The organism is Agrobacterium larrymoorei (genome assembly GCF_013322225.1).
Lineage (GTDB): Bacteria > Pseudomonadota > Alphaproteobacteria > Rhizobiales > Rhizobiaceae > Agrobacterium > Agrobacterium larrymoorei_A.
This window is the reverse complement of sequence record NZ_JAAMFB010000010.1, coordinates 228,569-273,634: the sequence shown is the minus strand read 5'-3', so window position 1 is coordinate 273,634 and position 45,066 is coordinate 228,569. Positions and strand designations below refer to the sequence as shown.

42 protein-coding genes, 2 tRNA genes and 1 pseudogene (1 of these 45 running past the window's edge) are annotated in these 45,066 nt (G+C 55.4%); 20 read left to right on the top strand and 25 right to left on the bottom strand.

The window, feature by feature from the left end; translation table 11 throughout:
- The 7 genes and pseudogenes from G6L28_RS06175 to G6L28_RS06145 all read right to left on the bottom strand — a co-directional run.
- A pseudogene (locus tag G6L28_RS06175) lies at positions 1-131 on the bottom strand (IS481 family transposase); the annotation flags it as partial.
- A gap of 151 nt (positions 132-282) precedes the next feature.
- Positions 283-1,077: an exopolysaccharide production regulator ExoR gene (gene exoR, locus G6L28_RS06170; protein ID WP_174062896.1), complete on the bottom strand. Its 795-nt coding sequence runs from the start codon at positions 1,075-1,077 to the stop codon at positions 283-285.
- Positions 1,071-1,442 carry a hypothetical protein gene (locus G6L28_RS22825; RefSeq protein WP_234902480.1) on the bottom strand — a complete coding sequence of 124 codons (372 nt, stop codon included), beginning with the start codon at positions 1,440-1,442 and terminating at the stop codon, positions 1,071-1,073. Before G6L28_RS22825 ends, exoR begins: the two co-directional genes overlap by 7 nt.
- Positions 1,443-1,596: 154 nt before the next feature.
- Entirely contained in the window at positions 1,597-2,883 is a 1,287-nt protein-coding gene (locus tag G6L28_RS06160; protein ID WP_174062895.1) for an outer membrane protein transport protein, read from the bottom strand.
- Positions 2,884-3,286: 403 nt separating this feature from the next.
- A complete protein-coding gene (locus G6L28_RS06155; protein ID WP_174062894.1) occupies positions 3,287-6,130 on the bottom strand; it encodes a valine--tRNA ligase in 2,844 nt (947 codons plus the stop codon).
- A gap of 154 nt (positions 6,131-6,284) precedes the next feature.
- Complete coding sequence (locus G6L28_RS06150) at positions 6,285-7,181, bottom strand: PopZ family protein (RefSeq protein WP_174062893.1); 897 nt, start codon at positions 7,179-7,181, stop codon at positions 6,285-6,287.
- Between the two features lie 213 nt (positions 7,182-7,394).
- On the bottom strand, positions 7,395-8,066 hold the full coding sequence (locus tag G6L28_RS06145) for a protein-L-isoaspartate O-methyltransferase family protein (RefSeq protein ID WP_174062892.1): 672 nt from the start codon (positions 8,064-8,066) through the stop codon (positions 7,395-7,397).
- A gap of 262 nt (positions 8,067-8,328) precedes the next feature.
- Between G6L28_RS06145 and G6L28_RS06140 the strand changes: the two genes are divergently transcribed.
- From G6L28_RS06140 to G6L28_RS06125, 4 genes are all read left to right on the top strand, one after another.
- On the top strand, positions 8,329-8,481 hold the full coding sequence (locus tag G6L28_RS06140) for a DUF3309 family protein (RefSeq protein WP_084631335.1): 153 nt from the start codon (positions 8,329-8,331) through the stop codon (positions 8,479-8,481).
- A 183-nt stretch (positions 8,482-8,664) separates the two neighbouring features.
- Positions 8,665-8,738, top strand: a tRNA-Cys gene (locus G6L28_RS06135).
- A 564-nt stretch (positions 8,739-9,302) separates the two neighbouring features.
- On the top strand, positions 9,303-9,593 hold the full coding sequence (locus tag G6L28_RS06130) for a hypothetical protein (RefSeq protein WP_174062891.1): 291 nt from the start codon (positions 9,303-9,305) through the stop codon (positions 9,591-9,593).
- A 122-nt stretch (positions 9,594-9,715) separates the two neighbouring features.
- Positions 9,716-9,961: a DUF982 domain-containing protein gene (locus G6L28_RS06125; RefSeq protein ID WP_174062890.1), complete on the top strand. Its 246-nt coding sequence runs from the start codon at positions 9,716-9,718 to the stop codon at positions 9,959-9,961.
- A gap of 653 nt (positions 9,962-10,614) precedes the next feature.
- Here the strand turns inward: G6L28_RS06125 and wrbA are convergent.
- Positions 10,615-11,214, bottom strand: a complete 600-nt coding sequence (gene wrbA, locus G6L28_RS06120; RefSeq protein ID WP_174062889.1) for an NAD(P)H:quinone oxidoreductase type IV — start codon at positions 11,212-11,214, stop codon at positions 10,615-10,617.
- Between the two features lie 235 nt (positions 11,215-11,449).
- Here wrbA and G6L28_RS06115 point away from each other — a divergent pair, with 235 nt between their 5' ends.
- From G6L28_RS06115 to trmFO, 3 genes are all read left to right on the top strand, one after another.
- Positions 11,450-12,223: a competence/damage-inducible protein A gene (locus G6L28_RS06115; RefSeq protein ID WP_174062888.1), complete on the top strand. Its 774-nt coding sequence runs from the start codon at positions 11,450-11,452 to the stop codon at positions 12,221-12,223.
- A 121-nt stretch (positions 12,224-12,344) separates the two neighbouring features.
- Complete coding sequence (locus G6L28_RS06110) at positions 12,345-13,190, top strand: universal stress protein (protein ID WP_174062887.1); 846 nt, start codon at positions 12,345-12,347, stop codon at positions 13,188-13,190.
- Between the two features lie 151 nt (positions 13,191-13,341).
- On the top strand, positions 13,342-14,814 hold the full coding sequence (gene trmFO / locus G6L28_RS06105; RefSeq protein WP_174062886.1) for a methylenetetrahydrofolate--tRNA-(uracil(54)-C(5))-methyltransferase (FADH(2)-oxidizing) TrmFO: 1,473 nt from the start codon (positions 13,342-13,344) through the stop codon (positions 14,812-14,814).
- On the opposite strand, the gene G6L28_RS06100 is transcribed toward trmFO, so the two are convergent.
- The 5 genes from G6L28_RS06100 to yajC all read right to left on the bottom strand — a co-directional run bounded on the left by G6L28_RS06100 (position 14,763) and on the right by yajC (position 19,586).
- The gene (locus G6L28_RS06100) at positions 14,763-15,248 is read right to left on the bottom strand and encodes a hypothetical protein (RefSeq protein ID WP_174062885.1); all 486 of its coding nucleotides are present in this window, start codon (positions 15,246-15,248) and stop codon (positions 14,763-14,765) included. The two genes, trmFO and G6L28_RS06100, sit on opposite strands and share 52 nt — an antisense overlap.
- Positions 15,249-15,349: 101 nt before the next feature.
- On the bottom strand, positions 15,350-16,198 hold the full coding sequence (locus G6L28_RS06095; protein ID WP_174062884.1) for a phytoene/squalene synthase family protein: 849 nt from the start codon (positions 16,196-16,198) through the stop codon (positions 15,350-15,352).
- Between the two features lie 14 nt (positions 16,199-16,212).
- Positions 16,213-16,605 (bottom strand): Mth938-like domain-containing protein, encoded by a 393-nt coding sequence (locus G6L28_RS06090; RefSeq protein WP_174062883.1) that lies wholly within the window; start codon positions 16,603-16,605, stop codon positions 16,213-16,215.
- Positions 16,605-19,166 (bottom strand): protein translocase subunit SecDF, encoded by a 2,562-nt coding sequence (secDF, locus tag G6L28_RS06085; RefSeq protein WP_174062882.1) that lies wholly within the window; start codon positions 19,164-19,166, stop codon positions 16,605-16,607. Before secDF ends, G6L28_RS06090 begins: the two co-directional genes overlap by 1 nt.
- Before the next feature lie 63 nt (positions 19,167-19,229).
- Positions 19,230-19,586, bottom strand: a complete 357-nt coding sequence (gene yajC, locus G6L28_RS06080; protein WP_174062881.1) for a preprotein translocase subunit YajC — start codon at positions 19,584-19,586, stop codon at positions 19,230-19,232.
- 246 nt (positions 19,587-19,832) lie between these two features.
- On the opposite strand from yajC, the gene G6L28_RS06075 reads away from it, so the two are divergent.
- Together G6L28_RS06075 and G6L28_RS06070 are read left to right on the top strand one after the other, a co-directional pair.
- Positions 19,833-20,705, top strand: a complete 873-nt coding sequence (locus tag G6L28_RS06075) for an ATP-binding protein (protein ID WP_174062880.1) — start codon at positions 19,833-19,835, stop codon at positions 20,703-20,705.
- Between the two features lie 225 nt (positions 20,706-20,930).
- Complete coding sequence (locus G6L28_RS06070) at positions 20,931-21,830, top strand: PhnA-like protein (RefSeq protein WP_174062879.1); 900 nt, start codon at positions 20,931-20,933, stop codon at positions 21,828-21,830.
- A gap of 123 nt (positions 21,831-21,953) precedes the next feature.
- Here the strand turns inward: G6L28_RS06070 and G6L28_RS06065 are convergent, their stop codons facing one another.
- From G6L28_RS06065 to G6L28_RS06050, 4 genes are all read right to left on the bottom strand, one after another.
- A complete protein-coding gene (locus G6L28_RS06065) occupies positions 21,954-22,727 on the bottom strand; it encodes an amino acid ABC transporter ATP-binding protein (RefSeq protein WP_174062878.1) in 774 nt (257 codons plus the stop codon).
- Positions 22,728-22,738: 11 nt separating this feature from the next.
- Positions 22,739-23,896 carry an amino acid ABC transporter permease gene (locus G6L28_RS06060; RefSeq protein ID WP_174062877.1) on the bottom strand — a complete coding sequence of 386 codons (1,158 nt, stop codon included), beginning with the start codon at positions 23,894-23,896 and terminating at the stop codon, positions 22,739-22,741.
- A gap of 3 nt (positions 23,897-23,899) precedes the next feature.
- Positions 23,900-25,096 carry an amino acid ABC transporter permease gene (locus G6L28_RS06055; RefSeq protein ID WP_174062876.1) on the bottom strand — a complete coding sequence of 399 codons (1,197 nt, stop codon included), beginning with the start codon at positions 25,094-25,096 and terminating at the stop codon, positions 23,900-23,902.
- A gap of 105 nt (positions 25,097-25,201) precedes the next feature.
- The gene (locus G6L28_RS06050) at positions 25,202-26,224 is read right to left on the bottom strand and encodes an amino acid ABC transporter substrate-binding protein (RefSeq protein WP_174062875.1); all 1,023 of its coding nucleotides are present in this window, start codon (positions 26,222-26,224) and stop codon (positions 25,202-25,204) included.
- A gap of 342 nt (positions 26,225-26,566) precedes the next feature.
- Here G6L28_RS06050 and G6L28_RS06045 point away from each other — a divergent pair, with 342 nt between their 5' ends.
- Positions 26,567-27,754 (top strand): cystathionine beta-lyase, encoded by a 1,188-nt coding sequence (locus G6L28_RS06045; RefSeq protein ID WP_174062874.1) that lies wholly within the window; start codon positions 26,567-26,569, stop codon positions 27,752-27,754.
- Here G6L28_RS06045 and G6L28_RS06040 read toward each other — a convergent pair.
- Positions 27,751-28,920: an FAD-dependent monooxygenase gene (locus G6L28_RS06040; protein ID WP_174062873.1), complete on the bottom strand. Its 1,170-nt coding sequence runs from the start codon at positions 28,918-28,920 to the stop codon at positions 27,751-27,753. The genes G6L28_RS06045 and G6L28_RS06040 overlap by 4 nt on opposite strands.
- Before the next feature lie 25 nt (positions 28,921-28,945).
- Positions 28,946-29,191 carry a zinc-finger domain-containing protein gene (locus G6L28_RS06035; protein ID WP_174062872.1) on the bottom strand — a complete coding sequence of 82 codons (246 nt, stop codon included), beginning with the start codon at positions 29,189-29,191 and terminating at the stop codon, positions 28,946-28,948.
- 153 nt (positions 29,192-29,344) lie between these two features.
- Here G6L28_RS06035 and G6L28_RS06030 point away from each other — a divergent pair, with 153 nt between their 5' ends.
- From G6L28_RS06030 to G6L28_RS06015, 4 genes are all read left to right on the top strand, one after another.
- The gene (locus tag G6L28_RS06030; RefSeq protein WP_174062871.1) at positions 29,345-30,127 is read left to right on the top strand and encodes an alpha/beta fold hydrolase; all 783 of its coding nucleotides are present in this window, start codon (positions 29,345-29,347) and stop codon (positions 30,125-30,127) included.
- Between the two features lie 136 nt (positions 30,128-30,263).
- A complete protein-coding gene (gene cysE / locus G6L28_RS06025; protein ID WP_174062870.1) occupies positions 30,264-31,088 on the top strand; it encodes a serine O-acetyltransferase in 825 nt (274 codons plus the stop codon).
- 168 nt (positions 31,089-31,256) lie between these two features.
- Positions 31,257-31,460: a DUF3126 family protein gene (locus G6L28_RS06020; RefSeq protein WP_174062869.1), complete on the top strand. Its 204-nt coding sequence runs from the start codon at positions 31,257-31,259 to the stop codon at positions 31,458-31,460.
- Positions 31,461-31,813: 353 nt separating this feature from the next.
- A tRNA-Glu gene (locus G6L28_RS06015) sits at positions 31,814-31,888 on the top strand.
- A 90-nt stretch (positions 31,889-31,978) separates the two neighbouring features.
- On the opposite strand, the gene recJ is transcribed toward G6L28_RS06015, so the two are convergent.
- Positions 31,979-33,781 (bottom strand): single-stranded-DNA-specific exonuclease RecJ, encoded by a 1,803-nt coding sequence (recJ, locus tag G6L28_RS06010; protein ID WP_174062913.1) that lies wholly within the window; start codon positions 33,779-33,781, stop codon positions 31,979-31,981.
- Between the two features lie 292 nt (positions 33,782-34,073).
- Between recJ and G6L28_RS06005 the strand changes: the two genes are divergently transcribed.
- Together G6L28_RS06005 and G6L28_RS06000 are read left to right on the top strand one after the other, a co-directional pair.
- Positions 34,074-35,630 (top strand): phospholipase D-like domain-containing protein, encoded by a 1,557-nt coding sequence (locus G6L28_RS06005; protein WP_174062868.1) that lies wholly within the window; start codon positions 34,074-34,076, stop codon positions 35,628-35,630.
- 21 nt (positions 35,631-35,651) lie between these two features.
- On the top strand, positions 35,652-36,245 hold the full coding sequence (locus tag G6L28_RS06000; RefSeq protein WP_174062867.1) for a carboxymuconolactone decarboxylase family protein: 594 nt from the start codon (positions 35,652-35,654) through the stop codon (positions 36,243-36,245).
- A gap of 29 nt (positions 36,246-36,274) precedes the next feature.
- Here G6L28_RS06000 and G6L28_RS05995 read toward each other — a convergent pair whose 3' ends face one another.
- The 5 genes from G6L28_RS05995 to G6L28_RS05975 form a co-directional block, all read right to left on the bottom strand.
- The gene (locus G6L28_RS05995; protein ID WP_174062866.1) at positions 36,275-37,108 is read right to left on the bottom strand and encodes a response regulator; all 834 of its coding nucleotides are present in this window, start codon (positions 37,106-37,108) and stop codon (positions 36,275-36,277) included.
- 128 nt (positions 37,109-37,236) lie between these two features.
- Positions 37,237-37,614, bottom strand: a complete 378-nt coding sequence (locus G6L28_RS05990) for a response regulator (RefSeq protein WP_174062865.1) — start codon at positions 37,612-37,614, stop codon at positions 37,237-37,239.
- Between the two features lie 3 nt (positions 37,615-37,617).
- Complete coding sequence (locus tag G6L28_RS05985; protein ID WP_174062864.1) at positions 37,618-39,660, bottom strand: GAF domain-containing protein; 2,043 nt, start codon at positions 39,658-39,660, stop codon at positions 37,618-37,620.
- Positions 39,661-39,782: 122 nt separating this feature from the next.
- The gene (locus G6L28_RS05980; protein ID WP_174062863.1) at positions 39,783-40,487 is read right to left on the bottom strand and encodes an SDR family oxidoreductase; all 705 of its coding nucleotides are present in this window, start codon (positions 40,485-40,487) and stop codon (positions 39,783-39,785) included.
- 95 nt (positions 40,488-40,582) lie between these two features.
- Entirely contained in the window at positions 40,583-41,740 is a 1,158-nt protein-coding gene (locus G6L28_RS05975) for a pyridoxal phosphate-dependent aminotransferase (protein WP_174062912.1), read from the bottom strand.
- Positions 41,741-41,903: 163 nt separating this feature from the next.
- Here G6L28_RS05975 and G6L28_RS05970 point away from each other — a divergent pair, with 163 nt between their 5' ends.
- The 4 genes from G6L28_RS05970 to accC form a co-directional block, all read left to right on the top strand.
- A complete protein-coding gene (locus tag G6L28_RS05970) occupies positions 41,904-42,671 on the top strand; it encodes a DsbA family protein (protein WP_174062862.1) in 768 nt (255 codons plus the stop codon).
- A gap of 125 nt (positions 42,672-42,796) precedes the next feature.
- Complete coding sequence (aroQ, locus tag G6L28_RS05965) at positions 42,797-43,234, top strand: type II 3-dehydroquinate dehydratase (RefSeq protein ID WP_174062861.1); 438 nt, start codon at positions 42,797-42,799, stop codon at positions 43,232-43,234.
- 27 nt (positions 43,235-43,261) lie between these two features.
- Entirely contained in the window at positions 43,262-43,750 is a 489-nt protein-coding gene (gene accB, locus G6L28_RS05960; RefSeq protein ID WP_174062860.1) for an acetyl-CoA carboxylase biotin carboxyl carrier protein, read from the top strand.
- Between the two features lie 11 nt (positions 43,751-43,761).
- Positions 43,762-45,066, top strand: partial view of an acetyl-CoA carboxylase biotin carboxylase subunit gene (gene accC / locus G6L28_RS05955; RefSeq protein WP_174062859.1) — the 5' portion only. Its footprint extends 39 nt past the window's final position; the window shows 1,305 of its 1,344 coding nt (coding positions 1-1,305); its start codon is at positions 43,762-43,764; the stop codon falls past the right edge of the window.

The following is a 45,066-nucleotide window of genomic DNA, read 5'->3' as shown; positions in this document are numbered from 1 at the left end:
CGCCACTTGGCCACAGTCTTCTGATTGATCCCGTAGCGCTTTGACAGAGCCCTCAGGCTCTCTTGACTATTTTGTATTGCTCGACGGATTGCCTCCGTCGTCGTGGCGCTGCCGTGCAGAATTTGTCCCATAGTGCATCCCTCCAAGCTTGGGAAAATAATGCACCATCAAAGTCCGGGATCAAACACCTAGTCCTCGGCGTAAATATACTGTCGCCGCGCGAATGAGCGTGAGCTGACTCTCAGCACGCGGCATGATGTGGAAAGCGGCATGATGTGGAAATCAGTCAGCGTTACCCGAAGAAATATTCTGCGCAAGCGAGATCGCGACCCGACGGTCGTCTTCGGCAGCAACTGAGAAGGCCTGCTCCTGAAGGCTTTGTATCCAAACGCAGTTGACCGGAGCGCATTTATCCAGTGCGGCGGTCATGAAAGCGAGGCCGCGCACCGTCTGGCCTTCCTGAAACAGAAGATTGCCGAATATAGACATAGCGCCTGCATGGCCGTGCCTGCGGGCCTGATTGAGCCACTTCTTTGCCTGCTGGCTGTCTGCTCGACCACCCTCACCCGCCAGGATCATCTGTGCAAGCTGAAACTGGGCTTCAGCAACACCAAAGGTTGAGGCAACCTGAAAGTAGAGTTGGCGAGCCTGCCCCAGGTCCATCTTGACCGGGCTACCTGGAATGCCATGACGATAGTAATCGGCAAGCGACAAAAGGGCGTTGACGAAAAAGCCTGTGTCCTCAGAGCCGGGCTCCACGCCCTGGCTAGCGATTTCGCTATAAATCTTGAAGGCCTCGAAGTCGTTCTTGGCAACACCATCGCCATAGGCATACATGTTGGCAAGGGCCCAGCGAGAGCCGGTATGGCCCTTTTCCGCAGCGTAGCGGTAGGCCTCTACGGCATCTTCCTTTTTGCCATCCTTGTAGGATTTGAAGCCGAACTTGAAGAGGTCGAAAGGACCGGATTCCTTGGTGACGCCCGACTTGATATCGAAGGCGAGTGCTGGCACTGAAAGCGATGCCAGCATAATCCCCAGACACAGCGGTTTCAAAACGTTGATGTCACATTTCAGCATTTCAACGAACTTCTCTCACTCTTCCCGGCGCAAAGCGAAAACTCACGCAATACGGCAAAGCCAATCCACGCCGGGCCGCGATTTCGAACACACTGCGTCTCTCCAGCAGCACTCTCCATCGTGCTGCCAGTGACCTCTTGCGGCGATAGCTCAGTATTTTCATGAAGACAGATATAAGTACCGTTTCCGGCAACATAACGGCGTTTCGTCATCGCCTGGATTCCACCAAACGAGCTAGCAGAATTGAATTCCGCAGTTACTTGCTTAAAGCCTGAATCCGCACCTGTTTTCACTTTTACCACTTCCGCAGAACCACTTTCGAAGTCCGCATATTCTTCTATTTCCCTGCCTGCGAAAGCATTCAAGCACATGCTTTGTGGCGGGAAATGGACAAATTAGGCTTCATTCTTACGCTACGTGAAGGTTGCATAAAGATGTTGCCAAATCGTCACAATATTGCCGTTGGGCAACAAAAAACCCGGCTGATGAGAGCCGGGTTTTCAGAGAAATCATATTTCGTTAAAACTTAACTTTTACGCCCGTGGAAATTGCGGCCACTAAATCGTTTCCGAACCGATAGCCCGCCTCGTCGCCACACGTCGTCAATCCGCACGGTCTCCCAGCAATCGAAGATTCTCCGGAGGTCAGAAGACCAAGTGCACCTGCGATTTTGAATTCGATACTTTTGTTCGGCGAATAAACGAGCTGTGTTCCAAGCAACCAAGTATCGGTTTGGGTGCCGATGACCGTGGACGTACCACGATCCCAAGTCAAACTAACAGCGCCGCTCCACTGGTCGTTAAATTTGTGACCGACACCTCCCGATATCGTCCAGCCATCACGGTAAAACTGATCGAGTGTGTTAAGGGCGGTAACTCCTGCCACACAAGGCGAAACACCAACGGGGCAAAAGGCAACTGTTTGAATTTGGCTCCAATCCGTCCATTTGACGGAACCGAACGCGAGCCAACCTGGCGCGACACCCGACTGCACCTTGAGTTCAACGCTGTCTGGCAAGGAGACAGAGCCGTAAACCGGGGTAATGCGTCCGCCGTAGACCGCGAGCACGGGGTTAGTGGGTACGGCGGGAACATTCGTTAGATCGACCGTACCACTAAGATCGTAATCGACGGCGCTATTATATACTAAGCTCGTACGGAACGCGATTTCGGGAATTTCGTAGGCAACGCCAGCTCTCCACCCCCAACCGTCACCTTCCATTTCCAGTTTCCCCACGCCGGAAAAGACGGAAGGATAAAGAGGGCCTAATGCCAAGGGCGATACAACTTGGCGATATTTATAGCCACTTATCTCTTGATAGAATCCACCTCCGATAAGCGAAAGTTGACCTTTTCCCATTTCGAGTTTTACACGGCACGTAGTCGCATAATTATGGGATTCTACCTTAGTCTCTATGTTGTAGCTTGACCCTTGCCAGATACCGGGCTTGAGATGAGCTCCCCATGGCTCCGAATAATCAAACATGCAGTCGCCGTAATCGCCTATAGCCGCCTTGGCGCCGATACGCGGAGACCAATAATTTTCAGAATCGTCCGCGCTTGTCGACCATGAAGCGGGCAGAGGGCCGCCGCCTTTTGAAGGGAGCGGATTATCGCGAGCGTCTTTGACTTCTCGTTGCGGAGCAACAAATGTGGCGGTGCTGTCCAGCACGTAATCGGAAGTATCGAACAGAAGATCGATATTATAGCCACCGCGCTCGAGACCACCCGCAAAGGCAGGTGTCAAAGACGTGAAGCCGATGGCAAGGCCAAGAGCGCCAGTTATGATAGGATTCTGTTTTGCCATCTCTCTCCCCAATCAAGGCAATGTGATGGGAGGAAACTGAAGTGCTTCTTAGAAAAAGACAATGTGTCGCAGGACTTAGCAAAACCCGACAAAAGCTAAAATTTTTACGTAAAAAAACCTGCCACGCTCTGCAGCGACTGTTGTGCAGTTTATTATTCTAATTATTTGGGATTAATCCGCCAAACTTGGTATTTTATCGCAATGATCGTGCCATCTGTGACCATGTGACAACAAACATAATTTTCACGTAAAAATAGCCAATTGCAGCCGCAATTGCCGGAATGTCGCGGAAGGGTACGCGATCTTTACTTGGGACAGATGCGAAAAAAACGGGTGATTCTATCAGTTATAGACAGGAGGCGCCTACCTGTAAGCGCCTCCCTGTTTTGTAAGGCTGTGCTACTCAGCCAGCTTCATTGACGCGCTGAAGTGCGATCTTGAGGCTCTTTATTTGAAGCTCCAACTCGGCCTTGCGTTCACGGTCGGCGGCAACCACTTCCGGGTCGGCGTTGGCAACGAACTTTTCGTTCGACAGCTTCTTGTCGATACGCTCCAGTTCGGCTTCGGCCTTGCCTATAGCCTTTTCGAGACGTGCCTTCTCGGCGGCGATGTCGATAAGGTTGCCGAGCGGGATGCAAACGGTGGCCTCACCCAGAACCAGCTGAGCCGAACCCTTCGGCGCTGAATCGGCTGCCAGTATCTCGTCAGCGCGTGCCAGACGGCGAATGGCTGCGGAGTGACGGTCGAGGCGGGACTCGGTCGTCGGGTTGGCAGCCACTATGACCAGCGGAGCGGTGGCACCAGGCGGAACATTCATCTCGGAACGCGTGGAGCGAATGCCCGAAACGAGGTCGATCAGCCAGTTAATTTCCGCAGCTGCAGCCTCGTCACGGAACTCAGGCATCGGCCAGTCTGCGTGGCAGAGCAGACGATCTCGGCTCTCGCCCTCACCTGCCGTATGCGCCCACAGTTCTTCGGTCATGAATGGCATGAAGGGGTGAAGAAGCTTGTAGATTTCTTCCAGAACGTAAGCTGCACAGGCCTGCGCCTCTGTCTTCGCCGCTTCATCTTCGCCGCTGAAGACAGGCTTCAGCAGTTCCAGATACCAATCGCAGAACTGGTTCCACACGAAGCGATAGAGCGTCGCCGAGGCATCGTTGAAGCGATAGGCCTCGATCTGGGCTGTGACGTCCCGTGCCGTGTTGGCAAGTTCGGTCAAGATCCAGCGGTTGATCGTCTGCGTCGCCGTTTCGGGGAGGAAGTGCGGATCGCGATTCACGCCATTCATTTCGGCAAAGCGCGTGGCGTTCCACAGCTTGGTGCCGAAATTGCGATAACCAGCGATACGCGCCGCGTCCAGCTTCACGTCACGCCCTTGCGCTGCCATGATGGCGAGCGTGAAGCGAAGCGCATCGGCACCGTATTCGTCGATCAGCTCCAGCGGGTCGATGACGTTGCCCTTGGACTTCGACATCTTCTGGCCGTTCTTGTCACGAACCAGCGCGTGAATATAGACGGTGTGGAACGGCTCGACGGCATGGCCCGCATCGTCCTTCATGAAATGCAGACCCATCTGCATCATGCGAACGACCCAGAACGGAATGATATCGAAGCCGGTGACCAGAACGTTTGTCGGATAATAGCGCGCAAGTTCGGGCGTCTTTTCCGGCCAGCCGAGCGTGGAGAATGGCCACAGCGCAGACGAGAACCAGGTGTCGAGAACGTCTTCATCGCGAACGAGGATTTCGCCCGGCTGGAAGTTCTCCAGCTTCTCTTCAACCCAGGCCTTCCACGGGCCTTCGTGAGCGATATAGTGCTGGATAGCCGCCTGAAGCGCATCTTCCTCTGTCTTCTCGACGAAAACCTGACCATCAGGGCCGTACCATGCCGGGATCTGGTGACCCCACCAAAGCTGGCGAGAAATGCACCATGGCTGGATGTTTTCCATCCATTGGAAGTAGGTGTTCTCCCAGTTCTTGGGCACGAACTTGGTGCGGCCTTCGCGCACGGAAGCGATCGCAGGCTGGGCCAGCGTCTTGTTGTCGACCCACCACTGCTCCGTCATGCGCGGCTCGATTGGAACGCCGCCACGGTCGCCGTGCGGCACCATGTGCTTGTGTGGCTCGATCTTGTCGAGCAGACCGGCTTCTTCGAAGATTTCCACGATGATCTTGCGGGCAGCGAAACGGTCCTGCCCCTCCAGACGATCCCAGGCGCCGTGCAACGCTGCCGGATGATCGAGGCCTTCGAGGAAATCCTCGTTCTCCTTGATGGTAATCGTCGCATCGATATTCATGATGTTGATGGCGCGCAGGCCGCAACGCTTTCCGACTTCGAAGTCGTTGAAATCATGCGCAGGCGTGATCTTCACAGCGCCCGTACCCGTGCTCGGGTCGGCATAGGTATCGGCAACGATCGGGATCTTGCGACCGACGATCGGCAGAATGACATGCTTGCCGATGATACCCTGATAACGCTGGTCATCCGCGTGAACGGCAATGCCGGTATCACCCAGCATCGTTTCCGGGCGCGTGGTTGCAACGACGATGTAATCGCGCGTCTCATACTCGGTTGGCGCACCCCGATCATCCCACGCACATGGGTACTGATAGGTAACGCCCTTTTCCAGCGGGTAGCGGAAGTGCCAGAGGTTGCCCTTCACTTCCTGCTGCTCGACTTCCATGTCGGAAATCGCGGTCAGCAGCTTCGGGTCCCAGTTGACGAGGCGCTTGTCCTTGTAGATCAGGCCCTGCTTGTAGAGCGTGACGAAGACTTCCAGAACGGCTTCGGAAAGACCCTCATCCATTGTGAAACGTTCGCGCGACCAGTCGCAGGATGCGCCGAGACGCTTCAACTGGTTGAAGATCAAACCGCCGGATTCAGCCTTCCATTCCCATACCTTTTCAACGAAAGCATCACGGCCCATGTCACGGCGACCGGGCAGCTTCTGCTCCGCAAGCTTGCGCTCAACCACCATCTGCGTGGCGATGCCGGCATGGTCCATGCCCGGCTGCCAAAGCACGTCCTTGCCACGCATACGCTCGAAGCGGACCATAATGTCCTGCAGCGTATTGTTCAGCGCGTGCCCCATGTGAAGAGAGCCCGTCACATTCGGCGGAGGGATGACGATGGTGAAGGTTTCCGCACCTGGCTTTGCATTTGCGCCAGCGCGAAACGCATTGGCCTCGTCCCAGGCTTTGGCAACTTTCGGTTCGACGGCGGCGGAATCGTAGGTCTTTTCGAGCATTTCCTGACCTGAAATCTGGAGTTCTATTTTGAATTTTTAAATAAGGATGAGCGGTTGAGAGTCAACACAAAGTGGACAAATCGATGCTCATGCTTACGAAACGAAAAAGCCGCCCCGGATTTGGAGCGGCTTATATCTATTACACATATACGGCTTAACGACGAGGGCCGCGGGCCACGCGTTCGATTTCTTCGCGCACAAGGCGCTCCACAAGCGTCGGTAGATTGTCTTCCAGCCATTCCTGAAGCATAGGCCGTAGCATATCCTGCGCCAATTGCTCGATGGTCGGGCGCTGTACGCCATCGAACACCTCGGCGAGTTCCCCGAATGACTTGGCAATCTGCGCACCGGCAGCGGCCGAAATGAGGTTAACCGAGAGGGCGCTTTCTTCAACCGCTGGCAAGACTGGCGATTCAACCGGAACCTCCACCGTGCGAGTCGATGGCTTTTCAGGCTCCACTGCGCCGCGCAGTTCCAGATTTTCCCAGGATGGAACCTGAGGCGCAACAGCAGGCGCTGAAGAAAAGGACGGAACGTCGCCGATAACGTCCTTCGGCTGCGGGGAAACGGCAGCCATCAATGGGCGCACATCCGTGGGGCGCTGCGCAGCGGGCGCGATCCGCTCTGGCTGAAATACTGGCTGAGACTGAGGCGGCGCCGTTTCGGCCGGACGCTGTGCTGCAAAAGCCTGGGCACCCATGGCGGCGTTGCGATCAGCCGCGGCACGAACGCGGGCAGCCACATCGGCCAGTGACATGGTGTTTTCCTGTGGACGCTCGACGACTGGTTCGTTTCGTTCGGAAAACGGCGCGAAATCGGCCTGCTGACGCGCACCATATCCCTGATTTGCGGCAGGCGGGACATGTGAAGGCGGGCTCACAGGTTCTACTGCAAATGCACCATCGGAATGCTCACCCTCATCATCATAAACCGGAGGCAGGTGGCCGGAAAAAGCATCTGACGTCGCGGGCTCATTGCTTTCAATGATCCTGCGAATGGACGCCAGAATTTCTTCCATGGATGGTTCACGCGCGACACTTGGCTGAGCCATTATCTATCCCCGATTGCTACATTCTAACGGAGCGGAGCAAAAATACGCATGCTCCGAATCACCTTTAGTTTAGGGCAGCCATCGACGGAATAGAATCCGGCTTTTCGCTTAAACTGCTCGATACACAGCTTTATTTGCCGAGAGAACCACGCAAACAAAAAAGACCCACTCAACAAGCGGGTCTTTTCAAACTCGTCCCTACAGCAACCAGTCTTAGAAAACGAACACTTTCGCCTTTGCAAAACCGGGCAGTGGCTTGAACGAGACGTTGAAAGACGTAGCGGATGAAATGCCCTTGCCTTCCTTCTGGTATACGGTTGCTTTCGCAGCATTTCCGTAGCCAACCACGGCAACGAGCCGACCGCCATCCGCCAACTGGTCCAACAGGGCAGCGGGGACCTCTTCGACAGAGCCATTGATGAAAATCAGGTCATATGGCGCTTCTGCCGCGTAACCCTTCTCGAGTTCGCCCTTCACGGAAGCGACGTTATCATAGCCAAGCGCGGAAAGCGTCTCGATGGCGCGCGCCGAAAGCTCCTCATCGCTTTCAAGCGATACGACGGAGCCCGCCAACTGCGAGAGAATTGCGGATAGGTAACCAGTCCCACCGCCAATTTCGAGAACAAGGTCATCCTTCGTCACAGCAGCAAGCTGTAAAAGCTTGGCAAGAGGAGACGCCTTGAGGAGATAACGCGCTGGGCGTCCGTCCTTGGCAGGACAGATCTGCAGGTCTTCGTCGACATAAGCGATCTGCCTTGCGCTATCAGGAACGAAAGCCTCTCGCGGAACGGCAAGAAAAGCCTTGAGAACCGAGTGCGATGTTACATCGGTCGTGCGCAACTGGCCATCCACCATCTTCGCGCGTGCGGTTTCGAAATCCATCATGACGTTCATTGCCTCAAATAGAAGTCCTGCGCGGCAAGGAATTTATCCTACCGCATTTTGCTAATCGTCTTAATTGGCTCCGCCTGTCCTTTCAAGCTTTAGGATACAGATGTTGCAAAAAAGCTGCGCGTATCGCCGAAGGCCACCAGCCACAGAACGGCACTCGAAATTGGTGGTGATATCATACCGTCTCCAGCGGAACTTTTTTGACCGCTAATCATTGAATACGAACGAAAATCATCGCTAACGGCTGGAGGCAAAAATGCTCGGCACAATCCTGGTTATCTTGCTTATTCTGTTCCTGATCGGCGCCCTTCCGAGCTGGGGCTACCATAATTACGGCTACGGTCCATCGGGTGGCCTGGGATTGGTTCTTGTCATAGTATTGGTTCTCGTTCTCCTAGGCAGAATCTAAATTTCCTAGCCTCGCCTTTTCGAAGGCGAGGCACCATCTCCAAAGACGATTGAAAACAAAACCCCCCGCCCTCCTGCGCCACGTTTTCATAATAAAAAATCGGCCGATATTCAGAACGTCCCTCTTGCACATCGTTTAGGATTATTCTAAACCCCGGCCATCGCTTGATTATTCAAGCCGTGAGGCCTCGTGGCGGAGTGGTGACGCACAGGACTGCAAATCCTTGTACCCCGGTTCAATTCCGGGCGAGGCCTCCAACGCTTTATAGCGCACCAAACAACCATTTGAAATTCTTAAATAAAATTCTGGGTACGGCAATTTGGGCTTGAACCGTTCCGCTACACCAAATCAGGGTATGGCAAATCGTTCCTGATTTAATTCCCCTCCTCCTCTATTGACTCCTCCCCAACCAGAACATAATCAGAACATCGTTGGCACATGGGGCGTGTGCTTTCCGAAACAAAATGCGGCATTTGAAACTCTTGAACAGGAGACTGGAAACGTGTGTTCGGATTTTAGCCGCGGTGAGGTTGATGTCGCAGATTACATTCTTGAATGCCATAATTGAGACGCCAGAGCTGCTATCGAGACGATGCAGGAAGAGATTGAGCACCTGCAGTAGCAATTAAATCTGGCCGTGGTCGCAATGGGATATGGCTTTACACGGGGCTGGGTGCCTACGCGTGACAATAAGCCCAAGTAGAAAGAGTATTCGAGCCGAAAGTGGGACATGAATTTGGAACAAGAAATTCTGCGTCTCGTTTGAGACAAATTAGTCATAACGTGTTGTGAGCGTCGCACGCACGCCAACGGAGCGCATCATGAAAATCACCCTGCCCATTATCGTCTCAGCCCTGACACTGGCTGTCGCGGGCTGCACGACAGGTATTTCATCACGCGAACTGCAACCCATTCCCGGTAGCATTACCTATAATGGCCAGCCGCGCACAAAACTTACCAAGTCGCCCATCGGCAGCACATTCACGCATAGTTTCAGGACGTGGGATGGGGATCGATATATCGAGACCTATCAGATTTTACCGGATCGATCGCTACAGATCATAGATCGTCGCGTCGTTAGGGACTGGCCCATATTTGGTCGTGACGATTGATGGCGAGTTACCGTTGAACCTCGCCTCATAAGCGGTTAGACGCAGCTCCTGAAAAATCTCATGCAAAATGCTGTAGCGATTTTGTAATGAGGTGTCTTGAGAACAGATCGGCTTGAACCGCAATGCATACCAAATGGACGAAACCTGTGCTGGTCGCCTTTGAAGAACCGGGTGATTATACGAGCATCGACACAACGCAAGCAGCATCCTGGGCGATGATCGAGGACTGGCCGACAGAAGAAGGAGAAGCGCTTGATCGTGCGCTGCTTATCTTCGCGGCGGTCGGCTCTGGAAAGAAAACGCCGGAAGATGCCCGAAAAGCTTTCGTCGCCGCCGCAATGGAAGCTGGTCTCGATATCAAAGCCTGAGTAAAAAAGCTTACGATACTGTGGGTCAACGCGAAACTCTCTCGCAGAGAGGCATACGTCTCTGCGGCGTTTTGCGGCAACGACATCCGCTCAGAATGGGTGCTACCATGCACCGTAAAAATGTGCGGTTTCGTCAAAGAGAAAGCGCGGGAAAATAGAAGTGTATCCGCAATTCAATTTCGAGCGATATGTTTCATCAGAACAAAGATTGACCCATCATGAAAAAGCCTCTGCTATTGCTCCTCATAACCTGCCTTGGTATCGGCATCGTTGGTCATCTGGTGGTCGCATTTATCTATACGGGATAAGCAGACCGCGAATGATTTATGCACATTGTGAACGCGCGGATCACGACGCGCTTCAGCTAGACAATGCGCCTATCTTCGTCAGATCAGCAAATCGTTAACATTCATCTTTCCGTCGCGGAACCGCGTTAAACTTTGCACGTTTCTACCATATCATTTGGAGGGTAGAGAAATGCGTGACGGTTTGAACAGTCTGCTGGAAGTATCGCTTCTTGGTTTCGTCGTTGTAACTTGCCTTTTGATGGTCAACCCGCCGGTCTGACCTGAAAGAAACCACGTGTTTGATGCGCTCCGTTTCAGCGCTTACAAAAATGCGGCCCAAAAGGCCGCATTTTGCATTTCATAAGATCAGCCTGCCAATTTTTCTGCCAGCTTAGCGACATGAGCTCCCTGATATCTTGCTCCCTCAAGCTCGACCGCAGAAGGCTGCCGAGAGCCGTCACCATCAGTTATTGTCGAGGCTCCATAGGGAGAGCCACCCTTCACCTCTTCAACACCCATCTGTCCCTGAAACGCATAGGGCAAACCGGCAACGGCCATGCCGTGATGAAGAAAGGTTGGAATAAAGCTCAATATCGTTGATTCCTGCCCACCATGTTGTGTGGCGGATGAGGTAAAGGCAGAACCCAGTTTCCCAACCAGCTTACCACTGAACCACAGTCCGCCGGTCTGATCCCAGAAATTACGCATCTGCGACGCTACAGTTCCAAAGCGCGTTCCCGCACCAACGATGATCGCGTCATATTCGGCCAGTTCATCAACTGTTGAAATCGGCGCAGCCTGATCAAGCTTGAAGTTTGAAGATTTCGCCACGGCTTCCGGAACAAGTTCCGGCACACGTTTCACAACCGCCTCAGCACCAGCCGACCGGGCACCTTCTGCAACGGCATAGGCCATGGTTTCGATATGACCATAGGATGAATAATAGAGCACGAGAACTTTTGCCATTTTCATTTCTTCCCTAGAGTTTTCGACTTCAATGGAGACCTTCGAAACGTGAGAGGTCGATTATGTAACGGGAAGCTACCAAAGCGGTTGCGCAATTTCCAGACGGTGAGACGCGACGCATCGTTTCCTATTATCGAACAGCAGGCGCTGACACAGTCAGGGTCCGTCTGCAAAACATGTTGCAATCGGCGCAGGCGGGTTTAACCTCGAGAGACAATTCAAAGTGAGTGCCTCCATGTCTTCTCCCTCTTCCCACACCCCCACTGTCTCTGCCGCGATGCTCGCGATCGGCGATGAGCTTTTGTCAGGGCGAACCAAGGACAAGAATATCGGGCATCTCGCCGACGTCCTCACTATGTCTGGGATCGACCTTAAGGAAGTCCGCATCGTGGCCGACGAAGAGCAGCCGATCGTGGAAGCAGTCAATGCCTTGAGGGCGAGATATGACTACGTCTTCACCTCCGGAGGCATCGGTCCAACCCATGACGACATAACAGCCGACGCCATCTCGTCCGCCTTTGAACTGCCCTGCGAGCATGACGCCGATGCGATGCGCATTCTTGGCGATATGTACCGTGTCCGCGAGATGGAATTTACCGACGCGAGAAAGCGTATGGCGCGCATGCCGCGTGGAGCCAAGCACATTGCCAATCCCGTTTCCGTTGCGCCAGGCTTCATCATCGGCAATGTCTACGTCATGGCGGGCGTGCCGCAGGTGTTTCAAGCCATGCTGGACAATATAGTACCAACGCTAAAGACCGGCACTAAAATCATGTCCCAATCCGTTCGCTCTCCCTATGGCGAAGGCGATATTGGAACGCCGTTGACCGAAGTCCAAAAGGCGCATCCGACGACGAGCATCGGATCCTACCCGAAATATGATGGCCAGCGTTTTTCCACGGAGATCGTCGTGCGTGCCCGCGACCTTGCGGCACTGGATGCGGCCACCCGGGATATTACAAGCATGATCGAAAAAATCGCAGAACAGAAATCCGCTGCAACACCGTGATCGGGCCATATAGCCCAAGCCAAGTTGATATCGGTCAAAGCAACATCAGGACCACTGCCGCATGATCTGAGCGGATTTCTTTGAAGGAAAACATTCGAGTGGATGCGTAAGGAGAAAGATCATGGGATACAAAACGATACTTGCCGTCATCGACACGACCGACAACGCTCGCAGACTTGACGTTTTCATCACTGCATTTGCCAGGGAATTCTCCGCGCATGTCGTTGGTCTCCACATGGAAACACTTGCGGACGTTCCCCTCGTGGCTCCCATGGAAATTCCCGATCCAGCGACTGTGCAAGCCGTGCAGGAGGTCGCGCATAAAGAAACGGCGGAGGCTGGCCAGATTTTTATCGAACGAATGACCGGTCACGGCATATCCCATGAATGGCGCAGCCTTGTTTCATCCGTAGGTTACTCGTCCAACGCGTCCGTCCACAGCGCCCGATGCGCGGACCTCATCATCGCACGTCAAACGGATTCATCCTCTCTTTCAGATAGCCGGGCCGAACTGGATAGCTTTCTTTACGAAAGTGGTCGTCCGATACTCCTCGTCCCTCATTCGATGATGGAGACCAAGCCAATCAAGCGCGTCATGATCGCGTGGAACGGCTCGCGGGAAGTAACGCGTGCAACATTCGATGCGCTACCTTTTCTGCTGGCGGCGGACAGCGTCGAGGTCTTTTCTGTTGCCCAAGATGAAAGTGAGACGAAAGAGAGCGGTTTGGCTGGCACCGAAATAGCGGCAACGCTCGCCCGACACGGCGTCAATGTAAGCGTGACTTCGCAGGAAAAAATCCATGGCGTTTCGCCTCAAACCGCTATCGAGAAGAGGCTGTCCGATGGAACAGTCGACTTGCTGGTGATGGGTGCCTACGGCCATTCCCGTTGGTGGGAAATGCTTTTCGGCGGCGTCACCCATCGCCTGCTGGAATCCATGACCGCCATGACGTTGCTCTCACGATAGCAAGCACTTCTGCCGAGGCGAAAATGTTTGGCGCTTCGCTTTGCCCGTGATACTGCATCCGCAAACGGCCTCTTGACGATATGAGGCCCAGCCAATCAAACAGTATGATCACGCCGGCTGCGCAATGGTGCGGCGTGACGGTGTGAGCAAGATGCAAGACAAAACAGTTTCTCCCATTCACGTCATCGGCGGCGGCCTTGCCGGCTCGGAAGCCGCATGGCAAATTGCAGAGGCTGGCGTACCGGTCATCCTGCACGAAATGCGCGGCGTTCGCGGGACGGACGCACACAAGGGCGATAGCCTTGCAGAACTCGTCTGCTCCAATTCCTTCCGCTCCGATGATGCGACGGCCAATGCCGTGGGCGTCATCCACGCCGAAATGCGCCTTGCCCGTTCGCTCATCATGGCCTGTGCAGACAGGCATCAGGTTCCTGCGGGCGGCGCGCTTGCGGTGGATCGCGACGGCTTTTCGGAGGCCGTGACGGCGGCGCTCGCAGCCCATCCGCTGATCACCATCGTGCGTGAGGAAGTGACTGGCCTGCCACCAAAGGAGTGGGACAACACCATCATCGCCACCGGGCCTTTGACCTCACCCGATCTTGCCGCTGCTATTCAGGCTGAGACCGGTGAAGATGCCCTCGCCTTCTTCGACGCCATTGCGCCTATCGTTCACCGCGACAGCATCAATATGGATATCTGCTGGTATCAGTCGCGCTACGACAAGGTTGGCCCGGGAGGCACAGGCAAGGATTACATCAACTGCCCGATGGATCAGGAGCAATATTTTGCTTTCATCGACGCATTGATCGCGGGCGATACGGTCGGCTTCAAGGAATGGGAGGGTACGCCCTATTTCGATGGCTGCCTGCCGATCGAGATCATGGCAGAGCGCGGTCGTGAAACCTTGCGCCATGGTCCGATGAAGCCCATGGGTCTGACGAACGCGCATAACCCGGCCGTCAAAGCCTATGCCGTCATTCAGTTGCGGCAAGACAATGCATTGGGCACGCTTTACAATATGGTCGGCTTCCAGACGAAGCTGAAGTACGGCGCTCAAGCGGACATCTTCCGCATGATTCCGGGCCTCGAAAATGCGGAATTCGCCCGCCTCGGTGGCCTGCACCGCAACACCTATATCGATTCTCCGAGGTTGCTCGACCCATCGCTAAAACTGAAGTCACGTCCGGGTGTGCGATTTGCCGGTCAGATCACCGGCTGCGAAGGCTATGTCGAAAGCGCATCCATTGGCCTGCTCACAGGTCGCTTTGCCGCAGCCGAACAGCTCGGCCAGCCTGTCAGTCTTCCTCCTGCAACGTCGGCGCTTGGCTCGCTGCTCAACCACATTACCGGCGGCCATCTGTCGACGGACGAAGAGCCGGGCAAACGTTCCTTCCAGCCAATGAACATCAATTTCGGCCTGTTCCCGGAACTTGCTCCGGGCTCCATCGTCAAGCCGGAGGGCGTCAAGCGTTTTCGTGGCAAGGACAAGACGATCATGAAGCGTCAGCTGATGGCCAGACGTGCTCTAACCGACTGCGCGGCGTGGCTTGGCGTTGAAGCACCCGTGTTCAATCAGGTGGTCGACGATGAAGGTTCAGGCGTCAGGGAAGAATCGGCGGCCTGATCTGTATCGACCTCGGCAGCTTCCAGATAGCTGCCGAGCAGCCATAAGGATACCTCCGCCGCCTCGCCTGCCGTTTTGAAGCGATACGCACCGCTGTACTTTGGCGAATCTTCAAACGTCACCACGAAACCGTCACCGGTTTCAAGATGCTCGACCCGAATGCGCTCGGGATCCAGCAGCATACATGCGTGATGCTTGCCCATATTGCGCATGAAACCGGCCTTGTTATCGTGAAGACGAACAAATACGGTTTTGCCGTCCGCCGTCATATGCAGGCTGCGGATTGCCTCATTTGGGAACGCGCGCGAGAAATCGATAATGGCCTGGCCCGTATCACGGCGCTCATCATCTTCCGTGTCTTTTCGCATACGCCACACATAATAGGCAAAAACGCATAGCGGAATGAGGATGATGATCCAGACCGTCAGACTCATCGATGTCGCTCCATGGCGGCGGTTTCCAGATGTGATGCGCACAAAGCGCCTCGCGTAAGAGCGCTTTTTAATCGTCGAGGCTTGCGTGAGCGTGGAATTGCCTAAAACCGCTTCAGGAACGATGCCTTGGCGAACAGCCATTGACGGCGCAGAAGCGATGGCTGGATATCGGCTTCAAGCACATCCGCACCAGCCTTGCGCGCCTTCTTCAAAACTTGGCCGACAATCGAAACGGGCACGAAAGCTGGAAACACGCTTGAAGCCACCTGCGCATTGCGAGCCTTTTCCAAATGGTCGTGCGCATGTGCAACAAAGATTTCGATAACCGCATTTATCCGGTCGCGATCTTTCCCCTCGAGGAAAGTTTCCCGATCGAGCCCTGTTGCCGCAAGCATATCCTTCGGCACGTAAACCTGTCCGCGACGACGGTTGAGCGGCATCAAAAGCAGCATGCCAGCCATGGCCTGTGCCACTCCGGCGTGACCGGCGGCATCTGCACTTTGCTTTGCGTCGTCTGGCGAAAGAACGATGCTGGAAAGCTGGATCAGTGCCGAGGCTGTCTCCCCGGCATAGCCTTCCAGTGCATTGCGATCTTCGAACGTGTCATCGTAAAGATCGAAAACCCTTGCTTCGATCATGTTGATCAGGGTCTGGCGCGGCAGACTATGTGCGGCGATGGCATCCAGCAGGGCTTTAGCTATCGGATGGGAATGGCTGTCACCATGCGGATTACCTTCAAGCAAATCGCGCCACCATTGCATGCGCACTTCGCCAGGAAGTGGTTCGCGCACCAGATCACGAATGCGGGCAATTTCAGCGTTGAAGGCGTAGAGCGCAGCCAGCGCCTCGCGTTTGTCCTCCGGCGCTAGAAGGCAGGCCAGATATCGGTCTCTATCCATGTCACGCAGCATGGAAAGGCACGCGTCCTCATCAGCCGTCGGCTCAGTCATGGAGTTCCGTTCTTTCAGCCTTCTACGGCAATCAGCGCAGCAGCGACAGCCCGCGATTCCGAAAGCATGATGTTGTAGGTTCTGACCGCCGCTCCGGTGCTCATCGGATCAGCGGAAATTCCCGCCTCTTTCAGCGCAAGCCTCAATTCCTTCGGAGTGACCCGCATGGAATCGCCTGTTCCGATCAGCAGAAACTCTATGTCGACTGCCTGTTCCAAGACCTTGGCGAAATCTTCCACCGTCAGCTTTGCACCATCTGTCGCGTCCCATCCGTGAATGCCAGAAGGCAGGCACAGCAGAGAGCCTCGATGCGACATATCGGCGAAACGAAAGCCGTTATTACCGTAGGCATCGATTGGCGCCCGGCCGGGAAAATGGGCCGGGCGTATCTCTATTCCACCTGCCATCAGTGGACCGGCTTACCGTTCACGATGACGGTCTTCTCGTCTTCCGCATTCTCCGCATCATTGCCGCTAGGGCGCAGCTTGAAGGCGATGAGAACTGGTGCCGCAATGTAGACCGACGAGAACACGCCGATACCGACACCGAAGAGCATGGCGAAGGTGAACGACCGGATGACCTCGCCGCCGAACAGATAGAGCGACAGCAGCGCCAGCATGACGGTCAGACCTGTCAGAATGGTACGCGACAGCGTCTGGTTCAGCGAAACGTCGATGATCATCGACAGCGGCATCTTCTTGTATCGACGCAGGTTTTCACGAATTCGGTCATAAATGACGACGGTGTCGTTCAGCGAATAACCGATGATCGTGAGAATGGCCGCGATACTGGTGAGGTTGAACTCGATGCCGAGGAACACGAACAGGCCGATGGTGAACACCACGTCGTGGACCATCGAGATGATCGCACCCAGGGCGAACTGCCATTCGAAGCGCATCCAGATGTAGATCATGATGGCAACCATCGCTAGCGCGATACCGATGGTAGACGTGAACGTCAGGTCACCGGAAACTGCAGGTCCCACCACTTCCACACGGCGGAAGTCGTAATTGTCCTGCAAGGTATCGCGCACCATGGTGATGGCGGACTGCTCGGCGTTTTCTCCGCCTTCCTGAGCCTGAATTCGGATCAGCGCATCCTGCGAAGAGCCGAAGCTCTGCGCCTGAATTTCACCAAGGTTCAACTGGCTCAGACGATCACGGATATCTCCGAGATCTGCATCGCCTTGCTTTGCCTTCACTTCGATGATGGAACCGCCCTGGAAGTCGATGCCGAGGTTCAAACCTTTAGCCACGAAACCGCCAACGCAGGTCAGCATGATGACGCCCGTGATACCGAACACCAGACGGCGGTACTTCATAAAGGGAATGTCCTTGCCATCGAAAATGGCAGTACGAATCCCCTTCGGCAGGTGCTTCGGGCGCGAACGACGTACCCACACGCCGAACAGCCACGCAGTCAGCGTGTAGGCCGTGAAGACTGTCGTGAGAATACCGACGGCGAGCGTCACCGCAAAGCCCTTAACCGGACCCGTGCCCATGTAGAACAGCACAGCCGCGACGATGAAGGTCGTGATATTGGCGTCGATGATCGTCGCAAAGGCTCGGGTAAAGCCATTTTCCAGCGATGAAATCAGCGGTTTGCCGCTTCGCACCTCCTCGCGTATGCGCTCGTAAATCAGAACGTTGGAATCCACGGCCATACCGATGGTCAAGACAATACCCGCGATACCCGGTAAGGTCAGTGTCGACCCGATGATACTTAGTACTGCCAGCAGCATGACGATGTTGACGATCAGTGCAATGTTGGCAAGCAGGCCGAAGAAGCCGTAGAAAACGAACATGAACAGCACGACACCGACAGCACCGATGGCGCTGGCAGTGAGGCCCGCATTGATCGAGTCGTTGCCGAGGCTCGGACCAACCGTGCGCTCTTCGACCACGGTCAGCGTTGCAGGCAGGGCACCGGCGCGCAGCAGCACAGCCAGATCGTTTGCCCCCTGAACCGTGAAGTTACCGGAAATCTGGCCTGATCCACCAATGATCGGCTCGCGGATGACCGGGGCAGAGATGACTTGGTTGTCTAGGACGATGGCGAACGGACGACCGACATTCTGCTGCGTGGCCTGCGCAAAACGCTGCGAACCGCGGCTATCGAAGCGGAAGGTCACGACCGGCTCGTTGGTCTGCTGGTTGAAGCTCGCCTGCGAGTCCACGAGGTTGTCACCCGACACCAGCGCGCGGCGTTCTACCAGATAGGGTACCGGTGGATCGTCCTGCGAATAGAGAACTTCCGACGTTGCTGGTGGTCGACCGTTCATCGCCTCCTGGACCGGCATGGACGTGTCGACCATACGGAAAGAGAGCTTGGCCGTCTGGTTCAAAAGCGATTTCAGACGCTGCGGATCCTGAAGACCTGGCACCTGCACGATTATGCGATCAGCGCCCTGACGCTGGATCAGAGGCTCGGTCGTGCCGAGTTCATCGACGCGGCGACGCACGACTTCGATAGACTGCGAAACCGCAGAGGACAGACGGTATTCGATTCCTTCATCCGTCAAGTTAAGGCGGAGCAGGTTGTCACCGCCATCGCTCATCGAGACTTCGGTTACCGACGTCCCGACCAGCGTTCCAACAGAAACTGGCTGTGTCAGATCGCGAAGCGCCGTCTTTGCGGCCTCGTACTGTGCCGGATCGCTGATGCGAACCTGGATCTGCTGACCGTTGCCCGCCAGCCCGGAATAGCGGATGTTTGCATCGCGAAGCTGCGTGCGCACATCGCCTACGATTGTTTCGAGGCGTTCCTTCACGATGTCGGAACGCTCGATCTTGAGCATGATGTGGGAGCCACCCTGAAGGTCGAGACCTAGAGTTACCTTATTGTTCTTGTACCAGTTGGGCATGCCCTCCAATTGCTTGTCGGTGAACAGGTTTGGAGAAGCGATAACGACGCTTATCAGCACGGCTAGCCAGATGAAGGCTGTTTTCCAGCGGGAAAAATGAAGCATTTCGGTCTCGGTCAGGGTTGGGTGTGAGAACCCAGGCTGCGTTGTGCCGCAGCCTGCTTATTGTTACTTCGCGTTCGCGGGAGCTTCGGTCTTGACCGGCTCACCCTTTACACGAACCTCGGCGATATAGGTGCGCGACGCGCGAACCTTGACGCCTTCGGCGATTTCGACTTCCAGTTCATTGTCGTCGATGACCTTCGAAACCTTGCCGACGATACCGCCGCCCAGCACGACCTGATCGCCACGGCGAATAGCGGTGAGCGTTTCCTGGCGCTTCTTCATCTGCGCGCGCTGCGGCCGGATGAGGAAAAAGTACCACACCACCATCAGGGGCGCAAAAAGGAAAAGCATCTCGAGGCCAGACCCCAGAGCGGATGGTGCGCCTGCTGCATCCTGTGCAAAGGCTTGGCTAATGAACATAAAAAACTCCTCAGATTTCGGGCGCAGTTTCAGCGGCAGTCTCGGCCACTGGCCAGCTTTCAAGCCGCCGAAATATAGTTGCGATCCCTTAGAATGCAACAGAAAGACATGGCTGCGAGTACCGTTTCCACGCCTCTTACCCTTTCGACACCGGAAACACCATGCTAACCCGACGAAATTCCATATCTATACAGCCCGATACCGGCTTTGATGCCCGACTTTGACAGACCGCAAGGAGGCAAGACCATGACGCCAGAAGAAACCAACGCATTGCTGCTTTCCGAAGTACGGCGTCTGGCAGATGCTTTAGAGCGGCTTGCAGGCCCCGCCCCCGCCGTAAATGACTGGAACAGCGCCGATTGCTTCGTCTGGGTACCGGCAAATGCGTGGCTTCAACCGGTCAAGCGGCCCAACCGCGTTGCGTTGAAACTCATTCGCGGCGTTGATCATGTACGCGATATTCTCCACGAAAACACATTGCGCTTCGCGGAAGGTTTCGCGGCCAACAACGTGCTTCTGTGGGGAGCGCGTGGCATGGGCAAATCCTCGCTGGTCAAAGCTGTTCACGAAGACGTGCGGGCAGCGAGTGGGGCTTCATTGAAGCTTGTGGAAGTTCACCGCGAAGATATTCACACTCTTACAGCCCTGCTAGACATACTGAAATCGGCACCGCACCGCGTCATTCTCTTCTGCGATGATCTTTCCTTCGATCATGACGACACGGCATACAAGTCACTCAAGGCAGCGCTTGATGGTGGTATTGAGGGACGGCCCGACAACGTGTTGTTCTACGCCACCTCCAATCGCCGCCACCTCCTGCCTCGCCACATGATGGAAAACGAACAATCGACCGCCATCAACCCTTCCGAGGCAGTGGAGGAAAAAGTGTCCCTATCGGATCGTTTCGGTTTGTGGCTTGGCTTCCACAAATGCAGCCAGGACGATTACCTGTCCATGATCGATGGCTATGCGAGCCACTTCGATTTGGGCCTACCCCAGGAAACGCTCCATCACGAAGCGCTTGAATGGGCAACGACGCGCGGCGGACGCTCAGGCCGCGTTGCGTGGCAGTATATTCAGGATGCGGCCGGACGATTGCGCAAGCCGCTGAAATTGTGAAGCAGCATTGAGAGCGTTTCTGCTTTTGTTGAACGCACGAAACGCCTCGGCGTGCATTGTGATCGACAGCATGGAACGCCTGGAATGACTTTACCGAGCAATGATTTAGACAGCTGAACTCTGCGATTTACTTATTTAGCATTTCCCTCTTCGGCATCAGGAACAATCCGATCACAATGCCGTTTGTTCGCACACGCGCTCAGCGTGGCGAGACAGGAGAGAAAAATGTCTGATCAGGCAAGATATACCGTTGGTCACGCTGGTGCCCGTACGACTGGGTGGCCATATTCGTTCAAACAAGTGTCCTGGGGGGGCATTCTTGCGGGGGTAGCAGTTGCATTGACGTTGCATTTGCTGCTCAATCTTCTCGGTCTTGCCATCGGCGCTGGCGTCATCGACCCGGCACAGAACGACAGCCCCACCGCCGCCAGCCTTTCGACTGGCTCCGTGATCTGGGTGATCGTCAGCGGCATAATTGCAGCTTTTATCGGTGCCTATGTCGCCAGCCGTCTGTCAGGGCGTTCGTCTCGTTCTATCGGCGCTCTACACGGCTTGACCTCGTGGGCCGTGACGACACTCATCGTCTTCTACATGTTGACGACCTCTGTCGGAGCGCTGGTTGGTGGAGCCTTCACAGGTGTAGCAAGTATGTTTTCCGGCGCGGGTTCTACGATTGCAACTGCGGCCACGACCGCAGCACCGGCATTGGCAAATGCAAATAACCCGATGGCGACGATAGAGCAGCGCGTGCGTGAAGCCTCTGGCGGAAACGATCCGCAGGCACTTCGTGATACGGCTGTGACTGCGGTTAGCGCCGTGCTGACCGGCGACCAGGCCCAGGCAGAAGACGCGCGCAATCGTGCGGCAGACGCCCTCGCCCGCGCTCAAGGCATTCCTGTAGATCAGGCTCGCCAGCAGGTCACCGAATACGAAAACCAGTATCGTCAGGCCGTTGAGCAGTCGAAGACTAAAGCCACGGAAGCCGCTCAGGCAACGGCCACTGCAATCTCCGCCGCCGCTTATGTTGCGTTCGGCGCGCTGTTAATCGGCGCAGTTGCGGCCCTCTTTGGCGGTAGCATAGGCGCTGCCCGCGTGGAGCGCGACCGGGAGACCGTTATCGAGTAAGATCGTCCCTTACACGCTGTCAATGAAAAGCCCCGGAGGCATCAGCTTCCGGGGCTTCTTTTTACGACTGCAAAACGCCTAATATCGGCATTCTCCATCAGCCACACAAATCCCATGGAAGGATTAGTGAAGTATCTGGCTGAGAAACAATCTCGTGCGTTCGTGCTGAGGATTGTCGAAGAACTCGGCAGGCGAATTCTGTTCGACGATCTGGCCTTGATCCATGAAGATGACCCGGTTCGCGACCTGGCGTGCGAAGCCCATTTCGTGGGTCACGCACAGCATGGTCATGCCGTCTTCGGCAAGGCTCACCATCGTATCCAGAACTTCCTTGACCATTTCAGGGTCGAGCGCGGACGTCGGCTCATCGAACAGCATGATCTTTGGCTTCATGCAGAGCGAGCGGGCGATCGCCACGCGCTGCTGCTGACCGCCGGAAAGCTGGCCCGGATACTTGTGCGCCTGCTCGGGAATCTTGACGCGCTTCAGATAGTGCATCGCGATTTCCTCGGCTTCCTTCTTGGGCATCTTTCGAACCCAGATCGGAGCCAGTGTGCAGTTTTCGAGAATGGTCAGATGAGGGAAGAGGTTGAAGTGCTGGAACACCATGCCAACTTCGCGACGAACCTCATCGATCTTTTTCAGATCGTTGGTCAGTTCGATATTGTCGACCTTGATGCTGCCCGACTGGTGCTCTTCGAGACGGTTAATGCAGCGGATCATCGTGGATTTGCCAGATCCCGAAGGACCGGCGATGACGATGCGTTCGCCTTTCATGACCTTGAGATTGATATCCCGCAGCACATGAAAATCGCCGTACCACTTGTTCATGCCGGTGATTTCGATTGCGACGTCAGTCGTCGAGACTTCCAGCTTTTTTGCTTGGGCTTCTGCCATGAAATTTCCCCTTATTTCTTATGTCCGGTATCGAGATGGCGCTCCATGAACAATGAATAGCGCGACATGCCGAAGCAGAATATCCAGAATATGAACCCGGCGAAAACATAACCCGTGACTGGTGTCACCGGTGTCGCCCAGTTCGCATCCGACTGGTTGAGGTTTACGATACCCAGAAGGTCGAACATACCGATGATCGATACAAGCGACGTATCTTTGAAAAGACCGATGAAGGTGTTCACAATCCCGGGAATGACGAGCTTCAAGGCCTGCGGAAGAACGATCAGGCGCGTCTTCTGCCAATAATTGAGGCCGAGCGAATCCGCACCTTCATACTGTCCCTTCGGAATGGCCTGAAGACCCCCGCGAATGACTTCCGCCATATAGGCAGAGGCAAACAGCGAGACGCCGACGAGCGCACGCAGGAACTTGTCGAAGGTCCAGCCATCCGGCAGGAACAGCGGCAGCATGATCGAGGCGAAGAACAGAACGGTGATCAACGGAATACCGCGAATGACTTCGATGAAGGTCACGCACAGCGTCTTGATCACTGGCATGTTCGACCGGCGGCCAAGCGCCAGCAGAATGCCGAATGGCAGCGACACTGTGATCCCAAAGAACGACAGGATCAGCGTCACCATCAGGCCGCCCCAAAGCTGGGTTTCCACGCGTGGCAGGCCGAAGTAGCCGCCAACGAGCAGGAAGAAGGACACGAACGGCAGTACGATGAACAGCAACAGGGCGTTCAGTCCCTTAAAGGGGGCCTTCGGAATCAGCATCGGGATCAAGAGGATGAAGAATGCCGCAGCCACCAGAAGCGGACGCCAGCGTTCTTCAAGCGGATAACGTCCAAACATGAACTGCTCGAACTTGGCATTGACGAAAGCCCAGCAGGCTCCCGCCTGTCCATCCGGGATCGCGCCGCCCTGAGCAACCGTCAGGCATGCCGTGCGATCAGTGCCGGTCCATGTGGCGTGGATGAACAGCCACTCCACCAAAGGCGGAATGATGTAGACCAGAAACGCGATTGCAACCACGGTCAGAACGACATCCTTGGGTGTTGCAAACAGCTTGGTTCGCAGCCAATGGGCAACGCCCACCTGGCTGGATGGCGCAGGTGCCTGAGGCACCATTTCACCGCGAACATATGTGAGGGTGTTGGATGTCATTGCTTATCTCTCCACCAGCGCCATCTTCGCGTTGAACCAGTTCATCAGGATCGCAGTCGTGAGCGACAGCGACAGATAGACCACAAGCCAGATCGCAACGATCTCGATTGCCTGTCCACTCTGGTTGAGAACCGTGTTTCCAACGCTGACGAGTTCCGAGAAACCGACCGCGACGGCCAGCGAGGAGTTCTTTGTGAGGTTGAGATACTGGCTTGTCAGCGGCGGAATGATGATGCGCATCGCCTGCGGAACCACCACCAGACGGGTCGTCGTGCTGGAGCGAAGGCCCAGAGCATCGGCAGCTTCCGTCTGCCCTTTCGGAACGGCCTTGATACCACCACGGACAATTTCAGCGATGAAGGACGCTGTATAGAAAGAAAGCGCCAGATAGATCGACATGAATTCAGGGCCGATGACTGCGCCACCGGTCAGGTTGAACTTGCCGGCAACCGGCATATCGAAGGTCAGCGGCGAACCGATGGCCAGAAATGTCAGGACGGGCAGACCGATGATAATCGCGGTGCCGACGATGCCGGTGCGGAACGGCTGCCCGGTACGCATCTGCCGGGCTTTGGCCCAACGATAAACGAAGACGGTGATGATGATGCCGACAAGAAACGCCAGAGGGACCATCCATATGCCTTCGCCCCAAAGGAACTTCGGATAGAAGAAGCCGCGATTGTTGAGATAAGTGCCAAGCGGCATTTCAAGCGATTCACGGGCCTGAGGCAGGATCGTGATGACACCCTTGTACCAGAAGAAGATGACCAGAAGCGGCGGCAGGTTACGGAAAATTTCCACGTAGGCCTGAGCCAGCTTCGACACCAGCCAGTTCCGCGACAGCCTGGCAATACCGACGATGAAGCCGATGATCGAAGCCGTGATGATACCAAGCACCGCGACCTGAAGCGTGTTGAGGAAGCCGACGAGAAGTGCGCGCGCGAAGGTATTATCGTTATTATACGCGATCAGCGACTGACCGATATCAAACCCTGCGCGTCCGTTAAGGAAGCCAAATCCCGTTGAAATATTTGCTCTTTGAAGATTGTGGATCGTATTGCTAGCTATAATCCAGATAAACAGTCCGAAAAGAACGACTGTTAGAACCTGATAAAATATCGACCGCGCTTTCGGGTCGTATATTATGGACGTCGCGCCAGATGCGCTGGACGGTCCAGTTTGGATCGCCTTGCCTGCCATAGGCACCTTTCCCTCTATATGCTCTTTGCGAGCTTATTCTGATAATTTGAAGGAGGCAGGGATGATTTCCCCGCCTCCCGCATCAACTTTTGGATGTAAAGCTTGTTAGCGTACTGGAGGAGCGTACTGCAGGCCGCCCTTCGTCCACAATGCGTTCTGGCCACGCTCGATCTTCAGCGGCGAACCGGCACCAACGTTACGGTCGAAGACTTCGCCGTAGTTACCGACGTGCTTGATGATGTTGTAGGCCCATTCATTGGTCAGGCCGAGATCGGTACCGATCTTGCTGCCTTCTTCTGTGCCCAGCAGACGCTTGATGTCCGGGTTGGCGGAAGCCTTCTGCTCATCGACGTTTGCGGAGGTGATACCGAACTCTTCAGCGTTGACCATGGCGTAATGAACCCAGCTCACGACGTCGAACCACTGGTCATCGCCCTGACGAACGGCCGGTCCAAGCGGCTCCTTCGAAATGGTTTCCGGCAGAACTGCGTTTTCGTCCGGGTTCTTCATCTTGAGGCGGATAGCATAGAGGCCGGACTTGTCCGTGGTGTACACGTCGCAACGACCAGAGTCGTAAGCGCCGGTCGCGTCGGATTCCTTTTCGAAGACAACCGGGTTGTACTGAAGGTTGTTCGTCTTGAAGTAGTCAGCGAGGTTGAGTTCCGTGGTGGTACCCTGCTGAACGCAGACAGACGCGCCGGAAAGCTCGAGAGCGGACTTAACGTTAAGAGAGTTTTTAACGATGAAGCCCTGGCCATCGTAATAGTTCACGGTGCGGAAGTTGAAGCCGAGCGAGGTATCGCGGCTGATCGTCCAGGTCGTGTTACGCGTCAGAACGTCGACTTCACCGGACTGGAGAGCCGGAAAACGGTCCTTGGATGTCAGAGCGACGAACTTTGCCTTGGACGGATCACCAAAAACAGCAGAGGCAATGCCGCGGCAGTAATCGACGTCGATACCGGACCATTCGCCCTTGTCGTCAGGGTTGGAGAAACCCGGAATACCCGAGCTCACACCGCAAGTAACGAAACCCTTCGACTTGACGTCCTGAAGCGTTGCGGCAGATGCAGCCGATGCAGCTCCCAAAACTGCTGCGCCAATAGCGGCTGACAGAAGTGCCTTTTTCATTTTTCCCAACCTTTGTATCTTTTTTTCAGATCAGGAGAGACACGCATCCGCATGACGACCGCGATAGTCTCCCCGCTTCACCTCCCGGTGTGCGTTCCTATCACAATCGCAATTGCCGTCACGGTCAAGACTTTCGCGAAGCAATTGTGTCTAAAAAACGGAATTTTCAAAAAAGAGACATTTTAATGGGCAAATGGCTAATAATTACGCTAATTTAGATGAAAAACTGCTCATCCTGTCAGGCAGGTAGACTGCCTTTCCACGACCCCTGATAACGAACTATTGACCTCAAACCAGTTTCCCGACCATGGTCAACCAATAACGTATGAGAGACATTGCAGCATGAAAGACAAAAACGGGATACTTCACGGCGCGGGTGCCAACACGCGTCTTGCTCACCTGGGGAATAATCCTGCCGACTACTTCGGCTTCGTCAACCCACCGATTGCACGCGGTTCGACCGTATTGTTTCCAGACGCTGCAACACTCGTCTCCGAGGACCAGAAGTATACTTACGGAACGCACGGCACGCCCACCACGGATGCGCTGTGCAATATGATCGATCAACTGGAGGGCTCGGCAGGCACGATTCTGCTGCCGTCCGGGCTTGCTGCGGTGACCGTACCGTTTTTGGCCTATCTGAAGTCCGGCGATCACGCGCTGATTGTCGATTCGGTCTATTACCCTACCCGTCGTTTCTGCAACACAATGCTGAAGCAGTTCGGCGTCGAAGTAGAGTACTACGACCCCGCTGTTGGCGCCGAAATCGAAGCACTCATTCGCCCCAACACCCGTCTGATCCATCTGGAAGCGCCCGGCTCGAATACTTTTGAAATTCAGGACGTGGGCCTGATCGCCTCGATCGCACACCGGCACGATTGCGTGGTGACGATGGACAACACATGGGCGACGCCGCTCTATTTCCGTCCGCTTGACCATGGAGTGGACGTCTCCATCCATGCCGCGACGAAATACCCGGCAGGCCACTCCGATGTGCTGATGGGCTTTGTTTCCGCAAACGAAAACCACTGGGCAAAACTGGAGCAGGCTAACCGCAATCTCGGCCTCTGCGTCACTTCGGACGACGCATATCAGGTTTTGCGCGGAATGCGCACGATGGGTATTCGGCTGGAACACCACCGCAAAAGCGCGCTTGCGATTGCCGAATGGCTGGAAAGCCGCCACGACGTTGCGCGTGTTCTTCACCCCGCTCTTGAGAGCTTTCCGTCGCATGACATCTGGAAGCGCGACTTCAAGGGCTCAAGCGGAGTCTTCTCATTTGTGCTGAAGGCGGATGAAGGAAAATTCAAAGAAAAATCTCACGCTTTTCTCGATGCACTTTCGATATTCGGGCTTGGCTTTTCCTGGGGTGGCTACGAATCGCTCGCTGTTTTGGTCAATCTTCGTGACAGGACGGTTGCCAAGGGACCAACGGAGGGTCCGGTCATACGTCTACAAATCGGTCTGGAAGATGCCGCGGATATCAAGCGGGATCTAGAAGCAGGCTTCGCAGCAGCGGCGGCGATCTAAAGGCCATTTGCACGATATCCATAAAGCCAGTCGAAATCCGCCAGAAATTTTTCTGGCGGTCGCATCGACAGTAAAATATCGCGCCCGATCCGCAACGGGCCACTGGCATGATAGGCAAACTTGTTGAGAGCAGCTCTCTTGCGCGCTTTTGCAATACGAGGAATGCGATGCGCCTCAAAGGCTATCAACGCGTCTTGTAGTGATTTGCGCTCATAGACGAAAGCGGAGAGTTCGAACGCATCCTCGATGGCCATGGCAGCGCCCTGCGCCGCAAACGGCACCATCGCATGGGCAGCATCGCCGATCAGAACCATATCGTGACCGTTCTGCCACTTCCCCTGCCCGGCTTCAAACAGCGGCCACAGCGAGGTCTCTCCCGCACGTTCGAACAGATCGTTGAAAGCAGGGTTCCAGCGGCGAAACTGCTGTTGCAATAGTTTTTTTTGCTGCCCTTGCGCTTCTGCTTGCCAGGTATCACCCGGGTTTGCACCGGCGGAAATGGCTACGATATTGTAGCTGACCGTTTCTGCCAGTGGATAGATCACCACATGAGCGGATGGACCTAAAAACGCAGTAACTGAGTTCGGATTCAGGAACTGCGGCGCATCTTTTTGCGCAACCGTGAAACGCCACGCTATGTCGCCGGAAAAGGAAGCCGAGGGACTACCCGGCACCGCATATCGAGCACTCGACCACACGCCATCCGCCCCGATCACTAGATCGGGCTCGACAAATGTCGTGGCGGCAATAGCTGATTTGCTGGCGGACTCCAGCCGCTTGCCAAGGTGGAGGCGGCACAGCGGATTGGCAGTAACAGCGGCGAGCAGCGCTCGCTGCAACGTCGCTCGATGCAGGACGCCATAAGGTGCCCCCCAACGCTCCCTCGCCATTTGCCGCATCGGTAACGAAACCATTGTCTTCAACCCAAGCCCTGACGCAAGGTTGACCGATTCCGGCTCAAGCCAATTCTCCTCAAGTGTGGGCAGAACATCGAGCGCGGCTAGAATACGAGCCGCATTGGGCGATATTTGCAGACCCGCGCCAACCTCTTCCAGCTGTGCGGCCTGCTCGATAATCTCGGAGCGAATACCATACTTGGCAAAAGAAAGGGCTGCGGTAAGACCGGCGATACCGGCACCGACGATAGCAACAGATTTTACGGGCATGAAAAGCCCCAATAAAGTTAAGAGTTTACGCTGCCTTCACATGAAAGACGCAGCCGGGCGGGTTGGTCTGAGTGGCCTTGAGCGACGAATTATAACGGAACAGGGTGGAGCAATAGGAGCAGACTTTCTCATTATCATCGCCCATATCGATGAAGATATGCGGATGATCGTAAGGAACCGACGCGCCAGTGCACATGAATTCCTTGACACCGATTTCGATCATGCGATGTCCGCCGTCGTTCTGGAAGTGAGGAATGGTATGCCCGGCCATGTTTGTCTCCAAATGCAACTTCGTCGTTGAGCCAACGCTCGTATTTTTACGAGTATGTAGCCTTAAATGCGTTCGACCTCCACAGAAATCATCGTCAAATATTTTCAAGCTTTCGATTTCCTGACATATGGTGCGGGAAAAAGGATGTCCTTGATGAATCTCAACCTTCCGCAGTTTTCGCATTTTTCTCGCAATGGATTGCAGCTTGCCTATCTCGACGAGGGCGATCCTTCAGGCGAACCGGTGCTGTTGATCCACGGATTTGCTTCGAGTGCTGCGGTCAACTGGGTCCATCCCGGCTGGGTCAAAACGCTTGGAGACGCCGGTTATCGCGTCATTGCCATAGACAATCGCGGTCACGGCGCCAGCGATAAACCTCACGAACCGGAAGCCTATTACCCCTCCGTCATGGCTGAAGACGCCGTGGCACTGTTGAACCATCTGGGCATACCGGAAGCGCATATCATGGGTTATTCCATGGGTGCGCGCATTTCGGCTTTCCTCGCATTGGCTCATCCTGAACGCGTCCGCTCGCTGGTTTTTGGCGGGCTCGGCATTGGCATGGTAGATGGCGTGGGTGACTGGGACCCCATCGCAGACGCGCTGCTTGCGCCTTCGCTGGATGTCGTCACCCATGAGCGCGGTCGCATGTTTCGGGCATTTGCAGACCAGACGAAAAGCGACCGGATTGCGCTCGCGGCCTGCATCGAAACATCGCGCGTGCTCGTGAGCCGGGAAGACGCGGCAAGGATCGATGCGCCTACCCTGATCGCAGTGGGTACGAAAGACGACATCGCAGGTTCCGGGCAGGAACTGGCTGAATTGATGCCTAACGCACGGGCCATCGATATTCCCAACCGCGACCACATGCTTGCGGTGGGTGACAGGGTCTTCAAGGCTGCAGCGCTCGAGTTTTATCAGGGACTAAAGAAGTAGCTCGTCAAGAAATGTGGTTTCATAAAGCTTTCAGAAAAACTGATGGTTTCGCGCCTTTAACCTCATTGGGCGATCCCCATTTCTATGCGAATAGTTTTTCTGTATAAAAGACACTACGGTTCAAGGGAGACCCTTTATGGTCGCACGCACAGAGGCACGTCAGTCGGATCAACTTTCCGTAGTCGATCCAATCTGGGGCAGTCTTTTGAACGAGGCGCGCGCTGCTGCGTCTCAGGACCCGCTGCTTTCTGCCTTTTTCTACTCCACGATCTTGAATCACCGATCGCTGGAAGAATGCGTAATCTACCGTATCTGCGAGCTTCTGGACCATCCGGACATTCAGGCGGTTCTGCTGCGGCAAACCTTTGAGGAGATGCTGGAAGACTGGCCGGAGTGGGGCAGCATCCTGCGCGTGGATATTCAGGCGGTCTACGACCGCGATCCCGCCTGCTCGCGCTTCATGGAGCCTGTGCTTTACTTCAAGGGCTTTCAGGCAATCCAGACCCACCGCCTTGCGCACTGGCTTTGGAACAATGGCAGACGCGACTTCGCACTTTATCTGCAAAGCCGCTCATCCAGCGTATTCCAGACTGATATCAACCCGGCTGCCAGGATCGGCAAAGGCGTATTCCTCGATCACGCCACCGGCCTTGTCGTGGGTGAAACGGCGGTCGTCGGCGACAACGTTTCCATTCTCCACGGCGTAACGCTCGGCGGCACGGGCAAAGAAGGCGCGGATCGCCATCCGAAAATCCGAAGCGGCGTGCTAATCGGCGCGGGTGCGAAAATCTTGGGCAACATCGAAATCGGCAGTTGCTCACGCATCGCAGCGGGTTCGGTTGTGTTGAAACCCGTTCCTCCCAAAGCGACCGTTGCAGGCGTCCCTGCCAAAATCGTCGGTGAAGCAGGGTGCAGCGAACCATCGCGCATCATGGACCAGATCATTGGCGCGGATATCTGACCGCGCATCGTTCCGTCCGTGTGGATCATGCGGACGATTTGCCTCTTTGACTTTACTTTCGCCTTTAACCCATGCCACAAGCGGCTCAGATTTTTTTGAAGAGCCACGGCGTTCCCGGACGTGCCCGAAAGGCGCGTTGCGTCGTGGAAACTGCACAGGAGAAGACTGGTGAAAGCCGACGAAATCAAAAAGCTCGACGCCTATTTCAAACGCACTTTCGGGGACAAGATGATCGTGAAGGCGCGCCCGCGTAAAGACGACTCGGCTGAAGTGTATCTCGGCGAAGAGTTTCTGGGCGTTGTCTATATCGACGACGAAGACGGCGACCGCTCCTACAATTTCTCCATGGCGATTCTGGACGTCGATCTCTAATCACCCCTCGGTGATACCTTTGGTTTTCAGCCGCCCGTAACGAAAGTTGCGGGCGGCTTTGTTTTATCCGGCAAATTTCGGTGCTCTCCGGAACCAAATTTTCTTCCGCCCGTTCCTGTCGTGTCCCCCCGATGAAGCGTGAGGACGCGATCAAACGGGAAGCCCCTGATCCCAACGCGTCCTCACGCTTCCCCCCTCTCCCTGACAAGTGAGTTTTTCGCTAGACTAGCCGAGCCGCGTTTTTCACAGACGCCGCATCGGCTCCGAAAAATTTCACACAAATGCAAAAAAATGAAATTTGCCGCTTGCGGAGAATCTCATGCCTGACTATAAGGCCCCCACCGCAACGGTACGCGCCCTTCGTCTATCGGTTAGGACGTCAGATTTTCATTCTGAAAAGAGGGGTTCGACTCCCCTAGGGCGTACCATTTCTTCATAAATATCCTAGAGATACACCAATTTATTAAAGCTATCTTTTAGGACAGCTTGAGGTCGAACTCAGCCGTTTATTGATCGCTTTACGGTGCGAACGCAGCGTCGATGATACGCAGCTGAACCCTTTTCTGGCCCTGCCATTGCTCCGCGCCTAACGTGCCCGCGACGTGAATCTGGCGACCTCGTGCATTCATCAGCATCTGACCCAGCGGCGCGTCGGTGGCGCGGAATGCGATGCCATCCAGCCTAGAACCATCCAGTGCTTCGAGCGTGATCTTGATGTGCGACGTGCCGACGATGCGAACGTCGCGCAAGCGATGTGCTGGCACGGCGAAGATAGGCTGTGCGTGGCCGGAGCCATATGGTCCCGCCTGTTCCAATTGATCGATAAGGTCAAGCGTCGCGCCCGATGCGCCGATAGCGCCGTCGATCTTCAACATACTATTTTCGACAAGCTGAGATACCGTTTTCTGCGCTGCCTCTTCGAAGAATGTACGCAGACGCCCCAGATTGGCGCGCTCGACGGTAAGACCCGCCGCCATGGCGTGACCTCCACCTTTGACCAGCAGACCGGCATCGACGGCGCCGCGCACCATGCGACCCATATCGAAGCCGTTGATGGAGCGACCAGAGCCGGTGCCTTTGCCTTGAGAGTCGAAAGCTATTGCGAAGGCTGGACGACGGAAGCGATCCTTCAGACGAGAGGCGAGAAGCCCGACGATGCCGGGGTGCCAGTTCTCCCGCGCCGTGACGATGACACCGGCACCGGACCCATCTCCATACTCGAACAGCGCCTCAGCTTCGGCCTCGGCCAGCATGACGGCTTCCATCGCCTGCCGCTCGCGGTTCAACTCATCCAGCTTTTCGGCAATCACCTCGGCTTGAGTGGAATCGTCCAGCGTCAGCAACCGGCTACCCAAAGCGGCGTCGCCAATGCGACCACCGGCATTGATGCGTGGACCGATCAAAAAGCCAAAATGATAAGGCGTGACCGGACCACCGAGACCAGCCTTCTTGAAGAGAGCCGCCAGCCCGACATTATTCATATGACGTGCGGCGATCAGACCTTTGACGACATAGGCCCGGTTCAAGCCCTTTAGCGGAACAACATCGCACACGGTCGCGAGCGCCACGATATCAAGCATGGTCAGAAGATCGAGCATGAAGGCTGCCCGGTTCTTCCGGTCTTTCAGCACGCGCAACGTCGCTACCAGCACGAGGAAGACAACGCCCGCCGCGCAGAGATGACCCTGCCCCGAAAGATCGTCTTCACGATTGGGATTGACCAGCGCCACAGCAGGCGGCAATTCCGTTCCAACCTGGTGATGGTCGATAACAACGACATCAGTGCCCGCATCGCGCGCTGCGGCGAGCGACTCATGGCTCGTGGAACCACAGTCGACCGTTACGATCAGCGTTGCGCCATTGGCGGCAAGCTGCTGCATGGCGGCTGGATTCGGACCATAACCTTCGAAAATACGGTCAGGGATGTAGATTTCAGGCTCAAGCCCGAAATGATGCAGAAAGCGGTACATCAGTGCCGATGACGCGGCACCATCCACGTCGTAATCGCCAAAGATCGCGACCTTCTCATTTCGCTCGATGGCATTCGCCAGACGCTCTGCCGCCTTCTCGCAATCGGTCAATTTGCTTGGATCTGGCATGAGAGAACGAAGCGTCGGATCGAGAAACGCCAGTGCGTCGTCCACACCGACGCCGCGCCCGGCCAGCACGCGGGCAATGAGTTCCGGTATGCCGTGAACCTGGGACATGGCGAGCGCGCGGTTCTGTCCGGCCTGATCCAGCCGTGACATCCACCTCTGCTCCGTTGCCGACCGCTCCACGCCAAGAAAGGCTCTGGGAACGGCATCGACAGCTTCAATCATCGCCATGCTTCAGCATAAATCCTTGCCCGCTGCAGCATCGATAACACGATGCGCAGATTTAAAGAATTAGATCGCCGTGCATCCGTATGGACGCAAGCCGCTCTCGTCACGATTATGGGCTAAAGATCGAAGCGAGTTTTTTCAAGTAAAATGATCCGGCCCATCTTCACCTCAGAGGCACGAAGACGAGCGCCGAAACATGACTAGGGCATAGCGCCAGTGCGAGCGCGATATTATCGCGAACGATTTTGTTGCCCGTGCGTTAGGCTCGCAGGGTTCAAAGGGAAATATCGTGACTGCCATCGTCATCGCAATCGTGGTTCTGGTCGTTCTGGTCGGGTTGGCCTTGATGATTGCTTCCCGCCATCAGGAAAGGGCCGTCACCAAAATCGCCTCGATGGCGCTGCCTCCAACGCAGGATCAGACCCCGCTGGATCGACACTGGGCAAACCTGCACGCTTCGGGCAAACAGAATAACGCACTTGGCCTGGTGCAATCCAATCTCGATGCTTTCGCCGTCCGCGTTGCCTCCGCCAGAGCCGCCGGGCGCAGCCTCGATCTTATGTATTACATGTGGAACTCTGATCTCACCGGCACTCTGATGATGCGAGAGGTGCTCGCGGCGGCGGACCGGGGCGTACGAGTACGTCTGCTGCTGGATGACCTTGGCGTCACCATGCCCGACCGCGCGTTTAAAGCCATCGACAGCCATCCCAATATCGAACTCAGGCTGTTCAACCCCACCAAAGCCAGAGAAAACATGTTTCGGCGGGGTATCGAAGTCATGTGGCGCTTTCGCAGTGTCAATCGGCGCATGCACAACAAGGCATGGATCGCAGATGGTCGCGTGCTGATTGTAGGCGGTCGTAACATCGGCGATGCCTATTTCGACGCCGCCGAGCAGGCAAACTTTCGCGACTTCGATATCATCGCGCATGGCGATGCGATCGCACAGGCGGAAGAAATATTCGACGATTACTGGAACAGCGCGGTCGCCATTCCCGTACGCTCGCTTCTGGCACGTCGCCCCAGCCGTCTGGCACGGCTTCGCCGGAGAATGGACGTTCTGGCATCGAGCGAAGCCGCCAGACCTTATCTAGCGCGCGTGGAGAGCCAGCATCATTCTGAAAGCTTTCTGATGTCGAACCGCCTTTGCTGGGTGGAGACCGCCACAGTCGTGGCGGACCCACCTGAAAAGGCCGGAGGCAAGCGCAAGAGCGGCCATAACTATCTCATGGAAACGCTTCTACCTGTCATGGAAGAGACGCAGAAGGAACTGCGGATTACGTCGCCTTACTTCATTCCGGGCCTGAAGGGCGTAGAAATATTTTCCCGCCTTTCGGCAGCCGGCGTCTCCGTTCAAGTGCTGACCAATTCGCTGGCGGCGACGGATGTGGCAGCCGTTCATGCCGGATATGCGCGTTACCGTAGACCGCTATTGCTTAACAAGATCGCGCTCTTTGAACTCCGCAGGCAGGCAGATCAGTCCAAGGGCTTTACATTACGCGGCTCCGGACAGGCCAGCCTTCATACGAAAGCCTTCACCCGCGATGCCACAACCGGCTTCGTCGGCTCGCTGAATTTTGATCCCAGATCGATGTCACTGAATACTGAGATGGGCGTTTTGTTTACCTGTCCCGATCTGGTCAGAACCATGGATGAGATTTTCCAGGAAGAAACCCGCCGCGAGATGAGCTTCGAGCTGGAGTTGAACGCACGGCGACGGCTCGTTTGGAAAGGACTGGTAAAGGGTGAGCCTCGTCAATATTCCAGCGAGCCCTATGCCAGTCCCATGAGACGGGTCATTGCCTTTTGCATGGGCATTTTACCGCTTGAATCGCAGCTCTAATAAACGCCAGGAGGGACTATCATGCCGTTCATCGATACACCTGAACCCAAGGTCAGCCGCAAAACTGCCGAAATGTATCGGGGCGCTGAGGAAACCTACGGTTACCTGCCGAACATGTATCGCACGTTCGGGCACCGCCCGGAGGTGATGGAAAGCTGGAGCAACCTACTCGTCAACCTGCGCGGCAATATGGAAATCCGGCGCTACGAACTCGTAACGCTGGCAGCAGCACGCGAACTCCGTTCATCCTATTGCATGCTGGCGCATGGCTCCGTTCTGTTGCGTGAAGGTCTTTCGGAAGCGGAACTCACGGCAATCATCCATGATGCACCGGATGCTCCAATCGACGATCAGGAACGGGCGATCATGCATTTTGCAGCCAAAGTGGTGCACGACGCCACATCAACGACGCAAGCCGACATCGATGCGCTGAAGAACCTTGCCTTAACCGATGCCGAAATATTCGATATTGCGGCTGCGGCTGCGGCCAGATGTTTCTTTTCCAAGATCCTGGACGCAATGGGTACCAATGCAGACCCAGCTTATGTGAAAAAGCTGGGGCCTAGTTTGGCGAACGAACTTGCCATTGGCAGACCGATAGAGGACGCGCAATAGCGGAACCGTCCACTATTGCGCTCACACAATTATGCGGCGCGTTTCCCGCCCAAGCGAGCGGACTGGATTTGTACCAGCGTATCGAGGTTCTGGTTGACGCGGCAATAGAATTCCTCGTCGATGAACGGGCGCAGCATAAAGTCGTTACCGCCAGCCTTCAGGAAACGGGCCGAAAGCAGCCTGTTTGTAGACGAAGAGACGCCGATAATGCGCAACTCATGCGAACCGCGCACGGTACGGATGCGGCGGGTCAGTTCGAAACCATCGATATCCGGCATGTTGTAATCGGTAACGACAAGGCCGATATCCGGGTTTTTCTTCAGAATTTCGATTGCTTTCGCGCCGCTTTCAGCAAGGCTTACGCGGAAATTATAACGCTTGAGGCGGCTCGATAGCAGTGCGCGGGCCGTTGGGCTGTCGTCGACGATCAGAACATGGTGGCGATGGTTGGTGAGGAAGCGGCAGACCGATTCCGTCAGCATATCCACGGCGAAAACGTTGTCCTTGAGGATGTAGTCCACGACTTCCTTGGTCAGCAGTTTTTCGCGGGTGTCTTCGTGGAACGTGCTGGTGAAAACGATCGTCGGGATCGAGAGATCGATCAGGTAGTTCAGTGCTTCGCCGTTTTCAGCACCAGGAAGATTGATGTTGGAAATGGCAAGTGTGACCTTCTCGGTCGAATGCTCATAGCATTCCATCAGTTCTTCGTAGTTTCGGCAAACTTCGACAGTAAGGCCGAGTAATTCCTTTAAACGCGCACCGATCATCTGCGTAAAGACATTGGAGTCTTCGGCCAGCAGAATACGCGTATCTTCAAAAGGCAGACCAGAATACTGCATGCCCGTTATGCCAAGAAAGTTCATTTAATCCCCCAAGATCAATATTGGGGAAAATGATAATCATTCAAATTTTCAGAATAATTAATTTCCAAAACCATCTCCACGGATGGTTACTGAAAAAGTAAATACCAGCGCAAATTGGGCTGATTTCTTCAGGAAGAGATTTTTTTCAATGTCGCAGTTACCTTATCGAAGTCATAAGGCTTCGCGAAGAATACGCTATGCGGTGGAAGCGTTTCTCCCTCCAGAAAGTGATTTCCGGAAGTCAGTACAATGCTTATCGGCCTGTCGATCCGACAGGCGCATCTGGCAAGCTCAACGCCGTCCATGCTACCGGGCATGTCGATATCCGTAAAGAGAACGCCGACATCAGACCGTCTCTCCAGGATTTCCAGTGCCTCGTCGGCCCCACCTGCTTCAAGGGTGTCGAAGCCGGCGTCTTCCACCATATCGACAGCCATCATCCTCAGCAGCGGATCATCTTCCACGACAAGTACAACCTGTTTGGCAAATGGTTTATGCTGGCCCATGAGTTACGCTACCTGTTGCAATTGGTTGAGTGGTGCAGTCATCTCCACCTCCAACCCTTGGCCTAAGTAACGCATTGCCACACTACCGGTTCCTAACAAGCCCATGGAAATGAGGCGCGAGCCGAAACCTCTGGACTGCGGCTCTATCACAGGTGGACCACCCGTCTCTTTCCAGTTCAGGCGGAAAGTCGCATCTTCCAGCCCGTTTTCCACTATCCACGAGACCTTTACCCGTCCATGACCGGTTGAAAGAGCGCCATATTTAAGAGCGTTCGTCGTCAGTTCGTGCAAGAGCAGCGACAGTGACAATGCACCCTTGGCATTGACGGAAATATCCTCCCCGTCGATATCCATTCTTTCGCTCATACCGAGGGTTTCCACCACGCGGTGAAGGACAGCACGCACATCCGCGCTTGCCCAGTTGTTACCCAGCAGGATGTCGTGAGCGGAACTTAGGGCTTGAAGCCGTTGCTCGAAATTAAGAACCGGGCCGCTTTCCTTTACTGGCCTCAAAGTTTGTTTTGCAATCGCCTGAACCATTGCAAAGGCATTCTTCAGGCGGTGGCCGATTTCACGGTTCAAAATGTGCTGCTCGGCTTCTGCACGCAACCGACCGATAGCACTCTGAATTCGATCCCCAAAGCTGCGGACGAAAGCCAGATCCTCCTCCGTCCATTCAAAGACGCCGTGGTGATGCACGAAGACGACCAGAGCAAGATGTCCCTGGTCGATGATGGGAACGTTTACCAACTGACGAATGCCGAGATCGAGTAGCGCATCCGCCGACTCTCGTGTCCGTTCATCCGTCGTAACGTCGGGAATGACAACGCTTAGCCCCGATTTCAAGTCATCGATGTAAGAGCCGTAATTCCTGAAGTGATGCAGTCCAGCCAGCGAAGAGACGCCGGGCGCGCGCCACTCCGGCTGCATCATGACAGTCTCGCGCAACGGATCGACAACACCGAACCCCGCACGGGTGGCATCAAGCGCACGTGCCATGAGTTCGGCGGCCGTAAAAGCGATCTCCTCCAGACTACTGAGATCGCGAAGCCTGTCCCCCAGTTCTAGCAGCGTTTTCATCCGCTCTGCCGAACGTCTCTGCCTGGTGATGTCCTGTACTGTTCCAAGAAGCTTCCGTGGCCTGCCGCTGGCATCGCGCTCGAACGTTGCGTGGCGGCAAATCCAGCGCACGCCACGAGATTGGGTGACAATGCGATATTCAACGACGGCAACCGAAACGCCTTCCCTTCGCGTTTCGTCCGTCGACTGAATGCCCCGGTCATCCGGATGAAGCATTTCTTCAAACTGCCGGGCGTGATAGGACGCAGCAAAGGGCACGTCGAATATACGGCAAAACTCCGCCGACACTCGAATGTTACCTGTCTCGATATCGAGATCGAAGGTGCCGATACGGCCTGCCTCCTGCGCCGTAAGCGCCGTTTTCACGCTTTCACGGATCATCGCGTTGATCTGCCGCTGCCGCTTGACCAGTTCGTCCTTGCGGCTGGAAATTCTACGCACCTCCATATGCGCCGAAACCTGACGGGCGAGAGCTTTCAGAACGGTCCGCTGAGTACAGGTGAGGCCTTCAGGCCTTGGAACGAAATCGATGACACATAGCGCTCCCACCGCAACGCCGTCCGACAGTATCAGCGGCGCTCCTGCATAAAAACGAATGAACGGGGCACATGTTACCAGCGTGTTGCTTTCCGTTCTGCTGTCCTGCATCAGATCGGGTATGACCAGAAGATCATCAGACTTTGTTGCATGCGCGCAGACGGACTGATTGATGGGGGTCTCTGATGGCTCGAAACCGATACGCGCCTTGAACCACTGTCGCTCCTGCTCGATGAGGCTGATAAGAGCAACCGGTGTTTCACAGACTGCTGTTGCGATTGCTACAATGTCGTCAAAAACCGGCTCTGGCGCAGTGTCCATGATGTGAAGCTCTTCCAGAGCCTCCAAACGATCTAGATCACTGACGGAAAGAACCGAAATCGAATGTGCCGTCAGATCGTCGCCGTCGATGAAATTGACCAAAATCATAAGCCCTTATAAAAAAAGACGCTACGACCCGGTGGTATGCCAGTGACACACATGCCCGAAAGACGTTCCGCCGCCATACTACAACGAAACGAATATCCTCCCGGTTTCCTTGATCTTAAAATTTATATCGACCGTGTCAGTCCGCCGTCGACGCGGATGTTCTGCCCGGTGATATAACCGCCACCGTCCGAAGCCAGAAAGGCCACGGTTGCGGCAATCTCTTCACTTTTGCCATAGCGCTGCATCGGCACCATTTCGCGGCGCTGCTCGGTCGCAGGCAAGCTATCGATCCAGCCGGGCAGAACGTTGTTTATGCGGACATTATCCGGCGCGCACTTGTCCGCGAAAATCTTTGTGTAGGCCGCAAGTCCTGCACGGAAGACCGCCGATGTGGGGAACATATCGCTCGGCTCGAAAGCCCAAGCTGTCGAGATATTGATGATGACGCCGTTTTTCTGCGCGACCATGGTCGGCGTAATAATCCGGGTCGGACGGATGACGTTCATGAGGTAGACATCGAGGCCAGTATGCCATTGCTCATCCGTAATATCGAGGATCGGCGCGCGAGGTCCATGACCGGCGCTATTGACGAGCACATCGATGCGTCCGAATTTTTCAAGCGTCAGATCAGCAAGCTTCTGGATATCCTCATTGGACTGGTTGGAGCCTGTGACGCCGATGCCGCCGAGTTCCTTCGCCAAGGCCTCGCCTTTGCCGGAAGACGACAGGATGGCGACCTTGTAACCGTCCTGCGCGAAACGTTTTGCGACAGCCGCACCCATACCGCTGCCACCCGCCGTTACTACAGCTACCTTTTCTGCCGACATATCTTTCCTCCAAATTGCTTCGTGGAACTTAGCCGATTAGCGCAGCAAGTCGAACCAAAAGGAGTGATAGCAGGCACAGAAAAACTTTGAGAGGCCTACTTCAACCAGCCTGCTATACGGCCAACGGCTTCCGCAATATCCGAAACGGAGCCCGCATAGGAAAAGCGCATGGCACGGTGACCTTCCAGCGGATCGAAATCGAGGCCCGGCGTTGCCGCTACATCGATTTCCGCTAACATCCGCCTGGCAAATTCCATGCTGTCATTCGAGTAACGGCTTGTATCCACATAAGCGTAAAAGGCGCCATCCATAGGCGATGCCAGCGGCAGTCCCAGTTCTGGCAAACGCGCGATCAGGAAATCACGGTTCGTCCGATAGCTTTCCTTGTAGACGTCCATCTCCTCCTCAGCAGAAAACGCAGCGGTTGCTGCAAGCTGAGAAATCTCCGGTGCAGAGATATACATGCTCTGAGCAAGACATTCGACCGGGCGGATCAACGCTTCAGGCAATACCATCCAGCCAATGCGCCAGCCGGTCATGCAATAATATTTGGAGAAGGAGTTGATGACCACGGCGTTTTCGGTGATCTCGACCGCGCTCGCCTCTTCTCCCACGAAGGTCAGGCCGTGGTAGATTTCATCTGAAATGAAAGCGATGTCGCGACTGTCGCAATAGGCCGCAAGGCGCTTCAGCGCCTCCCTTCCCGTCACCGTTCCGGTCGGGTTTGCGGGGCTTGCCAGCAGCACGCCCTTCAGCTTCACTCCGGCTTTCGTCTCAGCGCGCTCGAGACTTGCTGGCGTCAGCGTATAGCCCGTTTCCGCCGTTACCGGCACTTCCACGACCGTGAGGCCCAGCGCTTTCAAGATGTTGCGGTAAGCGGGATATCCAGGCCTTGCGATGGCGACGGCATCTCCCGCATCGAACAGAGCCAGGAACGCCAGATTGAACGCCGCAGATGAACCCGTTGTCACGGCAACGCGCGCGGGGTCTATCACCACCTGGTGACGAATGCGATAATGTGCTGCGATTGTCTCGCGAAGCTCCCGCATGCCAAGCGCATCCGTATAACCGATGCGACCGGTTTTCAGCGCCGCTTCCGCCGCTTCAAGAGACGCCTTCGGCGCAGAGTGCGAGGGCTGCCCAACGGCCATGGAAATGACGGGGCGACCTGCCTGTCTACGCCGATTGGCCTCAGCCAGAATATCCATCGCATGAAATGGCTCGACTGCGCTTCGCTTGGACAAGGTTATCAAAGGCATGCTCTTTCTTTATAATATGACGGACATTTGCCGCATTGTTGCGATCTTCACAATGACGAGATAGCAACGCCCTGAATTTATTTGCCGTATGGCAATTCCTTTAAATTAAGGTAATTGCCACCATGTGATTAACAGCTTCGAACCGATGAGGACCACTATGGCGCTTTCCCTGAAAACCAAGGCATTTGCCTGCGTGACGGCCCTCTCGGCGCTTTTCGTTTCGCTTCCCGCACACGCGCTGGACGCCCAGCAGAAAAAAGAGATCGGCGCATTCATCAAGGAATATCTGATTGAGAACCCCGAGATCATGCTCGAGGTTCAGGACGCGCTTGAGAAAAAGCAGATGGAGGCGCGTACTGCCAAAGCCGCTGATGCGGTCGGAGAAAACAGCAAGGCCCTGTTCGAATCGAAATATGATCTGTCTCTCGGAAATCCGGACGGCGACGTCACGCTCGTCGAATTCTTCGATTACAACTGCGGCTACTGCAAGCGCGCCATGGCTGACACGGATAATATTCTGAAAACCGACAAGAATGTCCGCATTGTGCTCAAGGAGTTCCCCATCCTCGGGCCAGAATCGGTCGAGGCACACAAGGTTTCCAACGCGGTGAAGCTGATCGCGCCTGAGAAGTATGCTGAATTCCAGCGCACGCTTCTCGGCAGCCGCGGCCGCGCAAACGAAGCAAGCGCCATCGAAGTTGCCACTTCGCTTGGGCTGAAGGAAGCAGACATCCGCAAGTCGATGGCGGCAAGCCCTAACGACGCACAGGTTCAGGAAGCCTACACCCTTGCCACCAATCTCGGTATTTCCGGTACGCCTTCCTATGTCATCGGCAACGAAGCCGTTTTCGGTGCGGTCGGCGCTGGCCCTCTCAAGGAAAAAATCGCCAACATGCGTGCCTGCGGAAAGGCGACTTGCTCCTGATTATATAAAAAGCCCCTGAATAACTCCGTATCCAGACAATCCCTCGGCGCTTTCGGGCATACGGGGGCTTTTCCTTGACGGTTACGCGGTCTATAGGTGTGCCTGATTTTTTGACGGAACCGCGAATGAGCAACACGATCTTCGTCCTGAACGGCCCCAATCTCAACATGTTGGGAAAACGCGAGCCGGGCATTTACGGCGGCAAGACGCTGAAGGACATCGAGAACGACTGCGTGAAGGCCGGTGAAGAACTCGGCTTTGCCGTCGAGTGCCATCAGTCCAACCATGAAGGCGTGCTCGTGGATCTGCTACACGAAGCAGGTGAGCGCGCCGTCGGCGTCGTCATCAATCCCGGTGCTTATGGCCACACGTCGATTGCACTGCACGATGCCATTCGCGCCATCTCCGTTCCTGTCGTGGAAGTTCATATCTCGAACATTCATGCACGCGAAGAATTTCGCCATAAATCGATGATAGCGCCCGCCGCTAAAGGCATGGTCTGCGGCTTTGGACCATATGGCTACATCATGGCGCTCAACGCCTTGAAAAACATCACGGCATAAAAAGAAACAAAGAGAATAGGGTTTGTCATGTCTGAAAAGAAAAACGGTATCGACAAGGAACTGATCCGCGAGCTCGCGAACATCCTCAACGACACCGATCTTTCCGAGATCGAAGTAGAGCAGGAAGATTTGCGCATCCGCGTTTCCCGCTCGGCTCCACCCGCCACGGTTTATGCCGCAGCACCCGCTTACGCTCCTGCACCGGCTGCCGCACCTGCCGCTGCTCCGGCAGTTGCAGCGCCTGCCGCGCCCGCCGCATCGGCAGCCCCTGCCCGCAACCCGGCCAACACCGTGACATCGCCGATGGTCGGCACGGTTTACCTGTCGCCAGCTCCGGGCGCACGCGCCTTCATCGAAGTCGGCGCGACCGTCAAGGAAGGCCAGACGCTTCTTATTGTCGAAGCCATGAAGACCATGAACCAGATCCCGGCACCTAAGTCCGGCAAGGTCACGGAAATCATCGTCAACGACGCTCAGCCCGTGGAGTATGGTGAAGCGCTAGTGGTCATCGAATAAGGGCGCTCATCATGGTCTCCAAAATCCTCATAGCCAACCGTGGCGAAATCGCTCTCCGCGTGCTTCGTGCTGCCAAGGAACTCGGCATCCCGACCGTCGCCGTACACTCGACGGCGGATGCGGACGCCATGCATGTGCGCCTTGCAGACGAAAGCGTGTGCATCGGCCCGCCGCCTTCGCGTGACAGCTATCTCAACATCCACCAGATCGTTGCGGCCTGCGAAATCACCGGCGCGGATGCGGTTCACCCCGGCTACGGCTTCCTTTCGGAAAACGCAAAGTTTGCGGATATTCTAGAAGCGCACGGCATCACCTTCATCGGGCCGACCGCTGACCACATCCGCATCATGGGCGACAAGATCACTGCCAAACAGACCGCACAGGAACTCGGAATTCCCGTCGTTCCTGGTTCTGATGGCGAAGTGAAGCCTGAGAATGCGCTGGAGATTGCCAAGACGATTGGCTTCCCTGTGCTCATCAAGGCAACCGCTGGCGGCGGCGGACGCGGCATGAAGGTTGCCAAGACCGAAGCCGATCTGGAAGAAGCTGTTTCGACTGCCCGTTCCGAAGCGCTGGCCGCTTTCGGCAACGACGCCGTCTATATGGAAAAATACCTCGGCAAGCCGCGCCACATCGAGGTGCAGGTTTTCGGTGATGGCGAAGGCAATGCGATCCATCTCGGCGAACGCGATTGCTCTCTGCAACGCCGCCACCAGAAGGTGCTGGAAGAGGCCAATTCCCCTGCTCTTACCGTCGAGCAGCGTATGCAGATCGGCGAAGTCTGCGCCAATGCTATGCGCAAGCTCAAATATCGCGGTGCAGGCACAATCGAGTTCCTCTATGAAAACGGCGAGTTCTATTTCATCGAAATGAACACCCGTCTTCAGGTGGAGCATCCGGTCACGGAAGCCATCACCGGCATGGACTTGGTGCAGGAGCAGATTCGCGTCGCTTCGGGTCAGGGGCTTTCGGTCACACAGGCGGATATCGAATTCCATGGCCACGCCATCGAATGCCGTATCAATGCCGAAGACCCGCGCACCTTCGTGCCGTCTCCCGGCACGCTGACCTATTTCCATACGCCCGGCGGTCTCGGCGTGCGCGTGGATTCGGGTGCCTATCAGGGCTACAAGATTCCGCCTTACTACGACAGCATGATCGGCAAGCTGATCGTGCACGGCCGCGACCGTGACGAATGCATTCGTCGTTTGCGTCGCGCGCTGGACGAGTTTGTCGTGGACGGTATCAAGACCACGCTTCCGCTATTCCAGGACCTGCTTCAGAACGAAGACATTCTGGCTGGTAACTACGACATT

Bases quoted from the DNA above. Each gene is read 5' to 3' on its own strand.
- G6L28_RS06075 (WP_174062880.1), top strand. From the start codon at position 19,833: ATGACGCCAGAAGAAACCAACGCATTGCTGCTTTCCGAAGTACGGCGT.
- recJ (WP_174062913.1), bottom strand. From the start codon at position 33,781: ATGATTGAAGCTGTCGATGCCGTTCCCAGAGCCTTTCTTGGCGTGGAG.
- wrbA (WP_174062889.1), bottom strand. From the start codon at position 11,214: ATGGCAAAAGTTCTCGTGCTCTATTATTCATCCTATGGTCATATCGAA.
- G6L28_RS06140 (WP_084631335.1), top strand. From the start codon at position 8,329: ATGCTCGGCACAATCCTGGTTATCTTGCTTATTCTGTTCCTGATCGGC.
- G6L28_RS06115 (WP_174062888.1), top strand. From the start codon at position 11,450: ATGTCTTCTCCCTCTTCCCACACCCCCACTGTCTCTGCCGCGATGCTC.
- yajC (WP_174062881.1), bottom strand. From the start codon at position 19,586: ATGTTCATTAGCCAAGCCTTTGCACAGGATGCAGCAGGCGCACCATCC.
- cysE (WP_174062870.1), top strand. From the start codon at position 30,264: ATGGTCGCACGCACAGAGGCACGTCAGTCGGATCAACTTTCCGTAGTC.
- G6L28_RS06060 (WP_174062877.1), bottom strand. From the start codon at position 23,896: ATGACATCCAACACCCTCACATATGTTCGCGGTGAAATGGTGCCTCAG.
- G6L28_RS06150 (WP_174062893.1), bottom strand. From the start codon at position 7,181: ATGGCTCAGCCAAGTGTCGCGCGTGAACCATCCATGGAAGAAATTCTG.
- G6L28_RS06045 (WP_174062874.1), top strand. From the start codon at position 26,567: ATGAAAGACAAAAACGGGATACTTCACGGCGCGGGTGCCAACACGCGT.
- G6L28_RS05995 (WP_174062866.1), bottom strand. From the start codon at position 37,108: ATGAACTTTCTTGGCATAACGGGCATGCAGTATTCTGGTCTGCCTTTT.
- G6L28_RS06055 (WP_174062876.1), bottom strand. From the start codon at position 25,096: ATGGCAGGCAAGGCGATCCAAACTGGACCGTCCAGCGCATCTGGCGCG.
- trmFO (WP_174062886.1), top strand. From the start codon at position 13,342: ATGCAAGACAAAACAGTTTCTCCCATTCACGTCATCGGCGGCGGCCTT.
- G6L28_RS06125 (WP_174062890.1), top strand. From the start codon at position 9,716: ATGCATACCAAATGGACGAAACCTGTGCTGGTCGCCTTTGAAGAACCG.
- G6L28_RS06065 (WP_174062878.1), bottom strand. From the start codon at position 22,727: ATGGCAGAAGCCCAAGCAAAAAAGCTGGAAGTCTCGACGACTGACGTC.
- G6L28_RS06155 (WP_174062894.1), bottom strand. From the start codon at position 6,130: ATGCTCGAAAAGACCTACGATTCCGCCGCCGTCGAACCGAAAGTTGCC.
- G6L28_RS06035 (WP_174062872.1), bottom strand. From the start codon at position 29,191: ATGGCCGGGCATACCATTCCTCACTTCCAGAACGACGGCGGACATCGC.
- G6L28_RS06040 (WP_174062873.1), bottom strand. From the start codon at position 28,920: ATGCCCGTAAAATCTGTTGCTATCGTCGGTGCCGGTATCGCCGGTCTT.
- accB (WP_174062860.1), top strand. From the start codon at position 43,262: ATGTCTGAAAAGAAAAACGGTATCGACAAGGAACTGATCCGCGAGCTC.
- G6L28_RS06100 (WP_174062885.1), bottom strand. From the start codon at position 15,248: ATGAGTCTGACGGTCTGGATCATCATCCTCATTCCGCTATGCGTTTTT.
- G6L28_RS06000 (WP_174062867.1), top strand. From the start codon at position 35,652: ATGCCGTTCATCGATACACCTGAACCCAAGGTCAGCCGCAAAACTGCC.
- G6L28_RS05970 (WP_174062862.1), top strand. From the start codon at position 41,904: ATGGCGCTTTCCCTGAAAACCAAGGCATTTGCCTGCGTGACGGCCCTC.
- aroQ (WP_174062861.1), top strand. From the start codon at position 42,797: ATGAGCAACACGATCTTCGTCCTGAACGGCCCCAATCTCAACATGTTG.
- G6L28_RS05990 (WP_174062865.1), bottom strand. From the start codon at position 37,614: ATGGGCCAGCATAAACCATTTGCCAAACAGGTTGTACTTGTCGTGGAA.
- G6L28_RS06030 (WP_174062871.1), top strand. From the start codon at position 29,345: ATGAATCTCAACCTTCCGCAGTTTTCGCATTTTTCTCGCAATGGATTG.
- G6L28_RS06160 (WP_174062895.1), bottom strand. From the start codon at position 2,883: ATGGCAAAACAGAATCCTATCATAACTGGCGCTCTTGGCCTTGCCATC.
- G6L28_RS05980 (WP_174062863.1), bottom strand. From the start codon at position 40,487: ATGTCGGCAGAAAAGGTAGCTGTAGTAACGGCGGGTGGCAGCGGTATG.
- exoR (WP_174062896.1), bottom strand. From the start codon at position 1,077: ATGCTGAAATGTGACATCAACGTTTTGAAACCGCTGTGTCTGGGGATT.
- secDF (WP_174062882.1), bottom strand. From the start codon at position 19,166: ATGCTTCATTTTTCCCGCTGGAAAACAGCCTTCATCTGGCTAGCCGTG.
- G6L28_RS06090 (WP_174062883.1), bottom strand. From the start codon at position 16,605: ATGGCAGGTGGAATAGAGATACGCCCGGCCCATTTTCCCGGCCGGGCG.
- G6L28_RS06145 (WP_174062892.1), bottom strand. From the start codon at position 8,066: ATGATGGATTTCGAAACCGCACGCGCGAAGATGGTGGATGGCCAGTTG.
- G6L28_RS06110 (WP_174062887.1), top strand. From the start codon at position 12,345: ATGGGATACAAAACGATACTTGCCGTCATCGACACGACCGACAACGCT.
- G6L28_RS05985 (WP_174062864.1), bottom strand. From the start codon at position 39,660: ATGATTTTGGTCAATTTCATCGACGGCGACGATCTGACGGCACATTCG.
- G6L28_RS06095 (WP_174062884.1), bottom strand. From the start codon at position 16,198: ATGACTGAGCCGACGGCTGATGAGGACGCGTGCCTTTCCATGCTGCGT.
- G6L28_RS06050 (WP_174062875.1), bottom strand. From the start codon at position 26,224: ATGAAAAAGGCACTTCTGTCAGCCGCTATTGGCGCAGCAGTTTTGGGA.
- G6L28_RS06130 (WP_174062891.1), top strand. From the start codon at position 9,303: ATGAAAATCACCCTGCCCATTATCGTCTCAGCCCTGACACTGGCTGTC.
- G6L28_RS06070 (WP_174062879.1), top strand. From the start codon at position 20,931: ATGTCTGATCAGGCAAGATATACCGTTGGTCACGCTGGTGCCCGTACG.